The following is a 57,671-nucleotide window of genomic DNA, read 5'->3' on the forward strand; positions in this document are numbered from 1 at the left end:
TGACAACCTTGCGATCTCAAAATCGCCCAGTGTTAGATTACTTGGTTGAGGCATGTCGGGCTGCTCGCCAGGGAGAACCTGTTCCATCCTTGCTGCCTACTGATACCCCCACCCCGTGAACGATTACGAATCAAAACAGTTCCAGCACGACTAACGTTCATTGCAATAGGGAGTAATGTTGCAGCGTACGTTAATTGATATAACCCCAGGGACAGGATGAGGCCCGGAGCAAACCCCAATATCGCCAAAATTAAGGACTCTTGCATCAACATGATTAACAGGTAGCGATCGCTGTAGCCCATCGCTTTGAGCGTGGCATATTCCGGCAAATGCTCTGATACATTGGCATAGAGAATCTGATAAACAATCACAATGCCAACGACAAAGCCAACTGCAACCCCCATGTTGAAAATAAAGCCTGTTCCTTGACTGGCCCAATAGCCAATTTCGGCATCAATGAATTCGGGTATCGTTATGACCATCACATCATCAGGTAATTCTGCAATGAGATGGCGTTTTACCCTGGCGATATCTGCTCCCGGTTCAAGCTGAATCAGGCCAATATCAATTTGATCAGGAGCGCGATCGGGAAACAGCTTCATGAAGGTAGAATCACTTGCAATGACATTACCATCAGCTCCAAATGATGCCCCTAGTTTAAACAAACCAACCGTTCGAACGGTTTGGTTAGAAACTTGCACCTCAATTGAACCCTGTTGTTCAATCCGCTCTGCAATTGGCCCGTACTCCGGGCGCGATGTTTGATCAAACAAGATGCGATCGAGCAGCTTCAGTTGATCTAGATTTTGTTTCGCCTCTAGAAAGGTAAAGGCTGGATCGGCAGGATCAATACCCCAAACTAGAATGCTGCGATCGAGATACGTTTCAGGATTACGCCAGGAGGTAAACCCGATATAAGCTGGGGCAACGGAGACAATGCCCCCATGCGCCATCGCTTGTTGCAATCGTTCTCTAGGAAAGCTTTTAACATCAATCAACGTTTTAACCTGTCGGTTGATCATAACCAGATCGGCGTTTAGATGGCGCTGAGCCTGGGTGCTGGAATCGTACAATGCATCGAGTAACCCAAACTGAACAAACGTCAACACATCCGCAAAGGCAATTCCTGCTAACGCAACCACCAGGCGCGATCGCTCCTTAAGCAACTGAAGCAATGCCAGTGGTGTTTTACGAAACCTCATTCACTCGCCTCCCGGTTCTCGCTTCATCGTCCAATACCAGGGAGCCTGTTCTGATAATGGCTCTGTTCTGATAACATCAAATCCATGCCGTTGATAGAAACAAACGGCTGATTCTGTCGATGTTTCTAAATAGCAGGGCATCCCTTCGCGATCGGCTTCAGCCAGGATAGGATTCAACAGCAAGCCGCCAATGCCTTGCCGTTGGTAATCTGGAACAACGCCCAATAGCATTAAGTACCAATGGGGACGTGGCATATCCTGCCGCTGGTAGTCCTCCCATTTGAGCAGAGATATCCAGCGTGACCAGTGTGACCAATGGAGATGAAACGGCAGTTGATACAAGCCCGCCTGTAACAAGCGCAGTAAAGGGACAGGTGCCTGTCCGGGAGGGAGCCAGGCCGCAACTCCTTTTATAGGGTCAGACGTCGTGTAAACATGCCCATACGAAAGACTCGAGCAGAGCAGCGCGTTAATCACGCATTGAAGGGCACGGGTTCGAGCCGGCTCTAGTTCGGGAATGAGGTAGCGAAATATCGGGTCGTTTGCAAAAGCATCACTCAGCAGGCCAACGGCTGTATTAACCTGCGATCGCCTTAAATGAGTCACAGTTGTATTCACGTTCACCTCACCAAAGTAGTTCATTCAAAAAACTAATGAGCTTTACAGAATCAATCTTTGCCAGCGTTACTAGCCAGCGAGCTTTTTCTCGTTCTCGTTCTATTCCGTTTGTGGCAGCAATTCGGCAGATCGTAACGGCTAAAACAATCCAGGGATAAACTTCTCTGCGAACCCGTCGAAACCAAATCAAGCGTTTTGGGCAGAGCATAGGAACTGGATAAAATGCTTATTTCAATCGAGCGACCGTTATTTTTAAGAACACAAACGCTCAACGCTGAATCGCAACCTGTACCTGAAGATGGGTCAAGTTTGCCACGCGTTTGCTAGCCTCGGCACTGAGACGAATTTTGACCTCAATCACACGCTGGTCGAGATTTTCTCCGGGTTGCGTGCTCATTACCCGTTGTCGATTAACCTGCGATCCGATTTGCAGAACGGTTCCCCGCAGTTCTTCTGAAAACGCCTGACTCGTGATGCTCGCAGCTTGCCCCACTCGGACGTGATCAATGTCCGTTTGATAAACCTCTGCGATCGCCATCATTTGTTCGGTTTGGCCCAGGTCTACGATGCCGTTATCGCTAACTTTCTCGCCGGGCTGGGTATGGATAGTGAGGATGGTTCCCGTGATCGGTGCGTAAACATAAGCTTGCTCTAGCTCTGTTTTGGCACGCTGAACCGCTGCGATCGCTTCATTTAATTCGGCCTGAGCTACCTGCACATCCACCGGACGAATGTCTGTAACCTGATCGAGAGTTGCCGTCGCTTCACGAACTTGAGCCTGAAGGGTCGTAGCCGTTCGCTGTTGCAGAGCGATCGCTTCCTGCCATTGCGCTTTGGCTGTTGCTAACGCCAGCCGTTTTGCATCCAGATGAGAGGCTGAAACGGCACCTGCTTGATACAACTGCTGAAAGCGATCGTACTCAGCCTGAGCATGTTGAACTTCTGCCTGCCAACGGGCGATCGTGGCTGATTGGGCGGCCAGTTCGCCTTGCCGCTCTGCTTGAAAGCGGGCAACTGTAGCGGCTTGTGCCTGAATTTCACCGTTTTTTGCACCTGCTTTCACTTGAGCCAGTCGCCATTCTGCGGTTTGTACCTGCTGTTGCGCTTCCTGCACCGCTGCTTGCAACCGCTGATGGGAATCCAACACAGCAATTATCTGCCCTGCCTCAACCCGATCGCCCAATTGCACCCGCAGTTGCGCTACGCGATCGCCATCAAGCGCCAGCGGAGCAGATACTTGCACCACTTCACTGGCAGGCTCTAAACGTCCCAGAGCCGTAACGTGCTTCGTCTGTGGCATGGAATCAACAAATTGAGAGGGATCATCTGCCCCAACTGGAGCAAATTGGGAGATACCGTAACGGGCGATCGCTACGGTGACAACGGTTGCAGCAACAACCAGTGCAATCGTGCGACGATGGAAATTGCTTGACACCCCTTGATGCTGCATAAATGCTCCTTTTCAATCAATGATTGGGTGGCTGAGCCTGTTTACGTTCGAGATAGGCCGTTAACATTGCTGCCAGCAGTTCTGCTTGCTCAATATACGAAACCGATTCAGAATCAACCATACGTTCTGAAATCAGCCCATCTATCCAACACAGCACATGGGTTGCGATCGCCGGATCGTCCACCCCCAGCAGTCGGGCAATCTCCTGGCGAGAACGCTGGCTGGCACGCCTTACAGCTTCATTGACACGCGATTGTCCAACTCCGGCCTGCTGATAAAAATCCATATACAGTAAGGTCTGCTTGAAGAAATACGCTTCGTTTTCCAGTAAAAACTGACCTAAAGCCAGAATTCGCTCTTCCATAGAGTTAGCCTGCTGAATTTCGGCTAGCGCTTTTAGCAAATCGTGTTGGGTTAATTCTTCAATCAACTGCCCAAACAACTCTTCTTTACTGGGGAAGTAGTAATAAAGCGTGCCCGTGGAAACCCCTAGCGCTTGAGCAATCTGTCGAGTGGTGAGTGTGGCATATCCCTTTTCGGCAAATAAATCAAAGCATTTGTGCAGCAACTCCTTGCGATATTGATCGTGGTCGTGAACCTTGGGCATGTTTTTTAATCGAGCGCTCGTTATTTTAAAAAATAGCATAACTATTAAAAAGCGCAACTCGTTGGGTGAAGCAACCTGTTTTGTTTGGAGCAAGCGATCGCGGAGTACAATTCCTCTCATCCTTAACAATCGGTGCTGACTGTGCGACGACGAATAATTGCAGGGTTTGCGATCGCCCTTAGCTTCACACTGATATTGAATTTAACCCGCACTGTCGCTCAACCTGAGAGGACAGGTGCCTCTGCTAGTGGAAGAGGAGGAGCGGTGGCTACGGTGGATTCCCGTGCCACCCAAATTGGCATTGATATTCTTCGATCTGGGGGAAATGCGATCGATGCGGCAGTGGCGACTGCTGCTGCCCTGGGAGTGGTTGAGCCGTTTTCTGCTGGAATTGGCGGCGGCGGTTTTATGCTGATTTACCTCAACCATGAGGATCGGGTGATTGCTTTAGATGGACGAGAAGAAGCTCCGGCCTCTGCCCGTGTCGATATGTTTGACGACCCGGATAATCCGATTGAACTGCTGCCCTTTACCCCCAACCGCATCAGTAATGGTGCGGCAGTGGGCGTACCGGGAACGTTATTAACCTGGACAGAAGCCCTCGATCGCTACGGCACGCTTTCGCTAGCGGAGGCATTAGCTCCTTCGATCGCTCTGGCCGAGAATGGCTTTGAAGTGGATGAAACCTATGCCAGCCAGCTAGAAGCCAACCAGGATCGGTTTTTGGCCTTTACGCCTACCCAGGAACTGCTTCTGCCTGATGGTGAGGTTCCTGAACCTGGATCGACGATTGATAATCCTGATTTGGCTAAGACCTATCGGCTAGTGGCTGAGCAAGGAGTCAATGTATTTTATCGGGGTGAAATTGGCGAGGCGATCGTCGAAACGGTTCAGAATCCACCAACGGTAAGTAATCCACCCTTTCGCGTCATTCCGGGCGGCATGACGATGGCCGATTTAGATCACTATGCGCTACGGGTTCGTCGTCCTGTGATGACGGACTATCGAGGCCATCGGGTTTACGGCATGGGCTTACCCAGCAGCGGCGGCATTACTGGCATCCAGACTTTAAATATGGCTGAGGGGTTTGAACTTGGCGCGATCGATCGCACCAAGGCACTACACACCATCATTGAAGCCGAGCGGTTGGCCTATGCCGATCGCGGCGCATATTTGGGCGATCCAGAGTATGTGGACGTGCCGCTGCCGGGGTTGCTTAGCGAAGAGTATGCTCAAACACGACGGGCACTGATTGGCGATCGCGCCCCGGCAGAAGGAGCAGAATTTGTGGCGACGGCAGGCAATCCGCTTCCCTATCAGTTCGATCCCAGTCCTAGCCTGACTACGGTTGAAGCCATTTCTCAGATCAGCGATCAGGAGGGACTTTCGACAACTCACCTGACCGTGGTAGACAACGACGGTAATGTGGTTTCCTACACGCTGACGATTGAATCAACAGGTGGGTCTGGAATTGTCGTTCCGGGCTATGGGTTCATCCTCAACAATGAATTGACCGACTTTGATTTGGTGAGTCCCCATCCCAATGTTCCAGAACCGGGTAAGCGACCCCGCAGCAGCATGGCACCCACCATTGCCGTGGCTACCGATGGTCGCATCATTGCCTTTGGTTCTCCGGGTGGGTCTACTATCATCACCACAGTTTTGGGGATTGCCTTTAATGTGTTTGATTTCAACCTGCCGATTGCTGAGGCGATCGCGGCTCCACGCATCTCTCAGCGCAATGGCGGCATCACTGAAGTTGATGGCGGGTTTGAAACCAGCGCATTGGGGCGATCGCTCACAGCTCTGGGGCATGTTCTCAGGCCGATCGACGAAATTGGGGCAGCTACTGGAATTGTGCTTCATCCAGATGGCACTATGCTGGCAGCGGCTGAACCCATGCGGCGGGGTGGTGGGTCTGCAATGACGGTACGTGACTGATGGGGTTAAACTCAGGCACAGCGCTTGTTTCACAGAAACGAGACTGAGTACATTTCGTCTTTCATCTAGTTTGATTTGGTAAATTGAGCCGATCGCTGTTTAACTTTCTGGTTCTTACCTATGCTCTTGTCAAAATTTCGTGACCAGAGAGATGTGGATTAACAAAGATTCCGATCGCGCCAAAACCAGTCTGCTAGGCTTAAATGTGATCAAACCCAAGATTTTTAGCTGTGACTAATCCTCGTGTTCTCTGCCTGGGTGAAATACTGTGGGATTGCCTGGCCGATCAGCCCGGTGTACCGCTTGAACAAGTAACCTCCTGGACATCCTATCCCGGTGGCGCTCCTGCCAACGTAGCCTGTGCGTTGACGAAACTAGGAACTCCAACCGGGTTCATTGGCTGTGTGGGTGAAGATGAGCAGGGACGATCGCTCGTAGACTTGCTGCAAACCATTGGTGTTGATTGCACTGGCATTCAATGGCATCCCACGGCTCCCACCCGCGAAATTTTTGTCTTGCGCTCTGAGAGCGGCGATCGCCAGTTTATCGGATTTGGCGATCGCGATACGGCAGACTTTGCTGATACCCATCTGCAAGCCAAACAGCTTCCCGTGAGTTTGTTTGATGCGGCAGATTTTTTGGTTGTGGGCACGCTAGAGATGCCCTATCCCGAAACGCAACGGGCGATCGCGCATTCACTGGAACTGGCAGAACAGCACTTTGTCAAAGTCTTGCTGGATGTCAACTGGCGACCGATGTTTTGGCCTGATGTGGATGCGGCCAAACCCGTAATTCAGCACTTGATGAAACAGTCTGACTTTATCAAACTGTCGGAAGAAGAGGCCGAGTGGCTGTTTGATACAACCGATCCGGGGGTGATTACCCATCGCTTAGGCAGCGTTGAAGGGGTGATTGTTACGTTTGGGGCGCAGGGATGCGCTTACTGTTTGGGCGGTAATGAGAGCAAGCTGCCCGCTTTTGAGATGGAAGTTGAAGACACCACTGGAGCCGGGGATGCCTTTGTGGCGGGTTTTCTGCATCAGTTGTGCCTTGGGGGCATCCAAGCCTTGCGCGCTCCAGAGGTATCGCGCAAAGTAATGGTTTATGCCACTGCCTGTGGTGCGTTGACTACAACCCGTCCAGGCGCGATCGCCGCACAGCCCACAGCGGCTGAAGTGGAGGCGTTTCTTTACTTGCAACAACCGTTTGCTATGAAATAAGGGCTGGCTCAACCCCTCTAGAATCCGGTCGCTGAAACAGACCCAACCAGAAACTCGCCCCCTGATGCCCCCTGAGGCTGCTGTTTCGTTTTGAGCTTGTTGCGCCATTGCCGAATGGCCATTGCTGTGCGGGTTGTGGGTGGAATGTAACGGCCAGAGTTGAGCAACGCCTGGTCGTCCGATAGGTTGGCGATGGGAGGCTGGCTGTTCATACAGTCTGCCAGGTTGTCTAAATATGGCTCCAGATTGAGTGCCCGGATCACTTGCTCCACTGATTGATAGCGATCGCGCACGGCAATCTTCAGCATCTTGGCTAACACTTTGCCGAAGTGGTCGCTGATATCTACGTCTTGTTGCCAGCGGATCTCGCCCGTTGCAGCATCAACCTCAAATTCCATTGGCGATCGCCCCGTCAGCAAGTACAAACAGGTGATGCCGATCGCATAAATATCGCTGGAATAGGTGGGGCGAAGCGCTAACTGTTCTGGCGGGGCAAACCCAACTGTGCCTACAAACTGTGTCGTTGGCACTTTCTGGCTCCATTCGTCAACCGACTGAATGTTCTCTTTGACTGCACCAAAATCAATCAGCACCAGCCTGCCATCGTCCTGACAACGAATAATGTTGGGCGGTTTAATATCACGATGGATCACCTGATGCTGATGCACATAGTCGAGAACGGGCAAAATTTCTCGTAAAAATCGCTTTACGGCCAGTTCAGAATAGACCCCGTTCACCCGCACCTCTTTCACTAATGTGCAGCCTTTAACGTATTCCTGAACCAGATAAAATTCGCCGTTTTCCTGAAAATAGTTGAGCAGTTGCGGCACCTGGGCATGGCTACCTAACTGGCTCAAGGTTTTTGCCTCTCGCTCGAACCGCTCGGAAGCACGCTGAAGTGTAACGGGATTGCTGACCTTTGGACACAGTTGCTTAATGACACAGAGCGGCATCCCAGGCAAAGACACATCTTTAGCCAGAAAGGTAACGCCAAATCCGCCTCGCCCCAACGCCCGCAAAATCCTATAGCGATTGCGGAAAAGCTGTTGCGCTCCGCAAAATTGCCCTAGCTTTGTTTGGTGCTGAGATGACTCGCGCAAATGAGACAGGGTAGCAACAGAGGAATTCATTCTAATGCTGTTGATGTCGGTGAGTCGTGATCCCGTGACTTTATACTAGCGTCATATATTCTCAGCGCAAACCGATGTCGTAGTCGTTAACATCGTCCTTGCAGTTGAGCCTATATCAAGGAGCCTATATCCAAGTCAAGCCTGCATCAGGCTAGTTTAGTGTTTGGTAGCTGGCCGATAGATGTGTAACTAGTCGATGTGTAACTAACTGTAGTGAATTTGACTGTAGTAAATTTGTTGCCGGGGTGCTTCTGTCAAACGTTGCAATTTCAATCAAAAAACCTGATTCGAGGATGAAGCTGACCCAACATCTTTAATGAAATTGTCCGATGTTATGAGTAAATTAACCTCAGTAGTTCTGGTGATTTATAAACCAATGATAAAGCTTCCTGGATTTTTTGAAGCATTATTTTATACTAGGTGATTCGATCGGGGTGGAATGTACGGAGGCTGAGGCGATCTCCTGCCGTGGAGTGCAGCAGAGGCACGGACAGCGGCTAGCCGAATCATCCTCAAAGGTTGAATAACGAGACCGTTAGCGGTTCCAGAAGTCGGTGACATCATAGCCCAACTCTGCTAGCATCTGGCGGAGCAGCGGCATACTCAAGCCAATGACATTGGTGTGGCAGCCATCAATTTTTTCCACAAACAAGCTGCCTCGCCCTTCCAGGGCAAAGCACCCGGCGCAGTTGAGCGGTTCTCCGGTTGCAACATAGGCTTCAATTTGGCGATCGCTAACGTTTGCAAACTCTACTCGCGTTACCTGACAGCGAACCAGCGTCTTAACCTGGGTCTGGTCGATTAGCACATGCCCGGTATACAGTTCACCCGTTAGGCCGCGCATTTTCTGCCAGCGGGCGATCGCCTCTATAGCATTGGCAGGTTTGCCGTAGACCTCGCAGTTCAGCGATAACACAGAATCGCATCCGATAATCAACGAGTTTGTAAACCGGGGTGCAACAGTCTCAGCTTTGCCGATCGCCAGAGCCTGAACCAGCTCGGCTGGGTTGTTGTCTTGAATTTGCGATTCATCAAAATCACTTGGGCAAACGAGCGGCTCGATGCCAGCGGTTTGCAACAAACGTCGCCGCGCGGGTGAAGCAGAGGCCAGAACAAGCGGTGGAGTGCCCATAGAACTCAAGACGTGAACTGCGAAAGTTGAATGATGGATGAAGATGAAGTTCCAGGACTACGTTAGCAGGTTGCTGATAACCTCCAGGATCAAGCTCTTAACCCTTTGCTATTCATCGCTAATGACTAGTTCACGGAGAAAGAGTTGACCACCAGTTGCAGCTTATCTTTAACTCGTTCCCACCGTTCTTCTGTCGTTGAAAGATTGAAGGTAAAGAGCTTGCCACGACGCACAATGACACTAGCAAAGTTGTGCCGATCCTGATACGGCAGCTTAACAGCGTATTCCAACATATAGTATGTTTTGTCGCCAACTTCGCGGGCTTCTGCATTGACGAGTTCGGCTTTGCGGTTGGAGTCGGGAGGGGCGATCGCGTTTTTCGAGAGGTTGTAGCCAACTTCACTAGGCGTGCCTAGCTCTTTTAGCGTCTTATTGTCCGGAACCGGGCTAATGACAACGCTGACATTTTCCGTTTCTTCAATCAGGTCGTGCAGAACCACATCCGGCCCATTGTCAACCTTGACCTCAATCCAGCCATTGGGATACAAAAACTTGTAGCCTTCGTAGTCGTTAATAAACGGCTTTAGGCCAGCGGTCGCCGAAGTGCAACTCTGCAAGCTCAGGCTCAATACAATCAGCACGAGGGCTGCAATTCGCTTCAGCATCTCCAAATATCCTCAACCTTGAGTAAACCAGCTTGCTTCAGTCCACCACCTTGGGCTGAGACCGTTGAGATTATTTTCTCATCAAGCGCTGCTATTGTTACAAAAACTTCAAATTATTCTAAGGATGGCAGGCTGTTCTTTAACCATATCTATAGCTAGCCCTTAACCCCTCTTAACCAGTCTTTGCGGTGATTCAGGTATTCTAACGGGGATAACATTGTTAAGAATCTAAAAGACGGGGATTCACCCTTATGGCTACGTTGCTTGATCTCGTCATGAAAGGTGGGCCGGTGATGATCCCCATTGTTGGGTTTTCGGTGGTAACCATTGCCTGTGCCTTGGAGCGCAGTGTGTTTTGGTATCGGTTGCTTAGCCAGGAAGACCGAATTATGCATGATGTACTGGAAGCGGCTCGGTACAGCCTGGATGACGCGGAGGCGATCGCACAGCAGGCCACAGCTCTGCCCATCGGGCGGTTTTTGCTGGCACCGTTAAAACTCAACCAGCCCAGTCCAGAAACGTTTCGGCTGGCGATGGAAGCGGCGGGTGATAAAGAGTTTGTGCAAATGCGTAAGGGGGACAAACTGCTAGAAACCACGGTTGCTATATCGCCACTGTTGGGGCTGTTGGGAACTGTAACTGGATTAATTGCTACCTTTGGCAACCTCAACATTGGAGGTGGCGGCACTACAGAACAGGCGACCCAGGCAGCGGCAGGCATTGGGGAAGCGTTAATTACAACAGCAGCAGGTATGATTGTGGCCATTATAGCGCTGCTAATCTTTCGAGTGCTGGTGACGCTGCAATCGCGCCAAATGGACTACTTTTCTGAGGTGGGCAGTGAGTTGGAGTTGATCTATCGGCAGATTTGGTATGAACCCAACGGAACTGAGTTAGACCGTTATTTGCCATCTGTCGCCTCGGTGCATGGGGTTAGAGCAACAGACGATCGCTAATTGTTCATTATTTTAGTGAGTTGGCGCTTCAGTGAGTTAGTGCTTATGCAATTTCGCAACCGGGAACAGGCACCTTTACCCGAAATTAACCTGATTCCTATGCTGAATGTGATGATGGGCATTCTGGCCTTCTTTGTGATGATTACGATGAATTTAACCACGCAACAAGGCGTAGAGGTACCGCTGCCCGATCGCGCTGAAAATACATCAGTGCAGCCCGATATATATCCATTAATTGTGGATTTAATGCCACAGGGCATTATGTTAGGTGAACAGTCGATTGAAGAAGCACAATTGCTTCAAGAAATACAAAACTATCTGACCAGCAATGAAGCAGGGATGGTGGTGCTGCAAGTTGATCCCCAACTGCCTTACGATCGCGTTGTGCAATTGTTAGGAACGATGAAAGAAATAGGGGGCGATCGTGTTTCATTGGCAATTGATTGACTGCTTATTAATTGTCTGCTCGTTGAAAACCCATGTCGTTTAAAAACCGTAAGACTAGAGCGCAAATTCCAGAAGTCAATTTAGTACCCATGATGGACGTACTAATGACCGTTCTGACCTTCTTTATCATCATTTCAATGACGTTGACCGGGCAGCAAATGGCGGGAGTAAATTTGCCACAAACGGCTGGAGACGGAACGACAGCAGAAGCCGAGGCTGACGCTACTCTCATGATTGGACTTGATCGACAGGGGCAGATTTTGTTGGAAAATCAACCGATCGCCCGCTCTGAACTGGCTGAAGCAATGCGAACTTTTTTAAGCCAAAACCCAAACGGTAGCGTGTTACTTAAAGCCGACCGTGAGCTGACCTATGATGAGGTGACAGCATTACTAAAAACAATGAGAGATGCGGGTGGCGATCGAGTGTTACTGGCGATCGATCGCAGCTAGGCTGATATTTTTCTGAACCCTAATTTATAGCCCAACACCCGCAGGGAGGTAGCGTACCCTGCGGCAACACGCTATGGGCAATACTTCTGGATCTATTTCAAGGGCTATTTGCCCAATGTACGACCTCCGGGAAACGTTTGATACGTTTAAAGCAACCTCTTAGAACAGCATCTTGTTTTCGTTGGCTTAACAACAGTATTAGAAGATGTTTTAAAAGTGCTGAATGTCACCCGAGCCGCCGCCTAAATTCCCAATTCTGGCTTCGACGTGAGCGCTCAGCCGAACGGGGACTTTGAAATAGAACTGGCTCGGAAGTCCCCCAAGGTTGGAGGATTTAGGGGGCAAATGCAGTACATTTGCTACTTTTAAAACATCCTCTTAAACATGTTTAATAAAGCGCTAGTTTTCTCTTAACCTTTTAGCATTCGTTACATTATTAATCCTTAATCATAGTTGTTTACTTTTATCTGTGACGGTATTAAATCCAAGTCACTTACGCGTCATGGAGTGTGTTGTTATGGTGGTGAACGGTCTAAACATCAAGCGTAGCGGTTTTACAGTAGCAGGAGCGATCGCAACAACGGCTGCTGCTGTTGGCTTAGCTTCCCCTCTGGCATTGTCTCAAGAAGCGGTGATTCAAATCGATGGTTCTAGCACGGTCTATCCCATTACTGAGGCCGTTGCCGAAGAATTTATGGGGCAGAATCGGGGTACTCAAGTCACGGTTGGAATTTCGGGTACAGGTGGCGGTTTCGCCCGGTTTTGCAATGGTGAAACTGCCATTTCTAATGCGTCTCGTCCAATTAAGTCCTCTGAAGTGGAAGCGTGCAGTGCTAATGGCGTTGAGTACATTGAACTACCGATTGCTTATGACGCACTCACCATTGTGGTCAATCCAGATAATGACTGGGTGGATAGCTTGAGTTTCGCAGAACTGAAGACGATGTGGGAGCCTGATGCCCAAGGCACAATTACCAACTGGAATCAAGTTCGCAGCAGTTTTCCTGATGCTCCTCTGGAGCTATACGCTCCTGGTACCGATTCCGGCACGTTCGACTACTTCACTGAAACCATTGTGGGTGAGTCTGGGGCGAGCCGTGGTGATTTTACTGCTAGCGAAGATGACAATATCCTGGTTCAGGGGGTGGCTCAAAGCGAAAATGCCCTTGGCTACTTTGGGTTAGCCTACTATGAAGAAAATGCCGATCGCTTGATGGCAGTGCCGATTGATGGCGGTAACGGTCCAGTAGCTCCCTCTGCTGAAACAGTAGAAAACGAGAGCTATCCGCTGGCTCGTCCTATTTTCATCTATATCAGTGCTGAAGCGGCAGAGCGTCCTGAAGTACAGGCGTTTGTCGAGTTTTACCTCAACAATGCCACTACCCTGGTGCCAGAGGTGGGCTACGTTCCGCTTTCCGAAGAAATCTACACCATTGCGGCAGAACGGTTTCAATCTCGTCAAGTGGGTAGCGTCTTTGAGGGTGAAAATACAACGGGGGTTAGCGTGGCAGATCTGCTACGGCTAGAAGGCGGCACCCAGCAATAAGTGGAATGGTGTTCACCCTCAGCAAACTTCTTGTATTCGTACCATTGACATGAGCCAACGTTGTTAAGAGCGTGATCCCCTGGAGTGAACTCAATAATTCACTCCAGGGGTTTTGATTAAGCTCAGTTGCGATCGCCCCATACTCAGCCAGCCTTCAATGGAACATTCTTCTAGTGTGTTGCAGCAATCAGAACCCCTCTGGCGACTGTTCTATCGTCCGATGTTTGCTATCTCATTGGTCTTACATGCCTTTGTTTTGATGGTGCCTTTTCCTTCAGAACCAGAGCCAGTTGCCGAGTCAGAGGTAGAGGAAACAGTCAATTTAGCTAGCCTTGCCGCTCTTAACCGTCCTGCCCCCACGCCACCGCCTCAAGCCTCTCCGTTGCCTAGCCCCATACCGCCACCAACGCCTCAGGCCACCCCCGCACCCGTGACAGCGATCGCGCCACTTCCCGCACCGCTGCTACCCAATCCAGTTTCTAACCCCAACCCAGAACCCAGCCCTGAAGCGTCACCCACAGAAACTACTGCTACGGTGAGCGATCCTGTGCCGGAACTCACGCCTGATCCGGTTGTGGAAGAACCCTTTGCAGACTTTTTTGCCCAATTTCAGGGCAACCTCCAGGGGCTTGGCTCCGTTGAAGGGTTGGGCATCCCCGTCGAATTTTTTGCAGAACCCGAAGCGTTTTTTGCGGCAGACAGCCTGCAAAGGGGATCAGAGCCGGAACCCCTGGCTGGCAATGAAAACGTGCTGTGGTTTTCGCTGAAGCGACCCGCCCAGGTATACGACCAACTGCAACAGGTGTTTGCAGACTATACCTTTTCGCCAATCGGAAACTATGGTGGTGGCGATTTGTATGAAGCCACTCAGGGCGATCGCACCTTTTATCTCAGCCTGGTTCCTGGAAACTCCAGCATCAATACCTTTGCGGTATTTTGGAGCCGCGATCCCAATCAACCGATTGAGGCCACAGCCACTCCCGTCGCTGATCCCTCTGGTGCAGCAAACTGAGCCTTGACCTGGATTGTAATGCCAACTGCTGACAGGTTGAACCATCCTCCAAGGCGGCGACCACTCAGTTAAAAAGTGCAGGTGCGGTTGTCAATCGCACCTGTGTACCGCACTAAAAACTGTACTGCCACCCTTCGTGTGAGATTCAAACTTCCGCTGTTTCCTTCTCGGTGTAGATGGTCAACTGTTCGGGTTTACACCATCTCACCTGAGGTGTAAACACATTCGCCCCTTCGCTAGTTAAGTCTTCGACGTAGCCACTTTGGTAGGTCTTTGCTTCCTCTGCGGAATCAAAAGGGCCAAAGAAATAGGTGCAACTTGGGTTGGTTGTAATAATTTCAACCCACCAGGCGAAGCCTTCCTCTTTGGAAGGCAACGTGAAAATACTGCCGAAAATACCTTTAATACTTTGAAATAGTCCCATAAACCTCTCCGCAGTTTGTAGGGCTAAACCACAATGTTTGCCGAATACTTGTCTTTAACATTTGCTGGTTTGGCTAGGGAATGAGCCAAGCTCCCTCATACCTTCCCGATTCCCATTGAAAATAGGCTCGACAGTTTCCTTCATTATGAAGCTGTAAAAAGTCTATTTCATCGACCTGGGTACACACAACCGCAAAATGTTGTCGTCCCACTTCAACATCGCTCATAGACACGTTACCTGACTGAAAATTACCAACAATTCCAGACTCCGGTTGGTCTACCTTTGTGCCAGGTGTAGTCGGTTTGACATACGTTATGAGGCTTTTTGGGCGGCTGTGCTGCCAAAGCTGGTTTGCAATTTGGTCATCAAAATGTACTGTAGCATTTCCGGTAATGCGTAACTGTTCTCTGCTGTCAGAATTCCAAAAATGCAGTGCTACCCTGGGATGCTTTTGGATTTCATTAATCTTTTGGGCGCGGCGATCGGAATGAAAGCAGAGCGATCGCGCTTCCAATTCAGCCCGACGCAGAATGATAGTACGCACATTGGGGCCATTGCTGCCAAGGGTGCCAAACGCAGGGGAATGGTAGGGATGGGCAGGATCAGCGGCTCCCTTGTGGATCTGATCCCAAATGTGTTGCAGCAATTGGTTGAGATCGGTATGTCGTTCTGTCACGGTGGTGGGTTACGCTCCGGCTCTCAACAGACGTTGCTTCGATCGTCTCCTGAAGCTAGACGAAATGCAGAAAACACGTTTGGATCTAACGGGGTTTGACGCAACGCGAGCCAGCCAACCAGCCAACATCGCTCTAAAGACGGGTAATTTAGTGTGGATCAACGTGGGTTTATCTCAATGGCTATATAACACCACAATAATTCTGCCACTTCTGAAAGGGATACACAATTCAGGAGACTTGCGAGCTAATTCTGGTTAAGCTGCGGTCAATCAAGCTGGCTGCGAAACCCACCTTCGGACGAATGCGGAGCCATAGGCGCGGTAGATGAAGCATAGACAGCTTGCAGGGCTGGCATTGCCAACCCTACCTGAGAAAGCAAATTGAAGTGAGACATTAATGGCGATCGGGCTTTGCGCTTAACGGCTCTCTGGCAACCTGCGATCGGTTTCAAACAGCCTGGTCAATAGAGGTTCAGGACTGGAGCCAGTAGCAGCATCACAGCTCCAACAGCAACGAAGGCTAGTGTTGTCCAAAAAAAGATCTGCATTACTATTCCTTTGAGCAGAGTTTCAGCGGGAGGGGTTGATTCCCTTGTTTCAATTCATCTGAAAATCGGGGGTCATTTCATCCTGCCTGAGAGGTAGGTTAGACCTGAGGCTCTGCCGCTTTTTTGGCGATCGACAAAATACTACTCAGGGTATAGAACGCGGATAGAGTAACCCCCTCTATGGAGTGAAACACTGTGATTTCATCCTGCACTATAACCGCAAATAGAGGCTCAATGAGCATGGCATTTCCAGTTCTGGTTATCCTGATGGGGATCGTTTTTGCTGTGGCTGAAATGTAGCTGAGATTGCTTTGAGCAGGTCGTTTGCGGTGTTGGCGAATAGGTCAGGCAACCTTTGAATTTGGCGATCGAACTGAGACGATCGAATCGAACTGAAACCAATTGGGTTGAACCATACGGCTATATCGACCAGGAATAAATTGAGCTTCTACCACAAATGTGAGTTGATGAGCAGTAATTAGGTGAACCGGGCATGAAGGCGGATAACGTAGTCAATTCTCAAACCATCGAAACGCTAAATCCGAGCGAGGCTTCAACCTCTGAAGCACCTGGCAACACAACAACGATTGGAGCGGAACTTTGGCTGGTTCCCATTGGCGCTTTGGCCGTAACATGGGTTATCGTTTTGCTGAAGCAGTCGTTGACCTGTAAGATGTTGCGGGCAAGAATTGCAAACAAAAAACTGTTCCAGCCTATCCCCTGCTCGAACTGTCGCTTTTTCAATAACAGCCCTTACTTACAATGCGCCGTTCATCCATCGCGGGCATTGAGTGCAGAGGCCGTTGAATGTCCTGATTTTTGGTCAAGAGCCAGTAACAAATTTTCCCGATGATGCTTCAAAACCCGGTTAAGTAAATCACTGAAGCTGCTTTCTGGTGGTGGATTGAGGTGTTAAGCTTTGCGGTGATCGTTGGATGGGTGTCGTCTGGTTGGTCGAGGTTGGCGCGATCGCGTCGTGTGACAGATTTTGATCCCCACGACTGTCTCCAGGGCTGTCCCTATGTTTGTATATGACGATGAGCTGTTCTAGGCGATTCCAGAGTTTGAGGTTGCGTGGTGCAATTCGGAAAACGATAGAAAATTGAGCCTACAGAGAGGTCACAGGATTTTAGCCGTGGGTGGCAACTGGGTAGATAGAGGTGGATAGAAGCTGAAGTTCAAGCCAGTGATGGCCTGAACGATCGTTGCACAAATGAGTGGTTATCAGTTACATCATGCAGGCTATTGATCCGTTCATAATGAAGCACCCAAAAGAGCAAACTGTAGAATCTGCACACCACAGAGTAGTCAGCGAATTCAATTTATATAGTGAAACCCTGGAAACGTTTCCTGCTGCTACCGGGTTGGAGGCTGATGGGATCATTGTTTTAATTCCCCTCAGTTTTTTGGCGATTTGGGCGTTGTTGGTTTCTATTGTCTCTGACCTGTTTTTGCCCGATAAAGAGGAGAAAGCACCACCAGCCAATACGATCGCCAAATCGCCTTGCCACAAATGCCAATTTTTCTCCGACAATCCCTATCTTAAGTGTGCGGTTCAACCTACCCTTGTTTTCACCACACAGTCGCGCAATTGTCCTGATTATGCCCCAATGTCAGCTTCGTCCAGGCTGAAGTCGGCTAGTCGGGAAGCGTAACGTCGGGCGATCGCTCGGCGTGGACTCGTTCGACATTAAAGCTCTCAATGCTGTCTTCAAACCGATTAAAGGTCACGCGCATTTCGGCGTAGCTAGTGGCGATCGAAACGCCTCGTTCGGTTGGGCAAATGACGCGCAGCAGGGTTTGAAAGCCGCTGTAGGTATCGTTGGTGTAATAGGTTTTGGTGCAGGTGGGGCTGATGAATCCTTCAATGGCGAGCTGGTTGAGCGCCGCAACGCCTAAGGGACTGTTGAGGATATAAGTCAGGGTTTGCGATCGCTCTTCGCTCGTCATTTGTCGCCATCCTTGGCTTGGCTCGGTAACGGGTGGAGCGGGATCAATTGGGGTGGCAACGCTTGCCTCAAGGCTGAGGGCGATCGCCAAACCGCACAGTAAGGCAAGACCACTGGCTAAGGGCTTACTGTAGCGGTGCCGCGATGATGGAATAGCCATAGCGCTTCTCTGATATCAATGACTTGATCCCAGATACAGGTTGGCTGGTTCGTTTTCCAGAGAATGCATCACTCTCGCTCAAAGCAGCGATAGGCGGCTTCTGCCATCAATTCCGACACATCAGGCATTTTTCGTTCATGAAATAAATCGGCCAGAGCGTTAAATATTTGAAAATCGGTGATGCCTGCGGCTTCTAAGTCGGTGAACGCTTTTCGGGTGCTGACGAATGCCTCTCTGGCCGGTACACTACGCTCGCTTACCGCAGATTGGTTTTGGCCGCCATCGCCCAATGAGTTGCTTTCCACCATGACTGCTCCCTCTCTGTCTTTACTATTCTTAACGTATCGAGCTTAGGGGCGAAGGGCGTCTGTCTGGGGTAGGTTGTAGGAGGGGCAGGATGTAGGAGATCGGTGAGCTTCGGCTGAAAGAACAGTCTGAAAGGAGGTGCGATGTTAGGCGCGATCGCAGGGGATATTATTGGCTCGGTTTATGAACGTTATCCGATCAAAACCAAAACGTTTCCATTGTTTCAGCAGAACTCCCGCTTTACGGACGATACTGTTTTGACGGTGGCCGTGGCTGAAACCCTTCTAGAAGGAGGAAGTTATGTCGATCGGTTTCACCATTATTTTCGCCGCTATCCTGATGCAGGATATGGCAGCACCTTTTGCCAGTGGGCGGCTTCTGCCAACACCAAACCTTACAACAGTTGGGGCAATGGCTCGGCGATGCGGGTGAGCGCGATCGGATTTGGGTTTGATCGTCTAGAGCAGGTGTTGCAAGAGGCCGAGCGCAGCGCTGCTGTAACCCACAACCATCCAGAGGGGATCAAGGGGGCGCAAGCAACAGCGGCGGCTATTTTTCTGGCACGAACAGAGGGCAGCAAGGAGGCCATTCGGTCTTATGTGGTCAATCGGTTTGGGTATGATTTGAGCCGATCGCTGGCAGAGATCCGTCCGGCGTATCAGTTTGATGTTTCTTGCCAGGGTTCTGTGCCGCAAGCGATCGCTGCTTTTTTAGAATCAACCGACGTTGAAGATGCCATTCGCAATGCAATATCACTGGGTGGAGATAGTGACACGCTGGCCTGCATTGCTGGGGGAATTGCCCATGCTTTCTATGGCAGCGTGCCAGAGGCGATCGCGCAGCCTGCACTCGCCCGACTTGATCCACAACTGCGGACGATGACTGAAACCTTTATGGCAAAACACGGATTGTCTTAAACAAAAACGAGAGCGGAGGGCGATCGCCCTAGCCACTGGGTTTCCGGTGGGTGCCCTCCCTTGCTTTTCGTCTTATCCCTTGCCCCTGGCACTTAAAACGGCTCCTCCGACAATGAGCAAGCAAGCTATGCCAACGACCCACGTAGGGTTGGCCAGGCCGCACAAAATGAGCAGGATGGTTGAGAGCAACGGCGCAGCATAGGACAGGGAACCGAGCAGTTTGATGTTGCCGTGCTTCACGCCATAATCCCAGGTGAAGAACGCCAAACCGATCGGGCCTAAACCAAGGCAGAGGATAGCAAGCCATTCGCTGCCCACGGGCGTGACCGTTTCTTCGAATAGCCAGTGGCATCCCCAGGCTAAAACCGCTGTAACGCCACAAAATCCGCCCACGGCATTCGTTGGGATTGCACCCACTCGACGCGATAAGACTGAGTAGCCTGCCCACGTAACGGCGCACACCAGGGCGGCAGCATAGCCCATGCCATATTGCAGGTTGAAGCTCAAGGATTTGCCCTGGGTGACCAGCAATCCCGCACCGACAAAACCCACGATCGCTCCAACCACATGGAACCAGCGCAGGCGTTCACCCGGCAGCAGGGCTGAAAACAGCACAATCAGCAGAGGCCACAGGTACGCAATTAAACTGGCTTCGATCGCAGGGGCATTACGCAGAGCAATGAAGTAGAAGAAGTGATACCCGAACAGTCCGCCAATTCCTAACAGCCAAACGGGGACGGGCAGTCTCAGATGATGCAAAATGTGCCCTCCTTGCTTGAACCATAGCCCTAAGCCAATGCAGAAGGCGATGGTAAAGCACATTGCGGTTAGTTGAAAGGGCGGAACGGTGCCGCTTAACGTGGTTAATAGGGCAAGTGTTGCCCACATTAAAATAGCGGTGAACCCGATCCCGGTTGCTTTTGCCTGAGCGTTGAGGTGTTGCATCGTGCTGCGTCCCATTCCTGAAGCAGTTGCATTGAAACACAGATGTGGGGCGATCGGCTTAGCTCTGCTGGATCTATTTTGCCAACCTTCGGCACTGTTAACGGTATGCGGCAGGGGGCATTGTTGTGAGTTGCTGAAATAACAGGTGAGCGAAGCGTGATGCTCATATCCTACCCGTTGGGCAATTTACGAAATGGGGCGATCGGTTATTTGGCAGGTTTGGGCTATTTGCTGCTGATTCGTTTCTAAAAAATAGGGGAGAGTAGGCAAAAATAACCTATTAACAAATGCAATTAATTCTCAATTGTGCAGAGTTTCCTGCTAGGCTAATTTCACCAAGCCTATCGAGGAAAGTCGCAGTTAGTGCAATGTCCAATATGCCTGATGTGCTGTGGCTGAACACCAGCCCTAGTTTGAAATGCTTCGAGCGCCCTGTGCTGAACGTTTTGTCGAAACATTACTCCACGTATCGGTGGGATTATGAGCAAACGCCCGATGAAGCCAGTTGCCTGGAAATTGCGCTAGTGTTGCTGCATGACTATTTGAAGCAGGGCGATCGCTCTGTTCACCTGGTTGGGCATGGCACCGCAGGCGTTCTGGGGTTGCTGTATGCCCGCCGCTATCCAGAACGGGTAAAATCGCTCAGTTTGCTGTCGGTAGGTGCCCATCCGGCGATCGACTGGCACGCCCACTATTACGCGCAACGACAGCTTTTGCCATGTAGCCGCGAACTGATTTTGGCACAAATGGCCAGAATGCTGTTTGGCTCGCAAAACCAGGTGATGACTCGCTGTTTGGTGCAGCGTTTGGCTGACGACTTAGACCAGTCGCTCTCGCTGCATACGTTGTTTAAGAGAACCAGCCTGGAACCCGGAGGCGCACCTGTACCCGTTTTGGTCTGTGCTGGGGAGCATGATGCGGTGGTGAATCCTAACGAATTTTATCACTGGCAGCATTGGCTGAAGCATGGCGATAGCCTGTGGCAATGCCCCAACGGACGGCATTTTTTCCACTACGCTCATCCTGATCTATTGGCAGAGCAACTGCTTCAGTTTTGGAGCCGTTTGAATTCGACGGTGGTGCGTGCTGGATATCCGGCGTTTCGGCTGGAAGCGTAACTGAGCCAATGGCTGTTGTTGCAAGTAGATGTCAATATAACGAGGGCAGTAAGGGCGATCGCTGGACTCTCAATTTTGAATGCTGCCATCTGGCATAATGGCACCCCTGAAGTTAGCCCCTGTCAAGTCGGCATCTTCCAGGTTGGCACCCATCAGATCGGCATTTTCCAGGTTAGCTCCACTTAAGTTAGCCTCGCTCAAGTTGGCATTGCGTAACAGCGCCCCCTGCAAGTTGGTTTGGCTCAGGTTTGCTTGACTCAAATCCGCTGATGACAATTCAGCCTGGCTCAAGTTGGCATTCATGAGATTAGCGTTGTTCAAATTGATGTTGTCTAACAAAGCGTTGCTGAGATTGGCGCTATCCAGGTTGGCTTCCTGCAAGTTTGCTCGATGTAATTGCGCTCCGCTTAGATTGGCGTGGCTAAAGTTAGCCCTCTGTAAATTGCACTGAGGGCACTCTTTTGTCTTTAACAGGTCTTGAGGAGAAGCAGATTTAGTGCAGTTTGATGCAATCAGGCCAATTGCTAACCATAGGAGCGCCGAAGAAGATATCTGTTTCATCGCCTTACCAAAAACCAATCAACCTGAGGTGATATTCACACGAACACCATGAGACAACCGTTGGCACCTGTTTCGCCTGCTCTCCGTGAAGGGTGAGCTTGATTCATGAACTTTCGACAAATTTGCCCTTGCTGCAACACTGAAAAAGAGCGGCAGCTTTTACGGCAGGGGACACCAGCCCACTCAACTGAGATGGCAACTGAGATGGCAGACGATAATATGGCTACCTTCTACCCATCTATTTCTACTGGTTTATTCCAATTGCACCCTGATCACTACGACTTCTTGTCTGCCGATTCCTTTAGACGTTACACAGCAAAACAAAAAACGATGATGTTAAGCAACCGCTGTAACACCATTCACCCTGATAGCTGCCTGATAGCTGAGTAACTTTTTGCATCATTGGCCTTGTTGTCATTCACTCTCCATCGGTTCCAAATCAGTTGGTTTGGGAGCGAGTAATTTGCCAGCTTAAGAGGATAACCGGGAGAATCCCCACCACCACCACGGCTAACGCCGGAGCAGAGGCTTCTGCCAACCGCTCGTCTGATGCTAATCGGTAAACTTGAACTGCTAAAGTATCGAAGTTAAAGGGACGAATAATCAAGGTGGCGGGCAATTCCTTCATCACATCTACAAAAACCAGGATGGCTGCTGTAACCAGACCGCTACCAATCAACGGCACATGGACGTTGAGCAGTGTTTTAGTGGGGGTATGCCCTAACGAACGAGCCGCGTCATCCAAACTGGGTTTGATGCGGCTGAGGCTGGCTTCAACGGTGCCAAATGAAACAGCCAGGAAGCGCACCAGGTAGGCAAAGACCAGGGCGGTGATGGTGCCGCTAAGCAGTAACCCTGTCGAAATACCAAAGGTCGATCGCATCCAGGCATCCAGGGTGTTGTCAAATTGCCCAATGGGAATGAGGACACCAACGGCAATCACGGCTCCCGGCACGGCATATCCCATTGAAGCGATGCGAACGGCGAGGGTCATGCCTGCGGTGGGGCGTAACCGTAGCCCATAGCCCATAACAAGCGCTACTATCACTCCCAACATTGCGGTCAACGATGCCAGGATTAGGCTGTTGCTGGCAAACTGCCAGAAGTTTTGGGTAAAGGTGGCTGTGGCGTTGGCGATCGCCATCTGCACCAAAATCGCAGCGGGTATCAAAAAGCCAAACCCGATGGGTAACCCACAGGCTACCCAGGCCGCTAGCGATCGCCACCCGTGTAACTGATAAGGAGAAGACTGCTGCTGCCGACTCGTGCTCTGGTAATAGCGACTTTGGCGGCGCGACCAGCGTTCTAGCACAATCAGGCCAAATATGAAGAGCAGCAGCACGGCTGCCAGTTGAGAGGCGGCAATCCGTTCTCCCATGCCAAACCAGGTGCGGTAAATGCCTGTGGTGAAGGTATCTACCCCAAAGTATTGCACGGTGCCAAAGTCGTTTAGCGTTTCCATCAGCGCCAACGCTAAGCCAGCCATAATAGCCGGTCGGGCTAAGGGCAACGCCACCTTAATAAAACTGCGCCAGGGAGTACAGCCCAGCGATCGACTGGCTTCCAGGGTGCAAACCGACTGTTCTAAAAAGGCAACGCGGGCGAGCAGATAAACGTAGGGATAAAGCACCAGGGTGAGCATGGCGATCGCGCCCCAGAGCGAGCGAACCTGGGGAAACCAGTAATCGGAGGCGCGGCTCCAGCCAAACAGGTCGCGCAGGGTGGACTGTACGGGGCCAAAAAACTCTAGAAAATCGGTATAAACGTATGCCAAAATGTAAGCCGGTGCTGCAAGCGGCAGCAGCATAGCCCATTCAAACAGGCGGCTACCCCAAAAGCGGCACATGGTGACGAGCCACGCCGTCCCCACGCCGATGGTCAACACGCCTGCACTGACTCCTAGCATCAGCCACAGCGAGTTGAAAATGTAGGTGGGTAATACGGTGGTTGCCAGGTGGTTCCAGACGGCTCCCGTATCGGAGAAAATGCTGCTCAGAACCACGATAACTGGAGCCAGAATGAGCAGGGCGATCGAGATGACCACCAGCGTCCAGCGATCGAACTGTAGACGACGCAAGGCTCGACGACCCGCAGAGAAGATGGGTGATTTAAATAGGTTGGCAGACACGGTAGCATTTAATGAGAATTAGTCGCAAAGCCACTTTACACCATTATTTGGGCGAGTAGGGGGCTGGATGGAGAGGGGGGTGTTGTGCCAGGGAGCGGGCACCAGAATGAGGTTGTTTGAGCCAACACCAATGCCAAGCTAACGTCGGATAATTCAGGCGATCGCCCGTTTCGGCCACCCTGGTTCATTGGCTGCCTCAGGAAATTGATTGAAATGTGCGATATCAGAGCGTTGTAAATTGCTTTATTTGCTAGCAAACTCTATTAAATTACGAAATATTACTGTAGTATTGACAGTGCCTCCTATTAGCAAGGTTGCCACAGCTCATTTTTTGGGGTCTGAAACAAGCCTGGACTGCGTGCTTTCGCGGTTTGAGCTGGTTTTTCCAATTCCTACTTAGCTATCATTCTCAATAAAGCGCTGCTCTTGCAAATCAACTGAATCATTGTGTATCCTTCTCAATAAGCCCACGCTGTTGAGGAGGTCACTCTATGTATACCGCAGCCTCTCTCAAGGCTGAACTTCATGAAAGAGGGTGGCGTTTAACGCCCCAGCGAGAATCCATCTTGCACGTTTTTCAAGATCTACCGGAGGGTCGCCATTTAAGTGCGGAGGATCTTTGCGAGCTTTTTCATGATCGAGGAGAGGGAATCAGCCTATCGACCATCTACCGCAATCTCAAGCTTATGGCACGTATGGGTATCTTGAGAGAGTTGGAATTGGCGGAAGGACACAAGCGTTACGAAATTAACCGACCGTATCCTCATCATCATCATCATTTAGTGTGTGTTCGGTGCAATAAGACAACTGAATTTAAAAATGATGGGATTTTGAAGACGGGTACCCGGACGGCTGAGAAAGAAGGCTATTATTTACTCGATTGTCAGTTGATGATCCATGCCATTTGCCCAACTTGCCAGCGATCGCTGTTGCCCGTTCAATAAGTAAGGCTGTGCCTTCCGTTCAACATTAATAACACCGCTCAAGCCTGGACTAGTCCAGGCTTTTTTGATCTGATTTGATCTGAAATGGTAACTGGTGCGTCTCAGGCCGTTTGCAGCATCCCGAACAGATCATCTTAATTAGCAGCAAGTGGAGCCAGTTCCGGTAGAATTATTTAAGAACAATTCTCAACAGTATTCTACATTTCTGCATTCTACCTCGGTATTATTATTATGCAGCCAGCTAGCCAGCCAACTGTTTGGACTCGTCGGCAGATGTTGATGTGGGGGATAACTGGGTTGGGCACAACGGCAGCGGCGATCGCGGCTGGCTCTTTGTTCCGTCGTCCTTCATTGGTAAAGATTCCTCCCGTGGTTGAGTCCTCTTCTGCGGCGGATAGCTCTATGTTTGACCCGATGATGGTGCTGCGCGATTTTGACTACGGTACGCTAAAGCAAGAGAACGGGCGCACCGTTCGAGAGTTTGAGGTGGTGGCGAACAGCACGCCGCTTCAGCTCAACAGCGCTATTTCCTTTGTTAGTTGGAACTTAAATGGACGGGTTCCTGGCCCCACTCTCCGCGCTACGGAGGGCGATCGCGTCCGCGTGATTTTTCACAACGAAGATGGCCATTCCCACAGCATGCATTTTCACGGTATGCATCCGGCGGAGATGGATGGAGTGCAGCCGATCCGCCACGGTAAGACAATGGTGTATGAATTTGATGCAGCTCCCTATGGTGTGCATCCTTACCATTGTCATATTGCCCCTGTGACTCGCCACATCAGTAAGGGACTGTACGGCATGTTCATCATCGATCCGCCCGGTGGCCGCCCACCTGCTGATGAGATGGTGATGGTGATGGGCGGCTATGACCTCAACAATGCCCAACAAAATGAGCTGTATGCGTTTAATGGCCTTCCCAATTACTACCGCGATCATCCCATTGCTATCTATCAGAACCAGCTAGTGCGGCTGTATCTGCTGAATATGATTGAGTTTGACCCGGCAATTACCTTTCACATTCACGCCAATATGTTTCAGGTGTATCGTACCGGGCGATCGCTGATCCCCAGCGAAGAAACAGACGTGATCACGATGGGAACGGCTGAACGGCACATTCTAGAGTTTTCCTATCGGTATCCTGGTCAGTATATGTTTCATCCCCACCAGGACGCGATCGCCGAACACGGTTGCATGGGCTTGTTTGATGTGCTGCCGAGCTAGGGATCTTTACTCTTATAGCAGGTCTCAATCGAGTCAGCCACAGTCTCGCCAGGATGGGTGTGGGGTGTAGAGTTTGGTGTGTGGTGAATATGAAAATGGCTGTAAGTACTGAGCTGAGGGTTTAATGTTGGGAGCGAAGGGAATCGCTGTAGGCTACTGCAAACAATTCCTAAGAATTTACGGTCAGCTTGTTGACAAAGACTTGCATCAACCATAATCTGATGGCTGTACCGTTTGCCTTTCATGGTGGGTCTCGACTGCAATGGTGAAGCGATTAAAGCCTGTTGAACTGTTTTTAACCCTTGGACTAGCCGCAACGGTGGGTGCCTGTGGTAGTCCATCTGCTGATACAAGTGGAGGTGAGGCGACACACGACGGGGGACATGCGTCTGTGGAAGCCACTGCACAGGGTGGAGAAGGCGGAGAAGGCGGAGAAGGCGGAGAAGGTGGAGAAGGCGGAGAGTCGGCTTCCACGGGGAATGCTGATGTGGACTATATGACTACTCTGGGGTTGATGAAAGGGCATTTGATGGTTGCCAAGGAACTGATTGATCAGGGCAACTATGCTGAAGCCGAACCCCATATTGGGCATCCCGTGGAAGAGCTGTATGGTGGTATTGAAGGTGAACTCTCGGCTCGAAATGTGCCGGAGTTTAAATCGACCCTGAATGAACTGCACGATTTGTCAAAGTCTGCTCCCGATAAGCCAGAGACGACAACCGCATTTGATGCATCTATGCAGTCGATTGATGAGGCGATCGCCGCTATCCCCGACGCTGAACGGCAATCCCCCGACTTTGTGCTGGATGTGATCAATGGAATGCTGAGAACGGCGGCTGAGGAGTATGAAGCCGCGATCGCAGATAATAAATTTGTAGAGCTTGTAGAGTATCAGGATTCAAGAGGGTTTGTCCTCTACAGTGAAGAACTCTACCAAACCATTGCCGACCAGATGAGCCAGGAGCGCCCCGACGACCATCAGGCGATCGTCACCAGTTTAGACGAACTGAAAGCGGCATGGCCGGCTGTGGAACCGCCTGCTGCTCCTGTTAAGTCGCCGTCGGAAGTGTCTAGCCTGGTGTCACAAATAGAATTAAGCAGCTAGTACGCTGAGGCAGGAGTGAGCATACTATTCCTGTGTCACTGGTTATGTGCCATTGGTCACTCGTTCTTGGATTAGATTGACCAATGGTATCTGGATTGTTTGCCGGAGCCTGCCAGGGTTTTCTGTTCTGGGTTGGGATGGCAGACTATCAGTAATCCCTCGCGATTTTGATTGATGGCGAGGGATCAAGTGTTTTATTGAATGTCGGTAATGATCCTTAAAATTCCTAACGTTCTCACGTCAGACGAACTGGAGTATGTGACTTCCAGGTTGGCTCAGGCGGAATTTGTGGACGGTAAGTTGACCGCAGGCTGGCACGCCAAGCTGGTGAAAAACAACCAGCAGCTAAAACATGGAACGCCTGAGGTTCAAACCCTGAGGGAGTTTGTTGAAAAAGCAATTCGCCGGAATCCGCTGTTTCAAGCGGCTGTTCGGCCTAAGGTGCTGCACTCGCTGTTGTTCAGCCGCTACGACGTGGGTATGTCCTACGGTAGCCACACCGATAATGCGTTGATGGGTGATGCGGCATTTCTGCGATCGGACGTGTCGTTTACCTTATTTTTAACTGCGCCTTCCGCCTATGACGGAGGGGAACTGGTGCTTGAAGGAGCAGATGATGAGAGAGCCTACAAGTTAGAGACGGGTGCCATGATTGTGTATCCTTCAACCACTCTTCATCGAGTTGATCCGGTAACAAAGGGAACCCGCCTGGTGGTGGTGGGCTGGGTGCAGAGTTTGGTGCGGGATGTAGGCGAGCGAGAAATTTTATTTGATCTGGATGTGGTTCGCCGCGCCATTTTTGCCAAGGAGGGGAAAACCCCTGAGTTTGATTTGATCTCTAAAAGTGTGGCTAATCTGCTGCGGAGGTGGGTGGATTGACGCTCATCCAGCTTACGTTGGTCTGACGATGTCGTAGGGCTAGCGTTCAGTGGGAGACACTAAAGTAAACTGGTGCGGTTTGCGGTTGGGAAAGGGAGAGACGCGAGCAATCGCGTCTCTCCAGAGTCGGGGTGGGGTGTAAAGACGGTGGAAAACGAGACTAAGCGCTGATTCGATCGTTGAGGAAGGTGAGTGTCCGCTCCCAGGCATCTTTGGCGGCTGTGGGGTTGTAGACCTCAGGGCGGGAGTCGTTGAAGAAAGCGTGATTGGCATTCGGATAGGTGTGGGTTTCGATCGCCCCTCCGGCATTCCGAATGTTGGTTTCTAGCGCTTGAACGACATCGGGCGGTACAGAACTGTCTTTTTCGCCAAAGATACCGAGTACAGGAACCTTGAGCTTGTCAAAGTCGAGCGTGACGTTGGGATGAATGCCATAAAAATCGACGACAGCTCCGTAGCTTTGGCTAACGGTGGCTGCTAATAACGCCAACTGCCCACCCATACAGAAACCCACAATGCCAATGCGACCGCCGTTGACCGCTTCATGGTTGAGTAAGAAATCAGCGGCCGCTTGCAGGTCGCGCGCCGTTTGCTCAATGTTGAGCGTCATCAACAACCGTTGCGCCTCATCTGGTGCGGTTGTTGTCGTTCCGTTATACAGATCGGGAGCGAGGGCAACATACCCTGCTTCTGCAAAGCGATCGGCTAATGATTCGATATGGGGCACCAAGCCCCACCACTCTTGCAAAACGACTACGCCGGGGCCAGAGCCGCTGGATGGAATGGCTAGATAACCAATGTTTTCAACATGTGTGCCCATAGTTCTTGTCGCTGCTAAGGTCTAACCCGTTTATTGTGTCGCTTTCATTGACCGGGCACAAGTTAGGAAGATAACAGGAATCGATATGCGGGCGATCGCAGCTTCCTGACCCAGGGGTTTGAACCGTAGCAAATGGGGGGACATTCGCCGCCAAAGTCCCCCAAAACTGGGGGACTTTGTAACAGAACGGCTCTTGTTTAGCTTTAAGCGTCGCCTAATACCCAGTTCACCAATGTACGAACTGGGAAGCCAGTAGCGCCGGGGTTGTTGTAGCCGCTTTCTTTGTCTGTCCAAACGGGGCCAGCGATGTCGAGGTGTGCCCACGGTGTTTCTTTAACAAACTGCTTTAGGAAAAGAGCGGCTGTAATGGAACCACCCGCACGGGGGCCAGTGTTTTTCATATCAGCTACAACGGACTTGAGACCGTCGAAGTATTTTTCTTCCATGGGCAACTGCCAAAACTTTTCACCAGCCGCTTCTGCGGCTTGCTGGAGCTGGGCGGCTATGGTGTCATCTGGCGTAAACAAGCCAGCCACATCGTCCCCCAGGGCAACGATGCAGGCACCCGTTAGCGTTGCCAGATCGACGATCGCGTCTACACCCAGTTTTTCGGTGAACACGAGCGCATCCGCCAGGGTGAGGCGACCTTCGGCATCGGTATTGTTGACCTCAATGGTTTTACCGTTAGAGGCCGTGAGAATGTCGCCAGGATGCATGGCTCGGCCACTAATCATGTTTTCGGTGACAGCACTGATGAAGTGAACTTCCACATCTGGCTTCAGTTGACCAATCACTTTTGCCGCACCCAGGGTAGCAGCGGCTCCACCCATGTCGGTCTTCATCATTTCAACACCGCTTCCTGCCGGTTTAATATTGAGGCCGCCACTATCAAAGGTGAGTCCTTTACCCACGATCGCCACTTTGCGTCGGGGGGTGCCCTGCGGTCGGTAGGTGAGGTGGATGAACTTGGGCGGCAGGTCAGAGGCTTGCGCTACGCCAAGGAATGCACCCATGCCTAACTTTTCGCAATCCTCTTTCTCCAGGATTTTGATGTCTAAGCCATACTCGTTGGCGATCGCTTCAGCGGTGTCTGCCAGCACCTGGGGCGTAACAACATTGGCGGGTGCGGCTACTAATTCCCTGGCCAGGGCAATGCCTGAAAATACCTGGCGGGCGCGAGTAACCGCATCGTCCTGACCACTAAACCCAAGCAAATCAACCTGTTCTGGTTTGGCACCTTTGTCATCTGGCTCAGACTTGAAGCGGTTATCCTGATACAGGGCTAGCTCAATGCCTTCAACGATCGCCTGGACACTCCGGGCTGGTTCGCTGTTCCAGGTGGGTAGGCTAATTCCCAACGTTTTAATCTTCTCTTTTTTTCCCAAACGGGCGGCTGTTGCGGCGGCTCGACGGAGGCTATCTAGCTTCAGCGTCTGTTCTTTGCCTAACCCCACAACCGCTACCTTGCGAATGGGACTATTTGCCCCTACCCGCGTCACGGCACTGCTGCCTTCTTTTCCTTTAAACTCTGTTTCAGCAATCAGTTCAGACAATGTGCCTGATAGCTGCTGATCTAAGTCGGCCAGATCGCCTGTTAATGTTACGCCATCTTCAAATAAACCGATGACTAAGCAATCGCCCGACCATTCTAGACGTGGCGTATCTATCCCTTGAAGATCCATTGCTGACGCTACCTGAACATATGTTTACTACTGTCCCCAGTATTGCTCAAATCATTCTGACCTTGTTTCGATCGCAGCAATTGTTTCAATCGAAGTTATTAAAAAATATGGTGCAGAGTGAGGGGTACAGAATAATGATTTGCAACATTGCACAAGACAGGATTCATGCATAAGACAGCATTCATGCACAAGATGGAGAGATGTTAAAGTTGCAGGGGTTTAAAGTTGTAGCGGTCAACAGACTTTCACGGGTGAGAGTTTGGGGTAAATGCAGACCGTTTGGTACGGTTTAGGCAACCTTTTAGCGCCATTGCGTGAGACACCTATTACACTGGTCAGAAGTGAATGCTGCTGCCCCATCTTCTCTCCATTCGTTACGCTTTTGTTCTCGTTTCGTTACTGCTAAATACGTCATAAACGCTCGATGCTGAAGCAACGTAAAAAGAAGCAACGCAGAAATCAAATCATGCTAGCGGCAGGTGCTGGGATCGCTGCCCTTGCGTTGGGTGCCACCGTATCCACCCTGGGACTATTAGACCCGATCGCCCGCCTGCCGTGGATTGGGCAGTGGATGGCATCTGATCCGTCCTCTGATGTTTCCGAAAGCGACGACCAGCAAACCTCTGCCGTGTTGCCATTGGTGACGCTGTCGCCGGGCGATCGCGCCTCGCGCCTTGCGGAACTAGCTGCTGGCTCAACCTCGCGCGACCAGATCCGCGCCCGCTACCTGCTAGCGGCTGATCTGATTCAGCAAGGGCGAGGAGGAACGGCTCTCCCCTTACTCGATGGCTTGGAGCAAGACTATCCGCTGTTAACTCCCATGATTTTGGTGAAGCGAGCGCAGGCTTATACCGCCAGTGGTCAATCGACTGAAGCCACCGCCACCTGGAACGAGTTGCTGGCAAATTTTCCGGATGATCCCGTTGCGGCAGAGGCACTGTATGCCCTAGGACAAGCCGATCCGCAGTATTTGGCACAGGCAATTCGGCAATTTCCGGCCCATCCTCGCACGATCGACATTGTCCAAAAGCAATTAAGCCAGAATCCCAATCAGCTACCGCTATTGCTGGTGTTGGCGCGGCATGGGCATTACCTGAAAGATATTCCTGCTGTACTCAATCGCCTTACCACTCAGTATGCCAGTCAACTTCAGCCCGATGACTGGGAAGCGATCGCCTTTGCCTACTGGGAAAACCAATATTACGGCAGTGCTGGAGCCGCTTACGAAAAGGCATCTAACACGCCGTTGAACATGTATCGTGCTGGACGCGGAGCGCAATTGGGCGAGCGTCGCCAGGATGCGATCGCCGCTTATCAGCAGGTGGCGCAAGCCTTTCCAGACAGCGAGGAAGCGGCGATGGCTCTGATCAAGCTGGCCGAGATGAGCGGGTCGCAAACGGCGATTGCCTATCTCGATCGCGTTCCTGACCAATTTCCTGAAAAAGTAGCCGAAGCGTTGCTAGCGAAGGCTAATGCCATGGAGCAGCTATCCAGCCCCCAGTCGGCAACAGTGGTGCGGCAGTCGGTACTAAACGAATACAGCTCTGCCGAAGCCACTGCCCAATATCGCTGGAGACAGGCCGAACGGCATTTCCAGGCGGGAAATTTAGAAACGGCGTGGCAGTGGGCACAGCAAGTGGTCAACGAAAATCCAGAAAGTGAATATGCGCCGGAGGCAGGCTTTTGGGTTGGCAAATGGGCAACTCAACTGGGTCGTGAGCAAGAGGCTCGAAAGGCTTATGAATACGTACTGACCCACTATCCCGAGTCCTACTATGCATGGCGATCGGCCACACTGCTGGGATGGGACGTGGGCGACTTTACCACCGTTCGGCAGCAACTTCCCGATGTGGTCAAACCGACCCTTAGACCCATACCGCCAGCGGGTTCAGCTCTACTACAGGAACTCTATCAACTGGGGCAAGATCGGGATGCCTGGTCGCTGTGGCAGGTTGAATTTACGAATGTGATGCAGCCCACCGTTGCTGAGCAGTTTACCGATGGCTTGATGCGGCTTGGGGTTGGCAACCATTTGGACGGCATTTTTATGGTGTCCAGCCTCACCAATCGTGAAAAACCAGACGACAAAACCGAGTATCGATCGCTGAAGCAGAAACCATCCTATTGGCAGGCGCTGTATCCGTTCCCGTTTATGGATACGATCGAAACCTGGTCGCAGCAACGGCAGCTTAATCCTATGTTGGTGACGGCTCTGATTCGGCAAGAATCGCGATTTGAACCTGCGATCGAATCGGTAGCGGGGGCAACCGGGCTAATGCAGGTTATGCCGGGAACCGCCGAATGGGTCGCCCAGCAAATTGGGATGCCAAGCTATAGCGTGACCGACCCCAACGACAACATCGCCCTGGGAACGTGGTACCTCAAATACACCCACCAGGAGTATTCTGACAATTCCTTATTTGCGGTTGCCAGCTACAACGCTGGTCCCGGTAACGTGGCCGATTGGATTACCCGCTTTGGCTTCACCGATCCCGATCTATTTGTGGAACAAATTCCTTTCCCCGAAACCAAAGGATACGTAGAGTTAGTGTTTGAGAACTACTGGAACTACCTGCGGCTCTACAACCCAGACGTTTCGCAGAAGCTAGCAGACTACTCAGATGCCCATTCCGCCGTTGTACGCGCCTCACTGCCATAGAGCTTACGAACAGGGAGCCTATGGAAATAGAGAGAATGTCCTCTCTATAAACACCTAACGCCTCTGCAATGCGAAGCGATCGCTCCGTCTTCACCAGCAACGCCTTGCGGAGGGGGTTGGGGGACGCGCTTCGTGCCTCAGTGGGGGGCTGGGGGCTAGCCCCCAGATCTTTCCCGGGTTAGCCAGTACGTTGAAACCACCACTCCATTCCATTCAACCCTCAGCCGCGCCAAATACAACAATTTGTATCCCATCCTAACGATGCATCTAAACCGGATATGCTGTTAGGATCATCTGCATCTCACCCTAAATAAGCTTGTAACCAGATGGATACTTTAGTTCCCCTGGTCAACTCGTTGGCATTGGCCATCCTCCTGCTTGGCGTGATTGTTGGGCTTTTTCTGGCTCCCTGGCAAATCTTGCTGCTACTGCTGCTGTTGGGGCTATTGCTAGCCAGGCGGCTCATGCCGTCAAGTTCTGCGCTGGTTGAAAACGCCGCCCCAGACGGCTCAAGCCGCAGCGAACCGATCGCCCAATCGCCCCAGCCGTCTGCTTCCCCGCAGGTATCGGTCGAGCGACCGCCAGCACCATCACAACCCACCTCATCGGTGAGCATGATGGTGTATCGGGGCGCTCGCTATCGGTTGCCCCAAAAATCCGAGGCGATCGTTGAGGCACCTACAGTAGAAAGAACCGGAAAATACCGGGGTAGCGTTTGTAAGATTGCCAGCCGTCAACCGCACCCTTCGGCTGAACCGCATGAGCTAAACTAGCCCCCTTACACAAGCAGACTGGCATGATGGCGAATGTGGTCTTCCACAAACGTTGAGATGAAGTAGTAGCTATGGTCGTACCCTTGCTGCATTCGCAACGTGAGCAATTGACCTGTTTGTTCACAGGCTTGCTTAAACACCCCCGGTAACAGTTGCTTTTCCAAAAACGAATCGGCTGTTCCCTGATCAATCAAGATGGGATGGGGAAGCTTTCGCAGCTTAACCAGTTCACTGGCATCATAATTGCGCCACTGCTGGATATCGTTGCCTAAATAGTTGGTAAATGCTTTCTGTCCCCACGGACATTGCATTGGTGCCGCGATTGGCGAAAAAGCAGATACACTGCGGTAGCGATCGGGATTTCGCAACGCACACACCAACGCACCGTGCCCTCCCATGGAATGCCCAAAAATGCCCTGGCGATCGCCCCTGATGCGAAAATTTCCGGCAATGAGTGCAGGCAGTTCCTCAACGACATAGCTATACATGCGGTAGTGCGATCGCCACGGTTCGGTGGTGGCATCTACATAAAATCCGGCTCCGGTACCAAAATCCCAATCGTCATCTTCACCCGGAATCCCGATATTGCGCGGGCTGGTATCTGGCACAACGAGCATTAGCCCGTATTTAGCCGCAAACTGTTGCGCTCCAGCCTTGACCATAAAATTTTCTTCCGAACAGGTTAAGCCGGAGAGAAAATACAGTACGGGGACTGGTTCAAACTTCGCTTGCGGCGGTTGATACACCGCAAACTTCATCTCGCTGTTGCAGACCACAGATGGATGACGATAGAAACCAACCATGCCACCAAAGCACATGTAACGACTAACAAGCGTTGGAGATTCAGTCATAAGGTGAATTGGCACACAGCATTGGCATTCTACCCTGTTGCCGAGCCACAGTCATGGCACATTTACTACAACATAGTTAGAAGGTAAGGACAGTACGAATTGCTTCACCGTTGTGCATCAAATCAAACGCTTCATTGATCTGCTCAATGGGCATGACATTGGTAATAAGATCGTCAATGTTAATTTTGCCGTCCATATACCAGTCCACAATTTGAGGAACATCGGTGCGCCCCCTGGCTCCACCAAAGGCTGTGCCTTTCCAGACCCGTCCGGTCACAAGCTGAAAGGGACGGGTGCTAATTTCCTGACCCGCCCCTGCCACGCCAATGATGATGCTTTCACCCCAACCCTTATGGCAGCACTCCAGGGCTTGCCGCATTACATTGACATTACCAATGCATTCAAAGCTATAGTCTGCACCCCCATTGGTGAGTTCCACCAGGTGAGCCACCAGGTCGCCCTCGACTTCCTTTGGGTTGACGAAATGGGTCATACCGAGCTTTTCCGCCAGCGATCGCTTCGCCGGGTTCAAATCTACGCCCACAATCATATTGGCTCCCACCATCCGCGCCCCTTGAATCACATTCAAGCCAATGCCGCCCAACCCAAACACCACCACATTGGCTCCTGGCTCTACTTTGGCGGTGTTTACCACCGCACCCACGCCTGTAGTCACACCGCAGCCGATATAGCAGACCTTATCAAAGGGCGCATCTTCACGAATTTTGGCCAGGGCAATTTCAGGCAACACCGTGTAGTTAGCAAAGGTTGAGGTGCCCATGTAATGATGAACCATTCTGCCATTGACCGAGAACCGACTGGTGCCATCGGGCATGAGTCCTCGTCCCTGAGTGGAGCGAATCGCCTGACACAAATTGGTTTTACGGCTGAGGCAATAGTCGCAGTTGCGGCATTCTGGCGTGTAGAGCGGGATAACATGATCGCCCGGTTTCAACGAGTTAACGTTAGCTCCAACTTCGACAACAACACCTGCCCCCTCATGTCCCAAAATGGTGGGAAACAGCCCTTCTGGGTCGGAACCCGACAGCGTAAACGCATCGGTATGACAAACGCCCGTTGCTTTGATTTCAACTAAGACCTCACCCTCTTTAGGCCCTTCAAGCTGCACCGTTTCGATACTCAACGGTTTGCCCGCTTCAAAGGCAACTGCGGCTTTGACATCCATAACCTGTCTCCTATGATCAGTCGTTCAGCAATCGGCCAAGACACTGACTATCCCATATTTTTAAGGGATCTCGCTTAGTTTTAACGTTGGCTTTAGGCGAGAATCGCCTCATTATGGTTGGGCTGTGTGCCTGAACCGTGCAGCGATGCGGCTATTTATGAGCTGAGCAGGAAAGCCGAGGAGGAGTAGCGCTTTATGACCATTTGCAGCAGTTGGAACTGTCCTCTGCAAAAAGGTGGTTTTCTCCACTGTAAAAATGTGGTTTTAGTAATAAAGATTGACATTTTGAAATGCTATTTAAACCTTCTATCAGACCAGTATGGAAAACCGCTTGAAGCAGAACACCCTCTGTCTTCCAACTCAGCTAGCGTATGGGGTTGGGGATCTTGGCCCATCGATGGCTGGCAACATTTTAATGATCTTCTTCTTCTTTTTTCTAACCACTGTTGCAGGCTTGCCGCCCAGTCTGGCAGGGTTGATTCTGCTCTTGAGCAATGGTTGGAGCGCCATTAGCACTCTGTTTATTGGTGTTTTGAGCGATCGCACCCAGAGCCGCTGGGGACGGCGACGGGTTTGGATGTTCTGGAGTGCGCCCGTTTTAGCCATTACTTTTTTGTTGCTCTGGTGGGTACCCCCATCCGAGCAATGGATTCGGTTTACGTATTATCTAATTGTGGCGTTGCTGTTTCAAACGGCTGGAAACGCATTCACCATTCCCTATGGAGCCTTAGTCACTGAACTGACCGACAACCATGACGACCATATTCGTTTAAATAGCGCTCGATTTAGCTTTTCGTTGGGTGGCTGTATTGCGTCGCTGCTATTAGCCCAAGGACTGACCTATTGGGTACCGCAACCGCAGCAACAACTGCTGGATCTGGGACTGTTTTGTTCTCTGGTTACGATCGCTTCAATCATCTGGTGCTGCTGGGGAACAGAAGAGAGAGCCAACCAGGCCACTCCCCCCATTAACATCAACCTGCGCGATTTTCTGGATCTGCTGCGAAATCAACCCCTGCGGTTCCTGGTGGGAATTTATGCCCTGGCCTGGTTAGCGGTACAAATTACCCCTGCCATCTTGCCTTACTTCATTGTGAATTGCTTAGAACTGGATTCGTCCCACATTTCCAAATTGATGCTGGTGATCCAAGGTACTGCCCTGGCCTCATTATTTCTTTGGGAACAGGTCAGTCGGCAGGTAGGCAAAAAGCTGGTGTATTGGGCCGGGGTTACGTTTTGGGTACTGGCACAGTTGGCCTTGTTTCAGGTCAATTCAAACAGCATTGCTTTGGTTTACGGGCTGGCGATCGTTATTGGTTTTGGTATGGCAACTGCTTACCTGGTGCCCATCTCGATGCTGCCTGAAGTGGTGGATTTAGATGAGCTGGAAACCGGGCATCGGCGGGAAGGTTTGGTCTATAGCATTCTGGTATTTTTGCAAAAGGTGACCCTGGCACTGGGGCTGTTTGGTGTTGGGCAGTTCCTTAGCTGGTCAGGATTTCAAGAAGCGGTTCCCGGCCCCATCCAACTGGTGCAGGCGGATTCTGCTCTGCTGGCGATTCGCCTGATGACGGTTGCGTTGCCCGTTTTTGCGTTGCTTGGCAGTTTGGTGTTGACCTATTTCTATCCAATTACGCAGGAAATTTATCAAGACACAGCGGTTCAGCTTCAGCAGCGTCGAGTGGCCGCTTACAACGCTGGGTTTGAGTAGATGTAAGCCCTACCGATTGCCTTAAAGAGGATGCTTTAAACGGTGTTGATGCCACTTGAATCTTTATTCTGCACGATCGCCCAACAGGATCTATTTTCTAGCGAATCTATCTCTGGGTAGACGGTTTAATGCTTCGCCAGCCCGTAAGATTCGATTCAGCTTTGGGGAGAATCTGTCTTCATTGCGCTTTTGTCAAAATCCATACAACCTCACACTAAGTTCGTGGGAGAAATTTTTATGAAATTGGTTCTGTCTGCTCTAAAAAAGGCTCTGTATAAAGGAATCTATGTAGGGGCGCTAGTCGCGTTACTCAATATTGGCGGTTGGTTAGCGATCGCAACTCCTGCTAGCTATGCGGCATCAACCACCGTTCAAGATCAGGAATCTGTTGAGAGCCGTGAACAGGCGTACGAAGAAGCAAAATCGATCGTCAACGATCCAAAAGGAATTGAGCGGGAATACGAGAAAAACAAGGATGCGTACTTGAAAGAGCATCCGGAAGAGGGCGGAGTGATTGAAGAAGCAAAGCAAGCGGTTGAACGCATCACTGGCAACGACTAAAACCCTTCGCTTGCGTCTTGAACTAATCTTGAGCCATTCTGGGTGTTGCAAACGCCCTTTTTTTGTGGCTCATTTTAGTTAGGCTAACCCAGACTTGAATGCCTCCCCCTTGCAACGGGAAGCCTTGGTCGAGCAGCGGCTACATTGTCTCTGTCAACGTTGAAGAGATTGCACTCACTGAAGCGGATGTTGGGGTAAGCAAAGAATAAAACCCGGTACAGGTACCGGGATTTCTTGAAGTGAGGAGTATATATCTCTCACAGTAAAGAGGTGATGTGACGCAGATGTGACGAACGATTTTAGCTTGGATGTCGCTTCTGGGTGGGCAAACGCAAAATGCCGTGAAAATAGGAAAGCCCGACAGTTACCTGTCAGGCTTTCTTGGTTCTGTATAAGGGGTTCGGTATAGAAGTGGGATAGGGGTTGCTGTCCACGATTTAAATATAACCCGACCCATTTGAGATTAGGCTAAGCAGCAGTAAAGCAACCATGAGATGACTGTAAAGTTTGCTCAGTTGTTCCAACCCCTTGCCCTGAACGCGATCGCTCCTTTTGTTGCCATCAAAATTGGGCGCTTACGCTCTAACGTCCTCCACATTTTCTCCATAAACCGTAGTTATGCTGAGAAGTAATCACACCTGTATCTGTGTGCCACCGCGAAGCGTTTGCCCCCACGTCATCGACGGGGGGCTTTTTGTCGCCAGAGCGTGCCATTACATTCTGGCCATTACATTCTGGCCATTACATTCTGGTGAGAGGCGACCGAGCCGTGGTAGACCGCGATCGCCGTTTTGCGAAGACCAGAAACCCAATGGCCAGCGCTCCCATACCGACGACATTACCCGGTTCGGGCACGGCGACCGCATTGAGTGGGTTGTTGGGTTGAGTTAATTCATCGTTTCCACTTTCAATTTCACGGTTGAAGCGATCGCTACTGGCTTCTGCTTGTTTGAGTAACTCGCGCTGGCGATCGTTAACCAGCACCAGCATGGATGAATAGGGGGTGACGATTTCGGTGGATTTGGCGATCGCGTGGACTTGATCCAACGTTTCGAGTTGCGTCATGTCCTGTTCACGGCTCCATTTGAGAATGAGTTGCCGCGCGGCTAGTGGTGTGAAGTCGCCCTCTGAGGCATTCACTGGCTGCGGAGACGTCTGCACCACTTCTAAGGCGACTGGCAGAGAAGACGTGAGTTCAGGAGGAGTGGACACCATCCAGGCATAACCATCCGTGATGCTGGCGATCGACTCACCCAGGCTCGCTTGAGTTGCTAATTGTTGCAGCACTGTTGCTACGTCTGTTGCCACGCCTCCTTGCGTCTGATGAATCAGTTCCAGGGTGGCATCATCATAAGCGGCAGGGAAGGTGCCACCGAGATGAACTGTCCATAGGGGTGCCGTGAGAGCGGGTAGCTTTTCGGCCTCGTTGGGTTTGGATAACTCGTAGCTGCCCTGGTCGGTCACCAGTAAAACGGCATCGTAGGACGTGTTGCCTTGCAGGCGGGCAAACTGATGCAGCAGGTCTGGAAGTTGCAGCGTACCGTAAAACACCGTTTGGGTTGGATTAAATTGGTGCCATTCATCAATCCGTTTGGGTTGAGCGCCAGCCGATGCGGTGAGATAGAAGTCCACATCGTTATTGGAGGCGTGCTGCTTGAGCCATTGAACCGTTTTAACTAGCTCGCGCCGATGACTAGCCATGCTGCGCGAACCGTCTACAATTAACGCCAGTCGTTTAGCCTTGGGCATCATGTAATCTTGCGATCGCAGCGGTTTGGCAACGACCTGGTAGCCCTCAGGCAGTAGCACCGTGTGGGTTTGAGCGGCAGTGTGGTGCTGAACTGGCAAAGTTGGCTCCAACCACTCCGTTTTGGCTAATTGAACAGTACGACCATTGCGCTGGTGAAGCGTATCCTTTGTCCAAAAGATGTTGCGCTTTTCGCTTAGGTTGGGCAGCGTCCATCCGTTGGCTTGAGCCATAACGTTATAGGTCATCCACAGATGCAAATTTCCTGGTTTTTCAGTCGATTCTCGTGCCGGGATGGGAAAGACTCGCAGTCGATATTGGCGCGGCCCAACCTGCTCTAGCAGTGCCGGATCTTCTGCCATAAAGGTATTGCTGCGTTCTACCTCGTCGTTGTAAACCTGCTGGGCTGCTCCCCTGGGAGACACGACAAAGGGAAAGCGATTGCTGCGATCGGGGCTATCTCCTAACCACAATCCAGTGATAACGGCACTCTCTGGTAAGGAGAAGTAATAGAAGATTTCTTGATCTTGATTGGTTGGATTTTGGTAGTGTTCATACAGTTCAATTTCTGCCCAATCGCCATGCTCTTGCACAGTGACTTTCTGTTGGGCTAACCACACAACCTCCTGGTTGATGTTGAGCAATCCGGCTTGAACGGCATCGCGTTCCACGGTGGATTGCAGGGCGTGCTGAATCGCCGATCGCTCTGCCCGTTGAATCGGCGCATCAAAAAATTCAGCATAGAGGGATGCCGCTTTCTCGCTATCACTCCGGGAACCGTTGTAAAGAAAGGGCGAGATCCAATGATTGTGAAAGTCTTGCCAGAACTGAGCCTGTGGCTCAGCCATTGAAAATACGCTACGGTACATTTCCCTGAGCTGGTTGCTCTCTTCCCAGGAACCGATATAACGGTAGGACGAGAGGTAGGCATTGAGTAGACCCTCACGAATAGTATGGGTGTTAGCCAGCAATGCTTGTCGGCTGGCATCGGTTTGGGCGGGCGGTTCGAGTAAGGCAAACGCTTTGATTTGGGGCTGCTGCTGTAGCGCAACAAAAATGAGAAACCAGGCGATCGCCACTCCACCAGTGGCGGCTCCTGCTCTCATATGCCCCCGCCGTGTGCCAAACGCAGAAGCAACTCGCCACCAGGAGCGGGTATACAACGTCACCATGACTAGCGGCATAGCAAAAAACAGCGTGCAGCTAAAGCTAGCCAGCAAAAATGAAACGCCACTCCACCACATGGTGGTAAACGGTTGAGTCGTGAATAGATACCCCAATTCGATTGCCCAACGAAATTGAAAGAAGTGATAGACAAACGTCCAGAGAGCAGGCACAACATAAAACGTGAGCAATACGCTGACATACACCCCCATGATTAGCATCAGGCTATGGCTGATGAGTTGGAGCCATGCCAGCACTGGACGACGAGATGCATCGCCCCACAACAGCTCAACGCCAAAGATAAAGATACAGAAAACGAAGGTTCCTAAAATTTGAATACTGGCTGGCGTCATTTCTCGAATCAGGAACAGCCGCAGCAAGCAGAGCACGAACAATGGTGCTTCAACGCCATAGAATAAGCGCATCAACAATACAGGGTGTCGTCTGAGTTTTAGCCCGCCAACGATAGTAGAGAGGGTCGGTACACCGATCAATCCCGCCAAACTCACGACAAATGTAACCGGAATCTCACCCGCTACAATTGCTGCAAACAGCATGGAACCTAGACCTGGTAAAAAGCCTACATACACGGTGATCAAAAATATTAGGTTCCACAGCCAGAAAATGCTGCCATAGAGAAACGAGAAAAGTTTTTTCATGACGATTGAAGGTGAGAGTACGTTGTAGACATCGCAACGTCATAGAGCGGGGAATTCGGTCTGAGCGCTCCGTTGCCGCCCAAGGAGGAGATTGATTCGGCAGTTCGAGTAGCGTTACCGCACTGTTAAAATATGCCTTTCATATTCCGCATTTCTCGGTGGACACTGAGGCTGATTTGAACGGCATCATTCAGCAGACGGCTGTAGTCATCTGCATTATTGTTCACCTCAAATGCCATCAAAGCCGTCAAGTTTTGCTCAAGCTTTACGACGATTTCATGGCGATGGTTGTTCATTTCCTGGTGTAATCGCAGCAGTTTTTCGACCTGTAGCGCATTCATTAAGCTGGTCTGGGTGAGTTGCAATGCCTCGATCGCCTCTTGCCGATTCGGTAATGAATGATCTCCACCCGACCCTGAATCAGCCAGCTTGAGCTGATCGAGTAAATCAATGGCTCGAATGACATCATTGAACTTATCGATCTCAATCATCAGTCGTGCCAATGCTTTCATCTGACGCGCCCGACTCCAAAGATAGCCCGTCCACGCCAACAGTAACAGCCATGAAAGACCAACGAGTGTTAACACGAGATGTGCGATCGCCACTGGTTCTTCTGGCAGCCGTCCTGCATTGCCAATGAGTACCAGACTAATGGGTAAGACAAAAATTAAGATGAGCCCTAACAGAAAGAACTGGGTCAACACCAATGAAAGGAGCGGTTTGATTTGTCTTAGCCCGATCGCCTGATACATTGCGATCGCCAGACTGTCCTTGAAATCTAAGGCAATGACGGCTTCCAGCTTGGCTGGATCAATGTGTAACTTGGCTAAATCAGGTTGCATTGGCATGGAATGGAAATGTGATTCTGATGGATGCGATCGCGGCTGACAGGATAGTGAAACACACGATCAAGATAGTCCCAGCGCTTCACCAATGGACTTCAGGACGTTGAGGTAGAAATTGCTTTCCAGGTTGCGAAAGAGGGCAAAGGGTTCTCCTGGCGCGCCAAAAAAGGGGCGAAGTGTCCAGCCAAGCTGGCTTCCAACCAGGCCATACAAAACTAACCAGGCTTTGACGATTTTGGAACGATTCGGGTTTCCTACATCCTGGCTGGCAACATACATGATGCCCCGGTAGAAGAAATTGATCCCAATCATACCGGTGAGGGTGAAGATCAGGACATTGACCAGTTTGAAAAACAGATAATCATTGACGGATAGATGGAAGAATAGCGTCACTGGCGCAAAGGCAAATAGCATAATGCTAATGACCGAGGTAGACGCCAGCAACAGCGCCAAGTATTGACCAAACGTGCGGTTGGAGCCTGCTACCACATCAAAGAAGTAGAGGGTCGGCAGACAAATTAGCAGTGTAATTAAATAGAGAGCCGGAAGTTTAATAGCAGAGGCCAAAATTTGCGGCCAACTGCTGGATGCGCCAATGATGCCACCATACAACGCCAAAAATGAGGAACTACAGATTAAGAGTGAAATAACTTTGGTTTCAATGTGAATACCTTTGTATACCTCATCTAGAAACCGTTGGCGATCGCGCAAAAAGCTCATCATGATAACAAAGTGATTCATGGAGACGATCCTCGTGATGTAGCGACTGTGGGTTCACGTTTCTTTCGGCTCAGAGCTATTGAATTTTGGGGCAGGCTGATTCAACTTCACGAAAACTTCATAGATAGGCGCAGGTTATCGTTTCCAGAATCATCACGACTATCAATGCCGTGTGCAAGATGGGGTTAATCACGTCATTATTTTCTAATCGGTATTAGGATTGGTGTGATGCGATCGCCCTTGTTTTTAACCCATCGGTATGAACGACCGGGATGAACAGCTCCGCCATCTGATTGAAACCGTCCAGCAGCATTCCCCTGGTAGCCTGTTGTGGCGCAAGGCAATGAATCGGCTGCTGCTCGACATTCAGCAGTTGCCAGGATTGGCGCGATCGGCTCATCCCGATTATGGTGAAGCGCTCAATGATGTGCTGATGCGGCTGGGTGATGAAATTCGTGATTTTGAACCCCGACAGCCTTCTTTAGAAAAAAGTCTCACGGCCTGGATCAACCTGAAGCTGCGGCTTAAGTATGAAGTGCGCGATCTTTACACCGCATCGAGTCGAGCTGAACCTGCCTCCGATCGCCCCACCGCCAAAGCCGAATTTCGCCACCAGAGCCAGAAGGCTCCCTTATCCCTGGATGCACCCATGAGTGCAGACGGCGGCAGCTTTGCGGCTCAACTGCCATCTACCAGCCCCTGCACCCTATGGGAATTGGATGAGGCGATTCAGCAAGCTCAGGCGCAACAGCAGCGTACCCGAATTGGGATGCAGCTACAGCACTATATCAATGACGACCCAGAGGGACGTTTGCGATCGTGCCATCCTCAAGCCCATCCAGATTGCCATTGCCAGATGTTGAGCCAACGGATGCTGTTGCAGCAACCGCCCGATCGCCTTGCGGCGATCGCCCGCGAATTCAACATTAATTACCACACGCTGAACTGGCACTGGAAAAATCGAGGATTACCGCTGCTGCAAACCATTGCCAAAAAAATGGGCTATTTGTCCGATAGAACAATGAACTCATAGCGTTAGCCGATATCTATTATCTATGTACTCATCGATCGCTCCGACCCTCACCGTACCGCTCAACGCCGATGCCCACCAGCAGGCGCGCCAGTTTGCGGCAGAACAAGCCGACTCCACCACAGGCAAGCGGGTTTATCTCAACACATTGGCGGTGTGGGCGGTGCATCGCTATCTCACCTGGATGCAAATTGATACGGATCTGGCGCAGAGCCATAGCTGGAATGTGGGGTTGAATGCCCTGTTTCAGGCCACGGATCTGGTGTTGCCGCAACTCGGTAGATTGGAGTGTTGCCCGGTTTTACCGGGTGATGTGGCCGTGGCGATCGCCCCAACTCCATTGCCAGACGTAATTGGCTATATGGCTGTGCAGTTGAACGATCGCCTTGATCAGGTGCAGCTACTGGGTTTTGTCTCGGCAACCGTGGATGACGCTACAGAACAATTGCCCTTAGAACGGTTTCAACCATTAGATGCCTTGTTCGATCGCCTGGATACGCTTGCCGCCGCTCAGCCATCCCCGCTCATTCGCCTGGGGCAATGGTTGCAGCATCAGTTTGGCTGCGGTTGGCAGGCGGTAGAGGAGTTGATTGTCTCACCCACGCCACGCCTTGCTTTTCGTCGCACTGCGGTGCGTCGCGCCAGATCGATCTCGCTACAAGAGGGCGATCGCCTCTATGCCCTTGCGTTGGTCGTAACGTTAGTTCCCGACGAATCGGATGCATTGGTTATCCATTTACAGCTTTGCCCCCTTGCAGAAAAAACTGGCCTACCGGCTCAACTTAAATTACAAGTGTTGACCGAAACTGGAGATGTTTTTGGTGAAGTAATAGCCAGGGATGCCGACACGTTCATTCAGTACGAATTGACAGGTCAGCCTGACGAACACTTTGGCATCCATATCACGCTAGGCGAAACCCAGTTTTGCGAGCGGTTTATGGTGTAATCTCATCCAAAAAAATCAACTCTAAAATCCAAAATCGGTACAGCGCGCCAAGGCAGGCATCAATGGGCAAATTAGTCATCCTCGACCTTGATGGCAATTTGGAGCAGGGCGTTAGCGTCACCCTTGAAATTCGGGCAGATGCCGATTTCTCACAGGCTCACACCGGGCTTCAGTCGCGGGCTAAGGGTAAACTGCCCGCCGCCACCGATCTGTTGGAGCAGTATCATCAGTGGCGATCGCTCTACCGCCAGTTGTCGTTGCTGTTTCGCTTAGGCCGTCGTCCTAATGCGGTTACCAATGGTTCCACCACTAGCCTGGTTGCCGCCTGCCGAGAATCGGCTCATCGCCTGGTGGAGCAACTGAACGCCTGGTTGGCGGCTCCCTCTTTCCGTCCCATCCGAGAACCGCTTTTAGAAAAACTGTCGCCCCATGATACGGTGCGGCTAATTTTGCAAACGGAAGACAACGCGTTGCGACATCTGCCCTGGCATTTGTGGGATGTTTTGCAACGCTATCCCCAGGCCGAAGTGGCATTAAGTGCCCCCGCCTATGAACAGATAGAGTTGCCCTTACGACCCAGAACCCACGCCAGAATATTAGCCGTGTTGGGCGATCGCACTGGTATTGATATTGAAGCCGACCGTCAACTGCTTACCGCTTTACCCGATGGTGCAGAGACGGTATTTTTAGTGGAACCCAGTCGGCAAGAGCTTCAGCAATGGCTGTGGGATGCTCACGGTTGGGATATTCTGTTTTTTGCCGGACACAGCAGCAGTGCCGCGACAGGGGCAGTGGGGCAGCTTGAAATCAACCCAACCGATCGGCTCTCGCTAGATGAGTTGACCTACGGACTCAAGAAGGCGATCGCCCGTGGGTTAAAGCTGGCGATCTTCAATTCCTGTGATGGCCTGGGGTTGGCTCACGAGCTGGAACGTCTGCACATTCCGCAGATGATTGTGATGCGCGAACCGGTGCCCGATCGCGTCGCCCAAGCCTTTCTCAACCATTTTCTCACCAGCTTCTCCGGCGGGCAGCCTCTCTACAGTGCCGTGCGGGATGCCCGCGAACAGTTGCAATCTCTGGAAGACCAGTGCCCCTGCGCCACTTGGTTGCCCATCATCTGCCAAAACCCCACCGAAATTCCGCTTTACTGGCACGCCCTAACGTCGTCCTTTGTTGCACCAGGCCAACTGCCCATTACTGAACCAGACGACCCGTTATCAGCCGATGAGTCCCTGCCTCCTTGCCCCTATCTGGGGCTGTCGGCGTTTCAAGAATCCGATGCTCCGGTGTTTTTTGGGCGAGAAACGGTTGCCGAAACGTTAGTAGACGCGGTGCATCAACGGCCACTGGTAGCGGTGATTGGTTCCTCTGGCAGCGGTAAATCGTCTCTGGTGTTTGCTGGATTAGTTCCGCGTCTGCGCCAGTTGGGAGGATGGTTAATTCTCAGCTTTCGTCCGGGCGATCGCCCCTTTATCCGTCTTGCCGAACAGCTCATTCCGTTGCTGGAGCCTGACCTCAGTGAAACCGATCAGTTAGTGGAAATTAACAAGCTGGCGATCGCGTTTCAGCAGCAACAGCTTACCCTGACCGATGTAATGGGGCGGATTGTCCAAAAACAGGACGTAAAACACGTGTTGCTGGTGGCCGACCAGTTTGAGGAACTGTACTCGCTGTGCAAAGAAGCCGATCGCCAGCCGTTTTTGGCGGAATTGTTGGCAACGATCGATCGGGCGGTGCCATTGACGCTGGTATTCACCCTCAGAGCCGATTTTTGTGAATCGGCGCTGGCCTATCGGCCACTGGCAGAGGCGCTACGGCACTTTCCGCCTACGTTGCTAGGCCCCATGACGCGAGCGGAATTGCAGGCGGCGATCGAACAACCAGCCGCTGCGCTTGGGATTGGCCTGGCAGACGGACTCACCGAACGGATTCTGGATGCGGTGGATGCTGCCCCCGGCCACCTGCCGCTGCTAGAATTTGCCCTCACCTTACTGTGGGAACAGCAGCGTCAGGGTTCCCTTACTCATGCAGCCTATGAAGCGATCGGTGGAGTGGAGCGAGCATTAGCAGGTTACGCCGACCAAATTTATCAAGCGCTTGACCCAATGGCACAGCAGCAGGCGCGGCAAATCTTTATGCAGTTGGTGCGCCCCGGCGACGGCACAGCCGATACGCGCCGACTGGCAACTCGCAGTGAAATCGGTGAACCAAACTGGCCGCTGGTGAATGATTTAGCCAACATGCGGTTAGTCGTTAGCCAACGAGATGAGGCCACTGGAGAAGATGTCGTTGAAATTGCTCATGAAGCTCTAATTCAAGAATGGCACCCTTTGCGCCAATGGCTGGCCGAAGACCGCAGTTTTCGGATGTGGCAAGAGCGATTGCGCGGCACGGTGCGCCAGTGGGAAACCAGCCAGCGGGATGATGGGGCGCTGTTGCGCGGTGCGCCGTTGCTCGAAGCCGATCACTGGCAGCAGCAGCGACAGGCTGATTTAAGCCCGATCGAGCAGCAGTTCATTCAAACGAGTCTGTCACTGCAATCGTGGGAACAATCGACGCGCGATCGCCAGCGTCGTCGTCGTCAGTTTGGGTTGGTTTCAGGACTCACTATGGCTTTTTTCCTTACCGGGATTGCCGGATGGCAATGGCACCGGGCTGAAGTTGGGCAGACGAATGCTCAATTGGATGCGCTTACCGCCTCATCAGTGGAACTGTTTGATTCGGGGCAGGAAATTGAGGCGTTGATGACCGCCCTCAAAGCCGGGAAACAGCTCGGTTGGTTTGTGGATTCGGCTCCCGACACGCGGATGAAGGCGATCGCCTCGTTGCAGCAAATTGTGTATGGTATGCGGGAATATAACCGTCTGGATGGGCACGATCGCACCGTGATCAGCGTTAGTTTTAGTCCCGATGGGCAACAGCTAGCCTCTGCCGGAGATGACCATACGGTGCGGTTGTGGCAACGCAACGGTCAACCCATTGCCACGTTAAGCGGTCATACCGATCGCGTTCGCAGCGTCAGCTACAGCCCCGATGGGCAATGGTTAGCCTCTGCCAGTTATGACGGGACAGTGCGGCTGTGGCAAGCGGATGGAACGGCGATCGCCACGCTGCAAGGCCATACGGACAAGGTCAACAGCGTTAGTTTTAGCTCCGATGGGCAATGGCTGGCCTCGGCGGGGGCAGATGGCATGGTGCTGTTGTGGCGGCGCGATCGCACCCAACCTGGGTTTGAACTGCACCCTGCCCTGCGGATGGCTGGACATCAAGGCTGGATTTCTGCCGTGCAGTTCAGCCCCAACGGCCAACAGATTGCTTCGGCTGGAACAGATGGCACTGTGCGGCTGTGGCGGCTTGACGGCACCGTGATAACGACCTTAAAAGCGAGTAATGCCTCAATCAATAATCTGGCCTTTAGCCCAGATGGGCTGCGGCTTGCTGCTGGCAACAAGGCTGGGACTCTCCTGGTGTGGCAGCAACATCAAGGTTCATTTCAATCGCTAGCCCAATCGATTCCGGCTCATGGCGATCGCGTTTGGGGCGTTACCTTCAGTCCGGATGGAGAAACATTAGCCTCGGCCAGTGCCGACAATACGGTTAAACTCTGGCAACTTAACGGCACGCTGGTTAATACTCTGGAAGGGCACAGTTCGTCGGTGTATAGCGTTAGCTACAGTTCAGATGGCAGCATTCTGGCCTCGGCCAGTGCCGACCAGTCCATTCGGTTATGGCATCCCAGCAGCCCGCGCTCGGATGTGGTGCAAATGCAGGACGCTCCCGTTACTGACGTTAGTTTTAATACCAGCGGGCAACTGCTAGCCACTGCCAGTGCAGAAGGGCGTATTCAACTGCGCCGTTTAGACGGCAACGAGCCAACGACGATCGACAGTAACTCGCAGCGCATTAACCGCTTGCGGTTTAGTCCGGATGGGCAAACGATCGCCGCTGCCAGTGCCGATGCCACCATCCGGCTATGGACTCTAGAGGGTGATTTGCGGCAAACCCTATTTGAGCAGGCCAATCTGTTTGATCTGAGTTTCAGCCCGGATGGGCAAGCGATCGCTGCTGCCAGCGAAGATGGTACGGTTAAACTCTGGCAACGGGACAGTAACAATGCCTTTCCAAATCGCCCAACTCAGGTGTTGCGCGGACATGATGGCTGGGTAGCAGCGGTGGCCTTTAGCCCCAATGGACAATGGCTGGCCTCCGCCAGTGATGACGACACGGTAAAGCTGTGGAAACGAAGCAGCTACGGCGGGTTTGAGTCAACTCCTTCCGCCTCCCTGATAGGACACACCAGCCGGGTCAATTACGTTAGCTTTAGCGTAGATGGCCAAACGATCGCCACCGCAAGCGGAGACGGTTATGTAAAACTGTGGCGACCAGACGGTACCCTGATCGCCACCCTCAGCGGCCACAGCGAACGGGTCAACAGCGTCATTTTTAGCCCCAATGGACGTATTCTCGCTTCGGCTACTGCCGACGGCACGGTAAGGTTATGGAGCCTCAATGGCAGTCTGTTAAAGACTTTGCAGGGGCATACGAGCAGCATTTCGAATATTAGCTTCAGCCCTGATGGACAAATTCTCGCCTCGGCTGGCCTGGATCAAACCGTAATTTTGTGGAACCTGGATCTGGATGATTTGGTGATGCGAGGTTGCTCCTGGATTCAGGATTATTTGCAAACCAATTCAACCTTAACGGAGAGCGATCGCCAGGTATGTCGTTCCAATGACTATTCCAGATATTGAAGCTGTCTATAAACTCTTCTCCATTGCAAAATTGATGAAGGTTTCTCCACGGCGAGACACCTGTTGTTGGGTAACGACGGAGAACCCCATGCGTTGAAAAAAGGGTCTGGCTGTGATGCTCGCTTCAGTGAATAGCCGCGATAGGCCAAGTTCCAGGGCTTTTGCTTCGATCGCTCCATAAATCTGACGACCGACTCCACGCTGCTGATAGTCTTTATGGCAATAAAAACAATCAATATGGCCGTTTGGCTCTAGTTCTCCAAACCCAATGATGACTCCTGCTTCGTCCGCTACATAGGTAAATCGGGAACTGCAAACGGTTGCCCACTCCCTAAAGTGAAGGTCATCCGGTGCCCAAACGTTAACTTGATTGCTGGAGTAATCACGACTATTGATTTGACGCACCGTATCATGAAACAACTGGGCAACCTGGTCAGCGTCGGCTTGATGAAACAAACGTATCTTCATTGAAACAAGTATTGAATCAAGGGTGATCGAGTCACTTGTCACCCTTGATTGTACGTGACCTCAACCCGCTTTTTACGTCCAGTACAAGATCTTGGCGTTGGGAAAACGGCGGCTAATTTCCTGCTCAAAAAAGCGGCGTAACGATTTCATCGTAGCAGCTTCGTAGACATACTTGATGCCGCCAAACTTGTTGCGCTTCGTACTACGGCTAGATTCATCCATGTCTAGTTTGGTTTGGGGATACCAATTGAGCAATACTTCCTTTGAACCGGGGGTGAAGCGGTGCGAAATTAGCTCAATGGTGAGATCACAGTCAAAATCAAGAGCGTCGCTGATGGAGTCTAACAACTGACTGTACTGTATCTGCCAATCCTCGATCGCCATAATTGGAGCAATGACTAACCCCACTGGATAGCCACCTCCCCCTTGAGTGCGGGGGAGCGCTAGCTGACGCAATGCCTGCAAACGTGCCGCAACTGAGGCCGTACCGCCCTCAAGCTGGCGGGACACCGACGCGGCATTGACGCTAACCCGACAGCGAGTGTGGCCGTTGTGGGGCAAGTCTAATAATGGCTCAACCCGATCGAACTTAGACACCCAGCGTAAATGCCCAGTATCCCGTGTGCCAAAGTAGCGAATACATTCGGCCAAACTGCCCGTCAAATGTTCAATCCCCAGTGGATCGGTGTAACAGCTAACCTCAAAGCTGGTGTCGCGATCGGGGCGTTCGTACTGTGCTAAATTTTGCAAAATCTGCGGCAGGTTAGCATAGGCACGAATCACCGGAGGGCCTTGTAAACTACCCGCCAAATAGCAGTACTGACAGTGCGCCGGACATCCCTCTGCTAAATGAAACTGCCAGTCGGCTGAAGGGGGAATGGGGCTGAGTTTAAACTGACCGGGAGGAGCGGTTACAACTGCTAATGTCCGCTTCGAAATGCTGTAGGTTTCTCGTTCTGTCTCGCCCCGTAGTCCGGTGAGGCGATTGCGGGGTAACTCTTGAACCGGAAGATTGAACGATCGCACTCTTTCGATAATCTGCTGTCCCCACGGTTCATCCAGGGCGGCAGGGGTCACTAAAACTTGTTCGGGCATCCACAATCGCGCCTTGTGGATGGTGGTGTTCGATGTGTCTATCGGCTGATCGATCGCGGCGGGTTCAACAGCATGGGTTGATGCTTGAGCGATCGCATTGGATAAAGCCAAATCATTTCTCCAGACTCACTAATTTCATTGTCGCTCGATAGAGAGAGCCTGTTGTCTCACTAAAGAGCGGATTTCCCACCCTTTAAGGTAGAGGTTGCGGCTGAGTCAAATCTTGTGTGCATGGCACAAGAAGGCTAAAACCGTTGAGTGTTCATTGCAACGGAGTGCTACCAGATTCACTGATAAAAACGTCTGAAACGCTAATGCTCTTGGGTATAGGTTATGTACGCCTTCACCCGACCTGCTGGCTTCGGGTATGCGTAATCCCTGTCCCGAAGATCGGTCAGGTCACCAGGAGTATTAGAGGATGTTTTAGAAGTATCAAATGTGCTGCATCCGCCCCTAAATCCCCTGATTCTGAGTAGGGTTGGGGGATTAGCACCTGTGGCAAACCAGAAAAGGAGGCGGTTCGAGTGGCAAGTAGATCGATTGCTGCCGCATTGATGGCTTTAGTCTAATTACTAATGGAACTGTAGAAACAGGGTTGTGCTGGGTGAGAATAGTGAAGCTCTTATTCCTGTGTGCGATCGAATGAACGACTCTTCAGATGCCCGACAATATGCTTCTGCCACCCAGCGAAATCGAGAACCCATACTGGAGGTATTGCTACAGGTATTGCCGCCTGTCGGTACGGTGTTAGAGGTCTCTAGCGGTACAGGAGAACATGCCGTTTTCCTGGCTCCTCGCCTTGCTCCTCGCCAGTGGATTCCATCCGACTTCAGCCCTTTAGCCCGAGCCAGTATTGCTGCATGGCGAGAACAATACCCGACAGAGAACTTACATCCTCCGATCGCGCTAGATGCCCGTGAGCCAGTCTGGTTGGTGGAGCAAGACGCTACCTTGCAACGGCACCCAATTGTTGCGATCGTCAATATTAATATGATTCACATTGCTCCCTGGTCAGCTTGTTTAGGGTTGATGGCAGGGGCAAAACGTATTCTACCGCCTGGAGGGATCTTGTATTTGTATGGCCCCTTTAAACAGGGAGGTCAGCATACAGCTCCTAGCAATGCGGTATTTGATGAAAGTCTGCAACTACAAAATCCAGAATGGGGCGTGCGTGACCTGGAGGAAGTGGAGGCTGTCGCCCAAGCTCAACACCTCTGTCTGATCAACACCTATGCCATGCCAGCGAACAATTTATCTGTTGTGTTCAGGCGTGAGTCAGATTCAGTGCCACTGTCCTAGCGGGTTTGGTAATTCAGAAATGGGAGCCTGAATCGGCCTCAGATCGCAAACAGGACATCAATTATGCGGCATTGCTGAATAGACAGATGAATTGTTGCAAGGTTATGGCTCTGGTTGCCCCCTAAATCCCCAACTCTAGAGAATTTTGACGATACAGACGTTCCCTGGAATAGGAGTGGGGATAAATTCGTACCCTGCTCTTTTATCCTACGTTTCATCTCCAAACGATTTGTCAATCGGGGATAATGTTTTTGATTGTGAATTCGCCGTCTTCAGCCATATTCCAACGTCTTAGTTTTGTTAGTCAAGCAGCCCACGATCCTAAAACATAAAGAGCCGAAAATTAAGTAGAGATTTAGAAATTATTAAGGTTAATAATAAAGGGAATTCTTTCAGACAATTGCTTCTATTCGAGATCAAAATACCTCTTTTAGAAGAGATACAAATTAAAATATTGAAACTATCTTTATTCCTAGCAAACATAACAAGCGAGCGATCGCTTTTAGTTCCATAGTTCAAAGCGCTAAAGCTTTTTGCGAGGATTAATAATGTTTATTTTAAGGCGGTTGAACTCCAAGCTGCTTACCTATTTAAGTATCACGTTATTTACGGTTACGCTGTTTGTTAGTCCGCCTGCATTTATGCAACAGCTTGCGTTCTTCAACGCATCAACTGTAGTTCACGCTAGTACTCAACCGTTGCCATTAGGCAATTCTAACTATGCAGAATTAATGGCTTCTGCACCTTCTGAACCTCCGCTCACTGAAGAGGAAGAGGAAAAAACAGTCGATTTCTTTAGAATTGCAATGGGCGCAATTGCCGGTTTAGTGCTGTTTATCTATGGAGTTACCCGATTGGCTCAAGGGTTAGAAGATGTTGGCGAAGCAAGGATGAAAAACTTGCTGAGCAAATTTACAACAAATCGTTTTGCTGGTGTCACAACTGGAATTGTAGCAACAACGTTTCTGGAATCTTCATCAGTCACGATTATTCTTGTAATTGCGATGGTAAGTGCGGGAATTCTCACCTTTGTGCAGTCCTTGGGTGTTGTGTTGGGGTCAAATATTGGTACTGCTGTTGGTGCACAAATTATTTCACTCAACATTGAGCTGTACGTTCCTATTTTGATGTTTGCAGGGCTGCTGGTGTTTTTTCTGGGCAGGACTGAGCGCTGGAAAGCGATCGGCATTGTTTTGCTAGGTTTTGGGCTGATGTTTTACGGACTGGAAGCAATCGATTCTGCAATGGAGCCGTTTCGCGAATATGAACCGTTCCTGAACCTGATGGAGCGATTAGGTGCGAATCCGTTACTCGGTGCATTAGTGGGAGCCATTTTTACCGTTGTTATTCAGTCTTCTTCAGCAACCGTAGCAATTGTTGTAACCCTTGCCAGTTCTAATTTGATTGGGTTGGCTGCCGGAATCGCAATTATGCTGGGTGCAGAAATTGGCACGTGTGCTGACACGTTAGTTGCGACGATTGGACGAGGCAGCTACGCACTGCGAACTGGATTGTTTCATCTGCTGTTTAATCTCATCAGTGCTGCGGTGGGCATTTTGTTTGCATCCCAGCTTGCACAGTTAGTTTCGGGTGATGATGTGGGACGACAGGTTGCAAATGCTCAGATGATGTTTAATATCATCGGCGTTGTTGCAGTAATTGGTTTTTTGCCGATCGTAGCCCGACTGCTCACAAAGCTAGTCCCTGAAACCCAGGCTGATCGCGATCGAGCACAACAACAAGCCGAAAAACATCAAGCGAACACAGAGAAATTGCAGCCTACCTCTGTTGTTCGCTAATTTGCTTTTAACCCTCACTCAAGAAACGCTTTGAGTGGTGGATGTAGTGTGTCTCATTCTGACATTCCGCTAACTGGTGCAACAGATTGGTATCGCCTGCAATCAAAGCTTGCTTCTTTTTACGGCTCCAACCCTGCACCTGCTTTTCTCGATAAAACGCATCTGATACCCGCTCATAAAACTCACAATAGATCAACTTCACAGGTAATCGCCTGGCAGTGTGATTTGCGCCCAATCCATTTTGATGTTGCCATAGTCGTCGTTCTAAATCTTGAGTGCTTCCAGTGTAATAACTGCCATCAACGCATTCCAGAATATACATATGAGGCATAGACTGGTCTCATGAGTCCTTTCTGGTAGTGTGCCCTGAGCGTAGTCGAAGGACACAGATTCCACGCTGGCTGACCGCTCCCTTCGGCTACGCTCAGGGAGCTAGTTGAGTATGCTCAGGGAGCTAGTTTGTGGGTGGATCGTCATTGTCCCTGGGCTGGCTGAGCGTAGCCGAAGCCAGCCTTCCCGTTAGCCTTGGCTTTGCTTATAGTGACCGCTCCCTTCGACTACGCTCAGGGAGCTAGTTGAGTACGCTCAGGGAGCTAGTTGAGTACGCTCAGGGAGCTAGTTGGTTGGTGGATTGTCATTGTCCCTGGGCTGGCTGAGCGTAGCCGAAGCCAGCCTTCCCGTTATTTTGCCTATAGTGACCGCTCCCTTCGACTACGCTCAGGGAGCTAGTTGAGTATGCTCAGGGAGCTAGTTGAGTACGCTCAGGGAGCTAGTTGGTTGGTGCGGTTGGTGGTGGGCGATCGCGGCATAGCGCTCCCGTAACATCCGGCGCAGAACCTTCTGGGACGCGGTGCGAGGTAAGGTCTTCACGATGACGACATCGCGCACTTTAAACAACGGATTAAGCTGCTGGGCGATCGCCTGTTGGCACTGCATCTGTAATGCTGCTGGCGTTTCAGTCTCTGACAGCACAACGGCATAGACAACCAGTTGCCCCGGGCCCCCTGCTGGAGGCGAGACCGCGATCGCCGCCGTTTCCTGGATCTCCTCTAGCTGATTAAGCACCCGTTCAATTTCAGCAGAACTGACTTTAATGCCGCCTAAGTTCATCGTGTCATCCACCCGGCCACAGACGCGGTAGTAGCCGTTAGCGAGGCGTTCTAGATAATCACCGTGGCGTCGCAGGGGAGTTACGGGTGCAACAGCGCTGGCCGGTACATTACTCCTGGACTGAGTGTCCGGCAATGTCTCCCACCAGGGGGTGCCAGCAAAATACACTTGATGGTGGTCTTGGTTGAGCAGTGTGGTGGAAAGTCCTATGGCGGGGGGCACAATAAACCCTTCACCTTTGTCGGTGGGTTGACCATCTCCATCGAGCAGCACCACATCCAGACCCAGGGCGGGAGTGGTAAAGGTTGCTGGCGCACAGGGTTGAACCAGCGTCCCGGTGATGTAACCACCGCCAATTTCAGTGCCGCCGCAATACTCGACAATTGGCCGATAGCCAGCCAGCGACATCAAATACAGCATGTCCTGCGGATTAGCACATTCTCCAGTCGAGCTAAACGCTTTGATGGCGCTCCAGTCCAGCCCCTCCATACAGTGGGTCGTTCTCCAGATATTGACCAAACTGGGGACAACTCCCAGCATCGTTACCTGCGCTGCTTGAATGAATTCGCCGTAGCTGCGAGTTGTGGGCGCACCATCGTACAGAGCGATCGTTGCTCGGTTGATCAGGCTGGCATAAATCAGCCACGGCCCCATCATCCAGCCTAAACTGGTTGACCAGGCAACCACATCTCCTGGATGAAGATCGTGATGCAAGTGGCCATCTACGGCGCACTTGATCGGGGTAATTTGCGTCCAGGGAATCGCTTTCGGAACGCCGGTCGTACCCGAGGAGAACAAAATATTGGTGGGAGCCGCAGCCGATCGCGGTACCGCGTCAAAGGTATTGTTCTCGCTGAGAAAATTGCACCAGGCCAAATCCCCTTTGCGGAGTTCTACTACGGGATCAGCACATCCGGAGAGCACGATCGCCAAGGGTGCATTAGCCGCCATCACTTTGTGGTAAAGCGGTAAGCACTTGCCCCCCCGCTGCATCACATCCTGGGTGAAAATTGCCCTGGCATGGGCGATTCGCAGCCGTGCGGCGATTTCTGCTGGTGCAAAGCTATCCGCGATCGACACTACGATACAGCCCGCCTGGACAATGCCGAGGTAAATCGCCACGGACTCAGGGGTCATCGGCAGATCGATCGCAATTGCCTCCCCCGGTTGCACCCCCAGGTTCACTAAACCCCGGGCAACACGGTTGGCGAGGGAGTGTAACTCCTGATAAGTCCACGTCCCCAGCGGCTCACTGCGGGATTGCCGTTCTGAGCTAAAAATAATCGCTGGTGCATTGGCAGGGGCTTGAAAACAGCTTTCGACAATATTGAGGCGCGCATCAACCAACCACTGCGGAGATTCTACACCCTGGGACAACTCGACAATCTGGCTGTAGGGCTGCCGCAGGCGAATGCCGAGTCGTTGCAGCATCATCTCCCAGAAGCGGGGGCGATCGCGCGTTGACCAGGCGTGCAAGTCCGCGTAGGAGTGCAGGTGCAAGTCCCGCATTAGCGCCGCAATGTTAGTGGA

Annotated in this window: 54 protein-coding genes (1 of these 54 running past the window's edge); 25 read left to right on the top strand and 29 right to left on the bottom strand. The window is 51.3% G+C overall.

The window, feature by feature from the left end:
- Positions 1-32: 32 nt before the first annotated feature.
- Both devC and IQ268_RS10775 read right to left on the bottom strand, forming a co-directional pair.
- Positions 33-1,202, bottom strand: a complete 1,170-nt coding sequence (devC, locus tag IQ268_RS10770) for an ABC transporter permease DevC (protein ID WP_193878341.1) — start codon at positions 1,200-1,202, stop codon at positions 33-35.
- Positions 1,203-1,844, bottom strand: a complete 642-nt coding sequence (locus tag IQ268_RS10775) for an N-acetyltransferase (protein ID WP_193878342.1) — start codon at positions 1,842-1,844, stop codon at positions 1,203-1,205.
- A gap of 11 nt (positions 1,845-1,855) precedes the next feature.
- Here IQ268_RS10775 and IQ268_RS32845 point away from each other — a divergent pair, with 11 nt between their 5' ends.
- Positions 1,856-1,978 carry a hypothetical protein gene (locus IQ268_RS32845; protein ID WP_255527171.1) on the top strand — a complete coding sequence of 41 codons (123 nt, stop codon included), beginning with the start codon at positions 1,856-1,858 and terminating at the stop codon, positions 1,976-1,978.
- A gap of 110 nt (positions 1,979-2,088) precedes the next feature.
- Here IQ268_RS32845 and IQ268_RS10780 read toward each other — a convergent pair whose 3' ends face one another.
- Positions 2,089-3,270 carry an HlyD family efflux transporter periplasmic adaptor subunit gene (locus tag IQ268_RS10780; RefSeq protein WP_193878343.1) on the bottom strand — a complete coding sequence of 394 codons (1,182 nt, stop codon included), beginning with the start codon at positions 3,268-3,270 and terminating at the stop codon, positions 2,089-2,091.
- 16 nt (positions 3,271-3,286) lie between these two features.
- Positions 3,287-3,877 (bottom strand): TetR/AcrR family transcriptional regulator, encoded by a 591-nt coding sequence (locus tag IQ268_RS10785; RefSeq protein ID WP_193878344.1) that lies wholly within the window; start codon positions 3,875-3,877, stop codon positions 3,287-3,289.
- Positions 3,878-4,018: 141 nt separating this feature from the next.
- On the opposite strand from IQ268_RS10785, the gene ggt reads away from it, so the two are divergent.
- Together ggt and IQ268_RS10795 are read left to right on the top strand one after the other, a co-directional pair.
- Positions 4,019-5,818 (top strand): gamma-glutamyltransferase, encoded by a 1,800-nt coding sequence (gene ggt / locus IQ268_RS10790; RefSeq protein ID WP_193878346.1) that lies wholly within the window; start codon positions 4,019-4,021, stop codon positions 5,816-5,818.
- 230 nt (positions 5,819-6,048) lie between these two features.
- Positions 6,049-7,038 (top strand): carbohydrate kinase, encoded by a 990-nt coding sequence (locus tag IQ268_RS10795; protein ID WP_193878348.1) that lies wholly within the window; start codon positions 6,049-6,051, stop codon positions 7,036-7,038.
- A gap of 17 nt (positions 7,039-7,055) precedes the next feature.
- Here IQ268_RS10795 and IQ268_RS10800 read toward each other — a convergent pair whose 3' ends face one another.
- From IQ268_RS10800 to psbP, 3 genes are all read right to left on the bottom strand, one after another.
- Positions 7,056-8,168, bottom strand: a complete 1,113-nt coding sequence (locus tag IQ268_RS10800; protein WP_193878350.1) for a serine/threonine-protein kinase — start codon at positions 8,166-8,168, stop codon at positions 7,056-7,058.
- Positions 8,169-8,703: 535 nt separating this feature from the next.
- A complete protein-coding gene (locus IQ268_RS10805; RefSeq protein WP_193878352.1) occupies positions 8,704-9,300 on the bottom strand; it encodes a nucleoside triphosphate pyrophosphatase in 597 nt (198 codons plus the stop codon).
- A 125-nt stretch (positions 9,301-9,425) separates the two neighbouring features.
- Positions 9,426-9,965 carry a photosystem II reaction center PsbP gene (gene psbP / locus IQ268_RS10810; protein ID WP_193878354.1) on the bottom strand — a complete coding sequence of 180 codons (540 nt, stop codon included), beginning with the start codon at positions 9,963-9,965 and terminating at the stop codon, positions 9,426-9,428.
- A gap of 251 nt (positions 9,966-10,216) precedes the next feature.
- Here psbP and IQ268_RS10815 point away from each other — a divergent pair, with 251 nt between their 5' ends.
- The 5 genes from IQ268_RS10815 to IQ268_RS10835 all read left to right on the top strand — a co-directional run bounded on the left by IQ268_RS10815 (position 10,217) and on the right by IQ268_RS10835 (position 14,378).
- A complete protein-coding gene (locus IQ268_RS10815) occupies positions 10,217-10,921 on the top strand; it encodes a MotA/TolQ/ExbB proton channel family protein (protein ID WP_193878355.1) in 705 nt (234 codons plus the stop codon).
- Positions 10,922-10,966: 45 nt separating this feature from the next.
- Positions 10,967-11,368 (top strand): biopolymer transporter ExbD, encoded by a 402-nt coding sequence (locus IQ268_RS10820; protein WP_193878357.1) that lies wholly within the window; start codon positions 10,967-10,969, stop codon positions 11,366-11,368.
- 32 nt (positions 11,369-11,400) lie between these two features.
- The gene (locus tag IQ268_RS10825) at positions 11,401-11,820 is read left to right on the top strand and encodes a biopolymer transporter ExbD (protein WP_193878359.1); all 420 of its coding nucleotides are present in this window, start codon (positions 11,401-11,403) and stop codon (positions 11,818-11,820) included.
- Positions 11,821-12,322: 502 nt separating this feature from the next.
- Entirely contained in the window at positions 12,323-13,366 is a 1,044-nt protein-coding gene (locus tag IQ268_RS10830) for a PstS family phosphate ABC transporter substrate-binding protein (RefSeq protein ID WP_228035262.1), read from the top strand.
- A 112-nt stretch (positions 13,367-13,478) separates the two neighbouring features.
- Complete coding sequence (locus IQ268_RS10835; RefSeq protein ID WP_193878361.1) at positions 13,479-14,378, top strand: hypothetical protein; 900 nt, start codon at positions 13,479-13,481, stop codon at positions 14,376-14,378.
- A gap of 145 nt (positions 14,379-14,523) precedes the next feature.
- On the opposite strand, the gene IQ268_RS10840 is transcribed toward IQ268_RS10835, so the two are convergent.
- The 5 genes from IQ268_RS10840 to IQ268_RS10860 all read right to left on the bottom strand — a co-directional run bounded on the left by IQ268_RS10840 (position 14,524) and on the right by IQ268_RS10860 (position 16,770).
- Entirely contained in the window at positions 14,524-14,802 is a 279-nt protein-coding gene (locus IQ268_RS10840) for a DUF1816 domain-containing protein (protein WP_193878363.1), read from the bottom strand.
- Positions 14,803-14,875: 73 nt separating this feature from the next.
- Positions 14,876-15,478, bottom strand: a complete 603-nt coding sequence (locus IQ268_RS10845; RefSeq protein WP_193878365.1) for a pyridoxamine 5'-phosphate oxidase family protein — start codon at positions 15,476-15,478, stop codon at positions 14,876-14,878.
- A 266-nt stretch (positions 15,479-15,744) separates the two neighbouring features.
- Positions 15,745-15,930 carry a hypothetical protein gene (locus IQ268_RS10850; protein WP_193878367.1) on the bottom strand — a complete coding sequence of 62 codons (186 nt, stop codon included), beginning with the start codon at positions 15,928-15,930 and terminating at the stop codon, positions 15,745-15,747.
- 194 nt (positions 15,931-16,124) lie between these two features.
- Positions 16,125-16,268, bottom strand: coding sequence for a hypothetical protein (locus tag IQ268_RS10855; protein ID WP_193878369.1), 144 nt, complete (start codon positions 16,266-16,268; stop codon positions 16,125-16,127).
- Between the two features lie 277 nt (positions 16,269-16,545).
- On the bottom strand, positions 16,546-16,770 hold the full coding sequence (locus tag IQ268_RS10860) for a hypothetical protein (RefSeq protein WP_193878370.1): 225 nt from the start codon (positions 16,768-16,770) through the stop codon (positions 16,546-16,548).
- Between the two features lie 515 nt (positions 16,771-17,285).
- Between IQ268_RS10860 and IQ268_RS10865 the strand changes: the two genes are divergently transcribed.
- Positions 17,286-17,681 carry a hypothetical protein gene (locus IQ268_RS10865; protein ID WP_193878372.1) on the top strand — a complete coding sequence of 132 codons (396 nt, stop codon included), beginning with the start codon at positions 17,286-17,288 and terminating at the stop codon, positions 17,679-17,681.
- Here the strand turns inward: IQ268_RS10865 and IQ268_RS10870 are convergent.
- Together IQ268_RS10870 and IQ268_RS10875 are read right to left on the bottom strand one after the other, a co-directional pair.
- Complete coding sequence (locus IQ268_RS10870; protein ID WP_193878374.1) at positions 17,665-18,135, bottom strand: hypothetical protein; 471 nt, start codon at positions 18,133-18,135, stop codon at positions 17,665-17,667. The genes IQ268_RS10865 and IQ268_RS10870 overlap by 17 nt on opposite strands.
- Before the next feature lie 68 nt (positions 18,136-18,203).
- Positions 18,204-18,443, bottom strand: a complete 240-nt coding sequence (locus IQ268_RS10875) for a hypothetical protein (RefSeq protein ID WP_193878376.1) — start codon at positions 18,441-18,443, stop codon at positions 18,204-18,206.
- Between the two features lie 141 nt (positions 18,444-18,584).
- On the opposite strand from IQ268_RS10875, the gene IQ268_RS10880 reads away from it, so the two are divergent.
- Positions 18,585-19,358: an ADP-ribosylglycohydrolase family protein gene (locus IQ268_RS10880; RefSeq protein ID WP_193878384.1), complete on the top strand. Its 774-nt coding sequence runs from the start codon at positions 18,585-18,587 to the stop codon at positions 19,356-19,358.
- Between the two features lie 72 nt (positions 19,359-19,430).
- On the opposite strand, the gene IQ268_RS10885 is transcribed toward IQ268_RS10880, so the two are convergent.
- Positions 19,431-20,303 (bottom strand): DMT family transporter, encoded by an 873-nt coding sequence (locus IQ268_RS10885; RefSeq protein ID WP_193878386.1) that lies wholly within the window; start codon positions 20,301-20,303, stop codon positions 19,431-19,433.
- 368 nt (positions 20,304-20,671) lie between these two features.
- Here IQ268_RS10885 and IQ268_RS10890 point away from each other — a divergent pair, with 368 nt between their 5' ends.
- Positions 20,672-21,421, top strand: coding sequence for an alpha/beta fold hydrolase (locus tag IQ268_RS10890; RefSeq protein WP_193878388.1), 750 nt, complete (start codon positions 20,672-20,674; stop codon positions 21,419-21,421).
- Between the two features lie 69 nt (positions 21,422-21,490).
- Here IQ268_RS10890 and IQ268_RS10895 read toward each other — a convergent pair whose 3' ends face one another.
- Positions 21,491-21,982, bottom strand: a complete 492-nt coding sequence (locus IQ268_RS10895; protein ID WP_193878390.1) for a pentapeptide repeat-containing protein — start codon at positions 21,980-21,982, stop codon at positions 21,491-21,493.
- 105 nt (positions 21,983-22,087) lie between these two features.
- On the opposite strand from IQ268_RS10895, the gene IQ268_RS10900 reads away from it, so the two are divergent.
- The gene (locus IQ268_RS10900; protein WP_193878392.1) at positions 22,088-22,372 is read left to right on the top strand and encodes a hypothetical protein; all 285 of its coding nucleotides are present in this window, start codon (positions 22,088-22,090) and stop codon (positions 22,370-22,372) included.
- A 49-nt stretch (positions 22,373-22,421) separates the two neighbouring features.
- On the opposite strand, the gene IQ268_RS10905 is transcribed toward IQ268_RS10900, so the two are convergent.
- A complete protein-coding gene (locus tag IQ268_RS10905) occupies positions 22,422-24,110 on the bottom strand; it encodes an iron ABC transporter permease (RefSeq protein ID WP_339383257.1) in 1,689 nt (562 codons plus the stop codon).
- A 35-nt stretch (positions 24,111-24,145) separates the two neighbouring features.
- On the bottom strand, positions 24,146-24,298 hold the full coding sequence (locus tag IQ268_RS10910; RefSeq protein ID WP_193878394.1) for a hypothetical protein: 153 nt from the start codon (positions 24,296-24,298) through the stop codon (positions 24,146-24,148).
- Positions 24,299-24,601: 303 nt separating this feature from the next.
- Here IQ268_RS10910 and IQ268_RS10915 point away from each other — a divergent pair, with 303 nt between their 5' ends.
- The 4 genes from IQ268_RS10915 to IQ268_RS10930 all read left to right on the top strand — a co-directional run bounded on the left by IQ268_RS10915 (position 24,602) and on the right by IQ268_RS10930 (position 28,262).
- Positions 24,602-25,054, top strand: a complete 453-nt coding sequence (locus IQ268_RS10915; protein WP_193878396.1) for a Fur family transcriptional regulator — start codon at positions 24,602-24,604, stop codon at positions 25,052-25,054.
- 231 nt (positions 25,055-25,285) lie between these two features.
- Complete coding sequence (locus IQ268_RS10920; RefSeq protein ID WP_193878404.1) at positions 25,286-26,278, top strand: multicopper oxidase domain-containing protein; 993 nt, start codon at positions 25,286-25,288, stop codon at positions 26,276-26,278.
- A gap of 262 nt (positions 26,279-26,540) precedes the next feature.
- The gene (locus IQ268_RS10925; protein ID WP_193878406.1) at positions 26,541-27,383 is read left to right on the top strand and encodes a hypothetical protein; all 843 of its coding nucleotides are present in this window, start codon (positions 26,541-26,543) and stop codon (positions 27,381-27,383) included.
- 210 nt (positions 27,384-27,593) lie between these two features.
- Complete coding sequence (locus IQ268_RS10930; protein ID WP_193878408.1) at positions 27,594-28,262, top strand: Fe2+-dependent dioxygenase; 669 nt, start codon at positions 27,594-27,596, stop codon at positions 28,260-28,262.
- Between the two features lie 160 nt (positions 28,263-28,422).
- Here the strand turns inward: IQ268_RS10930 and IQ268_RS10935 are convergent, their stop codons facing one another.
- Positions 28,423-29,082, bottom strand: coding sequence for a dienelactone hydrolase family protein (locus IQ268_RS10935; RefSeq protein ID WP_193878410.1), 660 nt, complete (start codon positions 29,080-29,082; stop codon positions 28,423-28,425).
- 203 nt (positions 29,083-29,285) lie between these two features.
- Entirely contained in the window at positions 29,286-30,764 is a 1,479-nt protein-coding gene (locus IQ268_RS10940; protein ID WP_193878412.1) for a leucyl aminopeptidase, read from the bottom strand.
- A gap of 424 nt (positions 30,765-31,188) precedes the next feature.
- On the opposite strand from IQ268_RS10940, the gene IQ268_RS10945 reads away from it, so the two are divergent.
- Both IQ268_RS10945 and IQ268_RS10950 read left to right on the top strand, forming a co-directional pair.
- Positions 31,189-33,423: a transglycosylase SLT domain-containing protein gene (locus IQ268_RS10945; protein WP_193878414.1), complete on the top strand. Its 2,235-nt coding sequence runs from the start codon at positions 31,189-31,191 to the stop codon at positions 33,421-33,423.
- 326 nt (positions 33,424-33,749) lie between these two features.
- Complete coding sequence (locus IQ268_RS10950) at positions 33,750-34,196, top strand: DUF4278 domain-containing protein (RefSeq protein WP_193878416.1); 447 nt, start codon at positions 33,750-33,752, stop codon at positions 34,194-34,196.
- Between the two features lie 5 nt (positions 34,197-34,201).
- Here the strand turns inward: IQ268_RS10950 and fghA are convergent, their stop codons facing one another.
- A complete protein-coding gene (fghA, locus tag IQ268_RS10955; protein ID WP_193878418.1) occupies positions 34,202-35,047 on the bottom strand; it encodes an S-formylglutathione hydrolase in 846 nt (281 codons plus the stop codon).
- A 76-nt stretch (positions 35,048-35,123) separates the two neighbouring features.
- On the bottom strand, positions 35,124-36,233 hold the full coding sequence (locus IQ268_RS10960; RefSeq protein WP_193878420.1) for an S-(hydroxymethyl)glutathione dehydrogenase/class III alcohol dehydrogenase: 1,110 nt from the start codon (positions 36,231-36,233) through the stop codon (positions 35,124-35,126).
- 319 nt (positions 36,234-36,552) lie between these two features.
- Between IQ268_RS10960 and IQ268_RS10965 the strand changes: the two genes are divergently transcribed.
- Both IQ268_RS10965 and IQ268_RS10970 read left to right on the top strand, forming a co-directional pair.
- On the top strand, positions 36,553-37,944 hold the full coding sequence (locus IQ268_RS10965) for an MFS transporter (RefSeq protein WP_193878422.1): 1,392 nt from the start codon (positions 36,553-36,555) through the stop codon (positions 37,942-37,944).
- Between the two features lie 237 nt (positions 37,945-38,181).
- Positions 38,182-38,505 carry a hypothetical protein gene (locus IQ268_RS10970; RefSeq protein ID WP_193878424.1) on the top strand — a complete coding sequence of 108 codons (324 nt, stop codon included), beginning with the start codon at positions 38,182-38,184 and terminating at the stop codon, positions 38,503-38,505.
- A gap of 741 nt (positions 38,506-39,246) precedes the next feature.
- Here the strand turns inward: IQ268_RS10970 and IQ268_RS10975 are convergent.
- The 3 genes from IQ268_RS10975 to IQ268_RS10985 all read right to left on the bottom strand — a co-directional run bounded on the left by IQ268_RS10975 (position 39,247) and on the right by IQ268_RS10985 (position 43,661).
- Positions 39,247-42,075, bottom strand: a complete 2,829-nt coding sequence (locus IQ268_RS10975; protein WP_193878426.1) for a TIGR02921 family PEP-CTERM protein — start codon at positions 42,073-42,075, stop codon at positions 39,247-39,249.
- 125 nt (positions 42,076-42,200) lie between these two features.
- On the bottom strand, positions 42,201-42,923 hold the full coding sequence (locus tag IQ268_RS10980) for a hypothetical protein (protein ID WP_193878428.1): 723 nt from the start codon (positions 42,921-42,923) through the stop codon (positions 42,201-42,203).
- 60 nt (positions 42,924-42,983) lie between these two features.
- Entirely contained in the window at positions 42,984-43,661 is a 678-nt protein-coding gene (locus IQ268_RS10985) for an actin-binding WH2 domain-containing protein (protein WP_193878430.1), read from the bottom strand.
- Positions 43,662-43,899: 238 nt separating this feature from the next.
- Here IQ268_RS10985 and IQ268_RS10990 point away from each other — a divergent pair, with 238 nt between their 5' ends.
- From IQ268_RS10990 to IQ268_RS11000, 3 genes are all read left to right on the top strand, one after another.
- A complete protein-coding gene (locus IQ268_RS10990) occupies positions 43,900-44,673 on the top strand; it encodes a hypothetical protein (protein WP_193878432.1) in 774 nt (257 codons plus the stop codon).
- Between the two features lie 22 nt (positions 44,674-44,695).
- Complete coding sequence (locus IQ268_RS10995; protein ID WP_193878434.1) at positions 44,696-45,616, top strand: DUF1822 family protein; 921 nt, start codon at positions 44,696-44,698, stop codon at positions 45,614-45,616.
- A 62-nt stretch (positions 45,617-45,678) separates the two neighbouring features.
- Positions 45,679-50,370 carry a CHAT domain-containing protein gene (locus IQ268_RS11000; RefSeq protein WP_193878436.1) on the top strand — a complete coding sequence of 1,564 codons (4,692 nt, stop codon included), beginning with the start codon at positions 45,679-45,681 and terminating at the stop codon, positions 50,368-50,370.
- A 6-nt stretch (positions 50,371-50,376) separates the two neighbouring features.
- On the opposite strand, the gene IQ268_RS11005 is transcribed toward IQ268_RS11000, so the two are convergent.
- Together IQ268_RS11005 and IQ268_RS11010 are read right to left on the bottom strand one after the other, a co-directional pair.
- Positions 50,377-50,838 (bottom strand): GNAT family N-acetyltransferase, encoded by a 462-nt coding sequence (locus IQ268_RS11005; protein ID WP_193878438.1) that lies wholly within the window; start codon positions 50,836-50,838, stop codon positions 50,377-50,379.
- A gap of 72 nt (positions 50,839-50,910) precedes the next feature.
- A complete protein-coding gene (locus IQ268_RS11010; protein WP_193878606.1) occupies positions 50,911-51,933 on the bottom strand; it encodes a spore photoproduct lyase family protein in 1,023 nt (340 codons plus the stop codon).
- A 642-nt stretch (positions 51,934-52,575) separates the two neighbouring features.
- Between IQ268_RS11010 and IQ268_RS11015 the strand changes: the two genes are divergently transcribed.
- Together IQ268_RS11015 and IQ268_RS11020 are read left to right on the top strand one after the other, a co-directional pair.
- Positions 52,576-53,232 carry a DUF938 domain-containing protein gene (locus IQ268_RS11015; protein ID WP_193878440.1) on the top strand — a complete coding sequence of 219 codons (657 nt, stop codon included), beginning with the start codon at positions 52,576-52,578 and terminating at the stop codon, positions 53,230-53,232.
- Between the two features lie 548 nt (positions 53,233-53,780).
- Complete coding sequence (locus tag IQ268_RS11020) at positions 53,781-55,031, top strand: Na/Pi cotransporter family protein (RefSeq protein ID WP_193878442.1); 1,251 nt, start codon at positions 53,781-53,783, stop codon at positions 55,029-55,031.
- A 7-nt stretch (positions 55,032-55,038) separates the two neighbouring features.
- Here IQ268_RS11020 and IQ268_RS11025 read toward each other — a convergent pair whose 3' ends face one another.
- The gene (locus tag IQ268_RS11025; protein ID WP_193878444.1) at positions 55,039-55,362 is read right to left on the bottom strand and encodes a GIY-YIG nuclease family protein; all 324 of its coding nucleotides are present in this window, start codon (positions 55,360-55,362) and stop codon (positions 55,039-55,041) included.
- Positions 55,363-55,778: 416 nt separating this feature from the next.
- Positions 55,779-57,671, bottom strand: the 3' portion of a protein-coding gene (locus IQ268_RS11030) for an AMP-binding protein (protein WP_193878446.1). Its footprint extends 252 nt past the window's final position; the window shows 1,893 of its 2,145 coding nt (coding positions 253-2,145); its start codon lies off the right edge, out of view — the gene reads right to left on this strand; the stop codon is at positions 55,779-55,781.

This window comes from Oculatella sp. LEGE 06141 (assembly GCF_015207605.1).
In the GTDB taxonomy this organism is placed as follows: Bacteria; Cyanobacteriota; Cyanobacteriia; order Elainellales; family Elainellaceae; genus Oculatella.

Coding starts and splice junctions, on each gene's coding strand:
- IQ268_RS10920 (WP_193878404.1), top strand. CDS start 25,286: ATGCAGCCAGCTAGCCAGCCAACTGTTTGGACTCGTCGGCAGATGTTG.
- IQ268_RS10805 (WP_193878352.1), bottom strand. CDS start 9,300: ATGGGCACTCCACCGCTTGTTCTGGCCTCTGCTTCACCCGCGCGGCGA.
- IQ268_RS10780 (WP_193878343.1), bottom strand. CDS start 3,270: ATGCAGCATCAAGGGGTGTCAAGCAATTTCCATCGTCGCACGATTGCA.
- IQ268_RS10940 (WP_193878412.1), bottom strand. CDS start 30,764: ATGGATCTTCAAGGGATAGATACGCCACGTCTAGAATGGTCGGGCGAT.
- IQ268_RS10950 (WP_193878416.1), top strand. CDS start 33,750: ATGGATACTTTAGTTCCCCTGGTCAACTCGTTGGCATTGGCCATCCTC.
- IQ268_RS10880 (WP_193878384.1), top strand. CDS start 18,585: ATGTTAGGCGCGATCGCAGGGGATATTATTGGCTCGGTTTATGAACGT.
- IQ268_RS10865 (WP_193878372.1), top strand. CDS start 17,286: ATGAAGCACCCAAAAGAGCAAACTGTAGAATCTGCACACCACAGAGTA.
- IQ268_RS11025 (WP_193878444.1), bottom strand. CDS start 55,362: ATGCCTCATATGTATATTCTGGAATGCGTTGATGGCAGTTATTACACT.
- IQ268_RS10900 (WP_193878392.1), top strand. CDS start 22,088: ATGAACTTTCGACAAATTTGCCCTTGCTGCAACACTGAAAAAGAGCGG.
- fghA (WP_193878418.1), bottom strand. CDS start 35,047: ATGACTGAATCTCCAACGCTTGTTAGTCGTTACATGTGCTTTGGTGGC.
- IQ268_RS10935 (WP_193878410.1), bottom strand. CDS start 29,082: ATGGGCACACATGTTGAAAACATTGGTTATCTAGCCATTCCATCCAGC.
- IQ268_RS10965 (WP_193878422.1), top strand. CDS start 36,553: ATGGAAAACCGCTTGAAGCAGAACACCCTCTGTCTTCCAACTCAGCTA.
- IQ268_RS10875 (WP_193878376.1), bottom strand. CDS start 18,443: ATGGTGGAAAGCAACTCATTGGGCGATGGCGGCCAAAACCAATCTGCG.
- IQ268_RS10975 (WP_193878426.1), bottom strand. CDS start 42,075: ATGAAAAAACTTTTCTCGTTTCTCTATGGCAGCATTTTCTGGCTGTGG.
- IQ268_RS10995 (WP_193878434.1), top strand. CDS start 44,696: ATGTACTCATCGATCGCTCCGACCCTCACCGTACCGCTCAACGCCGAT.
- IQ268_RS11015 (WP_193878440.1), top strand. CDS start 52,576: ATGAACGACTCTTCAGATGCCCGACAATATGCTTCTGCCACCCAGCGA.
- IQ268_RS10990 (WP_193878432.1), top strand. CDS start 43,900: ATGAACGACCGGGATGAACAGCTCCGCCATCTGATTGAAACCGTCCAG.
- IQ268_RS10980 (WP_193878428.1), bottom strand. CDS start 42,923: ATGCCAATGCAACCTGATTTAGCCAAGTTACACATTGATCCAGCCAAG.
- IQ268_RS10970 (WP_193878424.1), top strand. CDS start 38,182: ATGAAATTGGTTCTGTCTGCTCTAAAAAAGGCTCTGTATAAAGGAATC.
- IQ268_RS10960 (WP_193878420.1), bottom strand. CDS start 36,233: ATGGATGTCAAAGCCGCAGTTGCCTTTGAAGCGGGCAAACCGTTGAGT.
- IQ268_RS32845 (WP_255527171.1), top strand. CDS start 1,856: ATGAGCTTTACAGAATCAATCTTTGCCAGCGTTACTAGCCAGCGAGCT.
- IQ268_RS10915 (WP_193878396.1), top strand. CDS start 24,602: ATGTATACCGCAGCCTCTCTCAAGGCTGAACTTCATGAAAGAGGGTGG.
- IQ268_RS10985 (WP_193878430.1), bottom strand. CDS start 43,661: ATGAATCACTTTGTTATCATGATGAGCTTTTTGCGCGATCGCCAACGG.
- psbP (WP_193878354.1), bottom strand. CDS start 9,965: ATGCTGAAGCGAATTGCAGCCCTCGTGCTGATTGTATTGAGCCTGAGC.
- IQ268_RS10910 (WP_193878394.1), bottom strand. CDS start 24,298: ATGAACCAGGGTGGCCGAAACGGGCGATCGCCTGAATTATCCGACGTT.
- IQ268_RS10945 (WP_193878414.1), top strand. CDS start 31,189: ATGCTGAAGCAACGTAAAAAGAAGCAACGCAGAAATCAAATCATGCTA.
- IQ268_RS11000 (WP_193878436.1), top strand. CDS start 45,679: ATGGGCAAATTAGTCATCCTCGACCTTGATGGCAATTTGGAGCAGGGC.
- IQ268_RS10830 (WP_228035262.1), top strand. CDS start 12,323: ATGGAGTGTGTTGTTATGGTGGTGAACGGTCTAAACATCAAGCGTAGC.
- IQ268_RS11010 (WP_193878606.1), bottom strand. CDS start 51,933: ATGCCCGAACAAGTTTTAGTGACCCCTGCCGCCCTGGATGAACCGTGG.
- IQ268_RS11005 (WP_193878438.1), bottom strand. CDS start 50,838: ATGAAGATACGTTTGTTTCATCAAGCCGACGCTGACCAGGTTGCCCAG.
- IQ268_RS10785 (WP_193878344.1), bottom strand. CDS start 3,877: ATGCCCAAGGTTCACGACCACGATCAATATCGCAAGGAGTTGCTGCAC.
- IQ268_RS10925 (WP_193878406.1), top strand. CDS start 26,541: ATGGTGAAGCGATTAAAGCCTGTTGAACTGTTTTTAACCCTTGGACTA.
- IQ268_RS11020 (WP_193878442.1), top strand. CDS start 53,781: ATGTTTATTTTAAGGCGGTTGAACTCCAAGCTGCTTACCTATTTAAGT.
- IQ268_RS10870 (WP_193878374.1), bottom strand. CDS start 18,135: ATGGCTATTCCATCATCGCGGCACCGCTACAGTAAGCCCTTAGCCAGT.
- devC (WP_193878341.1), bottom strand. CDS start 1,202: ATGAGGTTTCGTAAAACACCACTGGCATTGCTTCAGTTGCTTAAGGAG.
- IQ268_RS10775 (WP_193878342.1), bottom strand. CDS start 1,844: ATGAACTACTTTGGTGAGGTGAACGTGAATACAACTGTGACTCATTTA.
- IQ268_RS10825 (WP_193878359.1), top strand. CDS start 11,401: ATGTCGTTTAAAAACCGTAAGACTAGAGCGCAAATTCCAGAAGTCAAT.
- IQ268_RS10800 (WP_193878350.1), bottom strand. CDS start 8,168: ATGAATTCCTCTGTTGCTACCCTGTCTCATTTGCGCGAGTCATCTCAG.
- IQ268_RS10840 (WP_193878363.1), bottom strand. CDS start 14,802: ATGGGACTATTTCAAAGTATTAAAGGTATTTTCGGCAGTATTTTCACG.
- IQ268_RS10855 (WP_193878369.1), bottom strand. CDS start 16,268: ATGCTCATTGAGCCTCTATTTGCGGTTATAGTGCAGGATGAAATCACA.
- IQ268_RS10895 (WP_193878390.1), bottom strand. CDS start 21,982: ATGAAACAGATATCTTCTTCGGCGCTCCTATGGTTAGCAATTGGCCTG.
- IQ268_RS10885 (WP_193878386.1), bottom strand. CDS start 20,303: ATGCAACACCTCAACGCTCAGGCAAAAGCAACCGGGATCGGGTTCACC.
- IQ268_RS10890 (WP_193878388.1), top strand. CDS start 20,672: ATGTCCAATATGCCTGATGTGCTGTGGCTGAACACCAGCCCTAGTTTG.
- IQ268_RS10820 (WP_193878357.1), top strand. CDS start 10,967: ATGCAATTTCGCAACCGGGAACAGGCACCTTTACCCGAAATTAACCTG.
- IQ268_RS10815 (WP_193878355.1), top strand. CDS start 10,217: ATGGCTACGTTGCTTGATCTCGTCATGAAAGGTGGGCCGGTGATGATC.
- IQ268_RS10930 (WP_193878408.1), top strand. CDS start 27,594: ATGATCCTTAAAATTCCTAACGTTCTCACGTCAGACGAACTGGAGTAT.